Genomic DNA, 54,417 nt, shown 5'->3' with positions numbered 1-54,417 from the left:
ACCGAAGGCGCGCCCGCCTCCGGCGCTGCCGAGCTGGTGGTGGACATAACCACCACAGGCGCGACCCTGGCCGCCAACGGGCTGAAGACGCTCGCCGACGGGATCATCCTGAAGAGCCAGGCCCAGCTCGCGGCCAGCCTGCGCGCCGCCTGGAGCCGCGAGCAACTTGCCGTCGCCGAGCGTCTGCTCCGGGTCTTGGAGGCCAGGGCCAGCGCCCTGCGCAGCGCGACCCTGATCTGGCCGGCCGGGGCCAGCCTGGCCGAGGCGGCGGTGGTCGACCGCCTGGTGGCGGCCGGTGCGTCGCGGCGGCCCAACGGCCTGCTGGTGGAAGCCTCGGCCATCTCCGATGCGGCCACCGCGCTCACGGAAGCGGGGCTCGGCCCCGTCACCGCGGCGCGGCCTGACTTCGTGTTCGAAGTCGAATGCCCGGCGTACCAGGCCTTGGAAAAGCTCGCTCTTTGACAAGACTGTCAAAAAACGGCGTAAATTTTGGATGGATCGCGAAATTCTGATCCGGCTTTGCCGGGAACCGGCGCAGGACCCGTTGACTCAGGCAGGAAATTGCCGTTCTGTCATGTGGCGAGAGACATGAAGGCGCTCAGTCCTGAGGTCTCCGGCGTTTCGGGGAGGAAACGCCCGCTCATTCGAGCGACTGCTCAAAGATGGCCCGCCAGGATTATCCCCCCTGGCGGGCCAAACTTTTTTGGGTGCGCGCTCTGTTTTGACGCTGGCGCCAAAATTGGCGGGGCGACGTCTCCGCCGCCCCGCTTGGCCTCACCAGATCCTGACCCGCATCTCCGGCGCGACATACATCGGGTCGCCCGGCTTCACGCCGAAGGCCTCGTAGAAGGCGTCGATGTTGCGCATCGGCAGGTCCACGCGGCTCTGTGGCGGGGCGTGCGGGTCTGAGACCAGGAGCTGGCGCATGCGGTCGTCCCGGTACTTGGCCCGCCAGACCTGGGCCCATCCGAGGAAGACCCGCTGGTCGCCGGTCACTCCGTCGATCACCGGCGCCGGCCGGCCCTTCAGGGACAGGTGGTAGGCGTCGAGCGCCAGCAGCAGCCCGCCCAGGTCGGCGATGTTTTCGCCCATGGTCAGATCGCCGTTGATGAAGGCGCCGGGCAGGATCTCGACCGCGGCGTACTGCTTGCCGAGCTTCGTGGCCTCCACCTGGAACTTGGCGGCGTCGGCCTCGGTCCACCAGTCGGTCAGCCGTCCGTCGCCGTCTGACTTGCGGCCCTGGTCATCGAACCCGTGAGTGATCTCGTGGCCGATGACGCCGCCGATGCCGCCGTAGTTGATCGCCGGGTCGCCTTCGGGATCGAAGAACGGCGGCTGCAGGATCGCGGCCGGGAAGACGATCTCGTTCTTGGTGGAGGAGTAGTAGGCGTTGATCGTCGGCGGGGTCATGCCCCACTCCGCCCGGTCCACCGGCTTGTCGATCCGCGCGGCGCGGTAGTCCCAGTCGAAGGCGACGGCCCGCTTCACGTTGCCGTAGAGGTCGTCGTCGCGGAGCTGCAGGGCGGCGTAGTCGCGCCACTGGTCCGGATAGCCGATCTTCACGGTGAACTTGGAGAGCTTCTCGAGCGCCTTGGCCTTGGTCTCGGGGCCCATCCAGGCGAGCTTCTCGATCCGCCCGCGCATGGCGGTTTTGATGTCGCCCACCAGGGCGTCCATCTTCGCCTTGCTCTCCGGCGGGAAGTAGGCGTCCACGTAGAGCTTGCCCAGCGCCTCGCCCACCTGGGTGTCCACCAGATTCACGCCGCGCTTCCAGCGGGGCTGCTGCTGGGGCTGCCCGGACAGAGTCTTCGAGCGGAAGTCGAAATTGGCCTCGTCGAACGCCTTGGACAGGTAGGGCGCGGCGTTGTCGGCCAGGTGGAAGGCCATCCACGCCTTCAGGGTGTCCATCGGCGCGCCGGCGTAGATCGCTGCGATCTTCGGGAAGGCGGTGTTCTCGGCGACGACCACCTTCTGCCGGCCCGGCAGGTCCATGCCGGCCATGAACGCCGGCCAGTCGAAGCCCGGCGCGTCGGCGCCGAGCTTGGCGATCTCGTAGGCGTTGTAGGTCTTGTCGTCGTCCCGGCGCTCGGCGCGGGTCCACGACACCTTGGCGATCTCGGTCTCTAGCGCGACGACGGCCTTGGCGTTGGCCGCCGCGTCCGGCCAGCCGGCGAGCGTCAGCATCTTCGCCACGTAGGCCTCGTAGGCCTGCTTCTGCGGCGCGAACCGGTCCACCAGGTAGTAGTCGCGGTCCGGCAGGCCGAGGCCGGCCTGGCCAAGGTAGACCGTGTACTTCATCGGGTCCTTGGCGTCGTCGTAGATCGCCGCCGAGAAGAACGAGCCGCCGAAGTCCTTCATGGACTCGCCCATCAGGCGGGCGAGGTCGGACCGCGACCTGGCCTGGCGGATCTCGGCGAGGTCGCCGGCCAGGGGCTTGGCGCCCAGGGCGTCCACCCGCGCCTCGTCCATGAAGCTGCGGTAGAGGGCGCCCACCTTGGCCGAGGGACCGGCCGCGGCGCGGTCGGCCGCGGCGGTCTCGGTCACGGCGCGCATGCGGTCGCGGGAGAGTTCGTCCAGCGCGTTGAAGGCGCCGTAGGTCGAGCGGTCGGCGGGGATCTCCAGCCGATCGAGGTAGGTTCCGTTCGCCCAGCGGAAGAAGCTGTGGCCGGGTGTCGTGGCCAGGTCACGGCCGGCGAGATCGAAGCCCCAGGTCCCCATCCGCGGCGCCTTGGAAAGGTCGCGGGCGGCGGCGTTGGCCTGGGCGGTCTGGGTGGGAGCCTGGGCCAGGACGGGGCCGGCTGCGAGCAGGGCGGTGGCCGCGGTGGCGGCCAGCCAGAAGGTCTTCATCGTGGGCGAGCTCTTCGGAAGCTGAACGTGGGCGGACCATGACTCCGTCACGGGCCGCCGCACCCGTTACATTTTGGACAGGAAGGGGCGTCAGTGGTGGCTGTGGTCCATGGCCGCGGCCGGGGCCGTCGTGGCGACCGTCATGTCCACCTTCACCCGCGCGCCGCTGGCGAAGACGAGGGTCGCCGGGATGCGGTCGCCTGGGTTCAGTGGGCGGGAAAGGCCGATCAGCATCAGGTGGTAGCCGCCCGGGGCGAAGATCACGCGGCCGCCGGCGGCGACCGGCACGCGGTCCTGCCGGCTCATCCGCATCACCCCGCCGGTCATGCTGGAGCGATGGACCTCGACCTTGCGGGCGACGGGGCTCTCCGCGCCCACCAGGGCGTCGGCAGCCTTGGCGCTGTTGGCGAGGGTGAAGAAGCCGGCGCCCGTGGTCCCGGCCGCGGCGGGGCGGCTCCAGGCCTGGGTGACGGTGAGCCCCGCGCCCTGGGCGAGGGCAGGGGCGGAAAAGGCGGCGGCGGCCGCGAGGCCGAGCAGGGCGGATCGCATGGCGGTATCCTATGGAGATCGGTGGCCCGCCTAGGGCGGGAGAATGGCGGAACGGCAGCGCAGCCGCCCCGATGTTCGCAGGCGGGCGCTCCGCAAGGAGGGTTTCAGCCGAGCGGCGCTGGCGGCGCCCGCGAAGGCGGGCGCGGCGGGGGCCGGGCCCAGCGCAGACCGTTTTCGTCGGCAGCGGGCCGATGCTCCACCCGCCCGGACGCATAGGCGACCGGCGCGACGGCCAGGTCCGGCGGCGGCAGGGCGGCGGTCGAGCCCGCCAGGCAGTCGGGGCAGGGCAGGCCGGCGAAGCCGGGCCGCCGCCCGTCGTCCGTGTCGTCCGCGGCGACCGTCTGCGGACCCCCGGCGGTGCAGATGACGAGCGTCTCGCGGGCGGCGGGCGGCTGGCCCGCCAGGGCGGCGGCGGGCAGAAGGGCCTGGATCAGCAGGGCGAACAGACCGATGACCGCGGGCGTGACGCGGCCCGCGGCGGACCTGTGCGATGTCCGGGCCGTCGCCATCGCCCGACCTCTTAGGCCGCCGGGCGGATTTCTCAAGCCTGCGGCGTACGCCATAGTCGCCGGCGCACAAGGGAGAGGGAATGGAGAGCCACGTCGAGCCCGCCGCCTACAAGGACGTCGTCCTGTTCCTGGCGACCGCGGGCATCGTGGTGCCGCTGTTCCGCCGCTGGCGCATCAGCCCGATCCTCGGCTTCCTGGGCGCGGGCGTGCTGCTCGGGCCGTACGGCCTTGGCCGCCTCTCGGACGAGGTCGCCTGGCTCTCGAATCTGACCATCGACAACCCCGACGAGGTGGCCCAGCTCGCCGAGTTCGGGGTCGTCTTCCTGCTGTTCATGATCGGCCTCGAGCTGTCGTGGGAGCGCCTGCGGCTGATGCGCCGCTACGTCTTCGGCCTGGGCGCCCTGCAGGTGGCCCTCTGCATGTCGGCGATCGCCGGCGTGACCGTGCTGACCGGCGCCACACCCGACGCGGCCCTGGCCGTCGGCGCGGCCCTGGCGCTCTCCTCCACCGCCATCGTCATGCCGATCCTCACCGAGCAGAAGCGGCAGCATGCGCTGGCCGGCCGGACCACCTTCTCGGTCCTGCTGTTCCAGGACTTGGCCGTGGCCCCGATCCTGGTCACGCTCGCCCTGTTCAGCCGCCGACCGGAGGCGGCCGGGGCCGGGGGGCTGCTGCTGTCGTTCGCCACCGCGGCCCTCGGCATCCTGATCCTGCTGGTGGTCGGGCGGCTGCTCCTGCGGCCCATGCTGCGCTCGGTCGCCAAGGCCAAGAGCGAGGAGCTGTTCGTCGCCGCCTGCCTGCTGGTGGTGATCGGCGCGGGGCTGGTGAGCGCGGTGACCGGCCTCTCCATGGCGCTCGGCGCGTTCATCGCCGGCCTGCTGCTCGCCGAGACCGAGTACCGCCACGAGGTCGAGGTGGTGATCGAGCCCTTCAAGGGCCTGCTCCTTGGGCTGTTCTTCCTGTCGGTGGGGATCGGGCTGAACCTACCGCTGCTCGCCGCCCGCCCGCTTCCGATCCTGGGCGCCGCCGTCGGCCTGATCCTGATCAACGGCCTCGTGGTGTTCGGTCTTGCCCGCCTGTTCGGCCTCGGGACCCGGCGGGCGGCCGAGACGGCCCTGCTGCTGGCGGCCGGCGGCGAGTTCGCCTTCGTCATCCTGGGTCAGGCGATGGGCCAGGGCATCGTCCCGCGCACCCTGGGCGAGAGCGTGCTGGTGGCGGTCACGCTGTCGATGTTCGCCGTGCCGCTGCTGGCCGGCCTCGGACTGCGGGTTGGCGGGCGGCAGATCGCACCCTCCGAGTCGCCCGCCGAGGCCGAGGGCGAACGCAGCGCCGAGCCGCGGGTGCTGATCGCCGGCTACGGCCGGGTCGGCCGGCTGGTGGGCGAGATGCTGCGCAGCCACGGCATTCCCTGGGTCGCGGCCGAGGCCGACGCCCGCATCGTCGAGCAGGCGCGCCGGGCGGGAGAGACCATCTTCTTCGGCGACGCCGCGCGCCCCGAGTTTCTCCAGCGCTGCGGCCTGGGCGAGGCGCCCGCCCTGGTCGTCACCATGGATAATCCGGAAGGCGCCGAGGCCATCGTCGCCACCGCGCGCGCCCTGCGCCCTGACCTGACGATCGTCGCCCGCGCCCGCGACGCCCGTCACGCCAAGCGGCTCTACGAGCTGGGCGCCACCGACGCCGTGCCGGAGACGGTGGAGGCCAGCCTGCAGCTCTCCGAAGCCCTGCTGGTGGAGATCGGCGTGCCGATGGGCCTCGTCATCGCCTCGATTCATGAGCGGCGCGATGCGTTCCGGGCCGAGCTGAACCGCCCCGACGCGCTCGGCGGACGCACCCGCGCGAGGCGAAAGGCCGACACCGCCTGATCGGCGCCGGAAAAACGGCGGAAAGGAATCGAAGCTCCGCTGTGCCGGCTGGGGAACCAAGCACGACAGTGGGCGTTGAGGGGTCGGCGCCGCAGGGGTGCGCGCCGCCGAAGTGGGTCGGGGATGTCGACGAACTGTTCCGTGAGCCGAGGATGCGCCGAGCGCGCCGCCGCTCGCGTGCGCGGTGGGTCGGCCTGCGACGTTTCGGAATATTTACAAGACTTTGTCAGGACTTCGCGCCGTCTTGATGCAGCGCAAGGCGACGTCCGCCAAGCAGGTGTGAGGTCCAGATCGCAGATTTCGGCGTACGGGAGCTCGCCAGGCCTTCCGTCGCGCCGTCCTTCGGAGGCATATCGCCTCCGCCCGCCGTTGATCGCGGAGGGTATCGTCGTATAGCGTCCTGGCTTAGGTTCGCGCGGCTGGGGAAATTGCGGTCTGAGTGTGGCTCCGGCGACACTTACGCAACCAACCGGCCTTGATATAACGATGCTGGGTCAATTGGCCGCAGCACATAGGGCAACGAGAGGGCTCTGATTATGAAGTTGAAACTCCTGGCAGGGGCCGCTCTGGCTGCGGTGTTCACCGCGACCGGGGCCGCTGCGCAAGTCGGCTGGTACGGCGCCGTCGACCTCGGCTACCACTGGCCGGAAAGCCTTGAGGCGAGCTCGTCGGCCAACGCGGCCAACGGCATCCCCTATAACTGGGACTTCAACCAGGAAGATGACTGGGCCGGCTTCGCCCGGCTCGGTTATCAACTGAACGACAACTGGCGGGTCGAGCTCGAGCTCGGCTACCGCGGCGGCGACATCGAGTCGGTCCGCGGCGGCACCAACCAGGCTGTCGTCGGCCTCTGCACGCCGGGCGTGACGCGCACCGCCGCCGCCCCGACCTGCAACTCGCCGGACGGTGACGTGACCTCGTGGACGGTCATGGGCAATGTCATCTACGACTTCGCCCCGGGCTCCACGATCAATCCGTTCATCGGCGCCGGCCTCGGCGTGAACCACGTCAAGATGGACGTCACGGGTCAGTTCTCGAACATCCCGGGCGTGATCTCGGCGGCCAACCCGGCCATCCAGAACCTGTCGATCGACGACGACGACACCGCCTTCGCCTGGCAAGGCATCGCGGGTCTCGCCTGGCGGGCCACGGACCGGCTGAACGTCGACCTGACCTACCGCTACCTGGGCGGCTCGGACCTGGACTTCGCGTCCACCGGTTCGGCCAACCTGCAACCCGGCGTGTTCAGCGGCGAATACCGCGACCAGTCGGTGACCCTGGGCCTGCGTTACTCGTTCGCCCCGCCGCCGCCGCCGCCGCCGCCCCCGCCGCCGCCGCCGCCCCCGCCGCCGCCTCCCCCGCCGCCGCCGCCGCCGGCTCCGGCGTTCGAGGCCCGCCAGTTCATCGTCTACTTCCCGTTCGATCAGTACATCCTGACGCCGGAAGCCCAGACGGTGGTCACGGAAGCGGCCAACTACGCGCGTAGCGGCAACGCCACCCGCGTCGTGGTGGTCGGCCACGCCGACACCTCCGGCTCGCAGGCCTACAACGTCCGCCTGTCGGAGCGCCGTGCGAAGGCCGTGGCCGACGCGCTGGTCTCCGCCGGCATCAACCAGACCTCGCTCTCCGTCGACTGGAAGGGTGAGACGATGCCTGCGGTCGCCACCGGCGACGGCGTGAAGGAACCGCTGAACCGTCGTTCCACGATCGACATCAATCCCTGATCTCGATCCCCGACGGCAAAGTCGGAACGTTAGCGGGAGCCCGGCCGAAAGGCCGGGCTCCTTGCGTTTGGGCGCCTTCCTTCCGCTGCGCGCGGGGAAGGAAGATCGTCAGACCGGCAACTGCGTCGTGGACTTCACCTCTTCCAGCACGGCGTAGGTGCGGGTCTCGCGCACGCCAGGGATGCGCACCAGCACCTCCTCCAGGAAGGCGCGCCAGGCGGCGAGGTCCTTCACCCGGGACTTGATCAGGTAGTCGAAGCCGCCGGCGACCATGTGGCACTCCAGCACGTCCGGCGAACGGCGCGCCGCGGCGGCGAAGGTGTCGAACACCTCGGGCGTCGTGCGATCCAGCACCACCTCCACGAAGATCAGCACCCCGCGGTCCACCTTCTCGGGATCCAGCAGGGCGGCGAAGCCGGTGATGTAGCCCGCCTCCCGCAGCCGCCGGACGCGCTCGGAGCAGGCGGACGGCGAGAGGTTGCAGCGATCGGCCAGTTCGGCGTTGCTGATGCGACCGTCGGACTGCAGCGCCCGCAGCAGGCGGCGGTCGGTGTCGTCCAGCCGCACGTTGTTCGCCATCTCACCCCCTTCACCGCAGATCTTCAGGCTAGTCCTCCGAGAGACGTAGCACATGCGGCGAGATTGGCGTTACGCCGTAGGAAGTTGCGCAGGAGCCTGCCCGTGCCGTTCGACTCTCTCGACGACCTGAAGTTCATGGACGAGCGTGCGGCGACCGCCGCCGCCCTCGAGTCGCCGCCGCTGTCCTTCGAAGAGCGCGGCCAGGTGCGCGGCGAGGCCGAGGCCCTGGTCCGCGCGGCCCGGCGCTCCGCCGACCGGCAGGGCGTGGTGGAGAGCTTCCTGCAGGAGTTCAGCCTGTCCACCCGCGAGGGCCTGGCGCTGATGTGCCTGGCCGAGGCCCTGCTCCGCACCCCCGACGAGGAGACCCGCGACCGTCTGATCGCCGAGAAGATCTCGTCGGCCGACTGGGCCAGCCACGCCGGCCGGTCCGACTCCTTCCTGGTCAACGCCTCCACCTGGAGCCTGATGCTCACCGGCAAGCTCATCGAGCCGGACGACCAGGCCCGCCGCGACCTGCCGGGGTTCATCAAGCGCCTGGCCGGACGCCTGGGCGAGCCGGTGATCCGCCGGGCGGTGGGCGCCGCGGTGCGCATCATGGGCGAGCAGTTCGTGCTGGGGGCGACCATCGACAAGGCGATCCGCCGCGCCGCGCAGGAAGGCTTCGTCTGCTCCTTCGACATGCTGGGCGAAGGCGCCCGCACCGACGCCGACGCCGACCGCTACGAGGCGGCCTACGCCCAGGCCATCGCCACGGTCGGCAAGCAGGCCGGGGGCCAGGGCCCCGAGGCTGGCCACGGCATCTCGGTGAAGCTCTCGGCCCTGTCGCCCCGCTACGACGCCCGCCAGGCTGAGCGGGTCTGGACCGACCTCTATCCGCGCGTCCTGCGGCTCGCCGCCCTGGCGGCCGAGGCCGACATCAACTTCACCCTCGACGCGGAAGAGGCGGACCGGCTGGTGATCTCGCTGGAGATCCTCGAGCGGCTGGCCAACGCGCCGGAGCTCGGCGCCTGGAAGGGCCTCGGCCTCGCCGTCCAGGCCTACGCGAAGCGCACGCCCAAGGTCATCGACGCCGTGGCCGGTATCGCCCGGACAAGCGGCCGCCGGCTCATGGTCCGCCTCGTGAAGGGCGCCTACTGGGACTCCGAGATCAAGCGGGCCCAGGTGGCCGGCCTGCCGAGCTATCCCGTCTACACCACCAAGGCGGCGACCGACGTCTCCTACCTGGTTTGCGCCCGCGCCCTGCTGGCGGCCGCCCCGCACCTCTACGGCCAGTTCGCCACGCACAACGCCCACACCCTCGCCGCCGTGCGCCTGATGGCGCGCCAGGCCGGCCTCGCCTGCGAGTTCCAGCGCCTGCACGGCATGGGCGAGGCGCTCTACGCCGCCGCCCAGGACCGCTACGGCGCGTTCCCGCTGCGCGTCTACGCCCCGGTGGGCAGCCACGAGGACCTGCTGCCCTACCTGGTCCGCCGCCTGCTGGAGAACGGCGCCAACACATCCTTCGTCCACGCCCTGCTCGACGAGCGCACGCCGGTGGAGAAGGTGGTCTCCGATCCGATCTCGGCCGTGGAATCGACGGGCGGCGCGCCGCACCCGCGCATCCCGCTGCCGGTCGACCTCTACGGCCCGTCGCGCCGCAACTCCTTGGGCCTCGACCTCACCGTCGCCGCCGACCGCGCGCGGCTGGCCGCGGCGCTCGCGGCGCTGCCGCCGCTGGAAGGCGGCCCGATCGTCGGCGGCAAGCTGGCGCCCGGCGACGGCGCCCAGCCCCGTGTCTCGCCCGCCGACGTGAGCGTGTCCGTTGGCCGCGCCGCCTCCGCCACCCTGGCCGACGTGGACGCCGCCTACGCCGCGGCCCGCAAGGCCCAGCCGGCCTGGGACGCGCGCGGCGGCGAGGCCCGCGCCAAGGTGCTCCGCGCCATGGCGGACGCGCTGGAGGCGCACCGCGACCGGCTGATCGCCATCTGCGCCCGCGAGGCCGGCAAGACCCTGCAGGACGGCATCGCCGAGGTCCGCGAGGCGGCCGACTTCTGCCGCTACTACGCCAGCCTGGCCGAGAAGCAGTTCGCCCACGGCGAGACCCTGAAGGGCCCGGTGGGCGAGACCAACCGCCTGTTCCTGCGCGGCCGCGGCGTCTTCGCCTGCATCAGCCCGTGGAACTTCCCGCTGGCCATCTTCACCGGCCAGATCGCCGCGGCGCTGGCCGCCGGCAACGCAGTGCTGGCCAAGCCCGCAGAACAGACCCCGCTGATCGCCTGCGAGGCGGTGCGGCTGTTCCATGGCGCGGGCCTCGACCCCGACCTCCTGCACCTGCTGCCCGGCGACGGCGCGGTGATCGGCCAGGCCCTGGTCAGCCACGAGGGCTGCGACGGTGTGGCCTTCACCGGCGGCACCGACACCGCGTGGGCGATCAACCGGACGCTCGCCGCGCGCCAGGGTCCGATCGTGCCCTTCATCGCCGAGACGGGCGGGCTGAACGCCATGTTCGTGGACACGACCGCGCTGCGCGAGCAGGTGCTGGATGACGTCCTGCTCTCCGGCTACGGCTCGGCCGGCCAGCGCTGCTCGGCGCTGCGCCTGCTGTTCCTCCCGCACGAGACGGCTGACCAACTCATCGAGGGGCTGATCGGGGCCATGGACACCCTGGTGGTCGCCGACCCCGCCGATCCCCGCACCGACGTCGGCCCGGTCATCGACGCCGAGGCCCGCGACATGCTCGAGGCGCACGTCCAGCGCCTGCAGAAGGACGCCAAGGTCCTGCACCGGATCGCCGCTCCGGCCGGCGGGCACTTCTTCGCCCCCACCTTGGCGGAGATCCCCGACGCGAGCTTCCTTGGCAAGGAGGTGTTCGGGCCGATCCTGCACGTCGTCCGTTATGACCCCACGGACCTGCCGAAGGCGGCGGGCCCGGTGGCGGCCGCCCGCTACGGCCTGACGCTGGGCGTGCACAGCCGGCTGGAGTCCTTCGCCGAGGCGGTGCAGCAGGCCGTGCCGGCCGGCAACATCTACGTGAACCGCTCGATGATCGGCGCGGTGGTGGGCGTCCAGCCGTTCGGTGGCGAGGGCCTGTCCGGCACCGGGCCCAAGGCGGGCGGGCCGCACGCCCTGCTGCGCTACGCGGTGGAGCGGGCGGTGAGCGTCAACATCGCCGCCCAGGGGGGCGACCCGGCGCTGCTGAACCTGGACGTGTGAGGCCTAGGAGCGGGCCTGCGACGCCGCGGCCCCGCCGTCGGGCGCCCGGGAGCTGGACGCCGTCCGCGGGCCGGGCCGGCCTAGGCGGTTCAGCTTGCGCAGCAGCGGCCGCTCCAGCCACCGGTGGATGGCCAGGCCCACGGCGATCGACAGGCCGATCCCGAGGGCCATCAGCACCAGGAACTGCGGCCAGCCGTCCAGCGGCAGGGGCTTGCCCCGCCAGTAGACCACCGCCAGCACCAGGGTGTGGAACAGGTAGATGGCGTAGCTCGCGTCGGCGAGCGCCAGCGCCGGCCGCACGGGCCGGTCGCGCAGGCGGGTCTCCAGCGCCATCACCCCGGCCACCAGGGCGCCGCTCGCCACGATCACGGCGAGCTTCGGCAACAGCACCCAGGGCGTGAAATGCGCCGCCAGGACCACAGCGCCCAGGGGCGCCAGCGGCCAGGCGCGGTCGAATCCGGCCACCCGGTCCCGCGCCCAGGCGATGATCAGCCCGGCCAGGAAGGCCAGCAGGATTGGGCTGGTGTAGGTCTTGAGCACCGCCTGGTCGGGGGAGAGGACGAAGCCCGCCGTCACCGCCAGCACCAGGGCGCCCATGGAGAACGCCGCCACCCGCCGGACCGCCAGGCCGAGCGCGAAGACGCCGTAGAAGAACATCTCGTAGTTCAGGGTCCAGCCGGGGACGAGCACCGGCCAGATGTGGCCCGTGTAGCTCTCGCTCTCGTGCGGGATCATCAGCAGGGAGAGCGCGAGGTCACGGCCGCTCGGCAGGTCGAGGTCGCGGTAGGCCAGCCACGCCACGAAGCTCAGCGTCGCCAGCCAGTAGAGCGGCACGACGCGGATAACCCGGCGGCGGGCGAACTCCAGCGGGCTGTCGTCGCGGGCGGCGGCGAACATGATCACCCCGCTGATGACGAAGAAGATCTCCACGCCTGCGGTGAAGTCCCAGCCGGTCAGCGGATTGAACAGCCACGGCCGTGGGTTGCGCGCATGCGCCACCAGCACCAGCAGCGCGGCCAGCGCGCGCAGGTACTGGATCCCCACCAGGGTCGTGCGTTGCGGTGCGTCCCCCATGGCCTCTCACTATCACGGGATGGTGATCGTGGAAGCCGTGGCGAACGGGCGCGCCCCGAGGCCCCTCGGAACGCTCAATCCCTAAGCGCGCCCCCGCAACGGGCCTTCGCGCGTTCTAGGCCCGGGACGCCGCGCTCGCGCCGGCGTGAGGGACACGAATGACGCTTCAGCAAGGTCTGGCCTTTGGCCTGATCGGGATCACCATCGTCTGCTTCATCTGGGGGCGGTGGCGCTATGACGTGATCGCGCTGACCGCGCTCGTGCTGGGGGTGGCGATCGGCGTTGTCCCCGCCGAGGACGCGTTCTCCGGCTTCTCCAACGACGTCACCGTCATCATTGCCTGCGCGCTGGTCGTCAGCGCCGCCTTCGCGCGCTCCGGCATCGTGGAGACGGTGCTGCGGCCGGTGCTGCCCTACCTCACCAGCGCCCGGACCCAGGTGCCGCTGTTCACCGCCGCGGTCACCCTGCTGTCGATGGTGACCAAGAACGTCGGCGCGCTGGCGATCATGATGCCCATCGCCCTGCAGGTGGCGAAGCGGACCAACACCGCGCCCTCCTGCCTGCTGATGCCCATGGCGTTCGGCTCGCTGATCGGCGGCACAGTCACCCTGGTGGGCACCTCGCCCAATATCCTGGTCTCGGAGGTGCGCCAGCAGATCCTGGGCGAGCCGTTCGGCATGTACGACTACGCCCCCGTCGGGCTGGGGATCACGGCCATCGGCCTCGTGTTCCTTTCTTTCGCCTACCGGCTGCTGCCCCGCTCGCGGGTGACGGCCGAGACGCTCGACGCGGCGCTCGACGCCGCTCCCTATTTCACCGAGGTGGAGGTCCCCGAGGACTGGGCGGTCGACAAGCGCACCGTGCGCCACCTGCAGACCCTGGCGCAGGGCGACGTCACCGTCATGGCCCTGCTGCGTGGCGGAAAGCGCCGCTCGGCGCCGCATCCCAACACCCGGGTTCAGCCCGGCGACGTGCTGCTACTGGAAGGCGAGCAGCAGGCGCTGGACGACCTGATTCAGCGCGCCAAGCTGAAGCTCACCCGTTCCGACCGCCCCGTCGCCATGGAGGAGCCTACCGAAGAGGTGCGGGTCGTGGAGTGCGTCATCGGCGCCGATTCCCTGCTGGTCGGCCGCACGGCGCAGCAGGAGGACCTCTACGGTCAGCACGGGGTGAACCTGCTGGCGGTCAGCCGGGCCGGCTACCGCACCACCCGCGAGCTGCGCACCGTGCGCCTGCGTCAGGGCGACATCATCGTGTTGCAGGGCGGCGAGCGGACCCTGCCGGGCGCGCTCAAGACCCTGGGCCTGCTGCCGCTGGCCGAGCGCGAGGTCCGGCTGGGCGGGATCCGCCACCGCGTCGCCCCGGCTCTGATCCTGCTGGCCGCCATGGTGCTGGTCGCCTTCCGGGTGGCCCCGGTGGCCATCGCCTTCTTCGCCGCCGCCGTGGCCATGGTGCTGATCGGCGCCATCCGCATGCGCGAGGCCTATTCGGCGCTCGACGGGCCGGTCCTGGTGCTGATCGCCGCCCTGATTCCCGTCTCCGACGCGATCCGCGCCACGGGAGGGGCGGAGCTGATCGCCAGCGGCCTGGCGGAGGCCTTCCGCGGCCAGCCACCGATCCTGGCGCTCGGCACGATGATGCTGGTGGCCATGGCGGCCACGCCGTTCCTGAACAACGCCGCCACCGTGCTGATCGCCGCCCCCATCGGTGCGGCCCTCGCCCAGCTCCTCGGCCTGAGGCCCGACCCGTTCCTGATGGCGGTGGCGCTCGGCGCGGCGTGCGACTTCCTGACGCCCATCGGCCACCAGTGCAACACGCTCGTCATGGCGCCCGGCGGCTACAAGTTCGCCGATTACCCCAGGTTGGGCGCCCCCCTGAGCCTGCTCGTCCTGGTTGCCGGAACCCTGCTCATCTCGATGGTCTGGCCGCTGCAGGGCTGAGCAAGCGGATCACAGTCGTGTGAACGGCTCGGCGCCCGCCGCCTCAAACGCTTGATCCGACAAGGGGCGGTTAGCCTGTTAACCTCTGGTTTACGAAAAAAGCCTGGGGGCGGACGGTCCGCCTCATTGACGACTCCTTAGCCACTGTGTCCCCATATGTGGGCTGTTGGAGTGCTGAGGCACACAACATGTAGGGGCAGCACCGGAACCGCGGCGGGGAGCGCCGGGTTCGTTGAGGGGACGGGTCGAGGACGATGAGTGAAGCGGCGAAAGTTGGGATCGTCGAACAGGCCGGCCGCGCGGAAGGCCGCGCCGAGCGTCCGCAGCTCCAGCTCGTCCGCAAGGTCGAGGTGGATCGCGCGCGCGACGCGCTGTTGACCGACTTCGGCAAGACCACCCTGGAAGACCGCTATCTCCTGCCGGGCGAGTCGTACCAGGACATGTTCGCCCGGGTGGCGACCGCGTTCGCCGACGACGCCGACCACGCCCAGCGGATCTACGACTACATCTCCAACCTGTGGTTCATGCCGGCCACGCCGGTGCTGTCGAACGGCGGCGCCAACCGCGGCCTGCCGATCTCCTGCTTCCTGAACGCCGTGCCGGACAACCTCGACGGCATCGTCAGCGTCTGGAACGAGAATGTGGCCCTGGCCTCCAACGGCGGCGGCATCGGCACCTACTGGGGCGGCGTCCGCTCCATCGGCGAGAAGGTGAAGGGCGCCGGCCAGACCAGCGGCATCATCCCGTTCATCCGGGTGATGGACTCCCTCACGCTCGCCATCTCGCAGGGCTCGCTGCGCCGCGGCTCCGCGGCGGTCTACCTCGACATCCATCACCCGGAGATCGAGGAGTTCCTGGAGATCCGAAAGCCGTCGGGCGACTTCAACCGCAAGAGCCTGAACCTCCACCACGGCCTGTCGATCACCGACGAGTTCATGGAAGCCGTCCGTGACGGCGCCATGTTCGGCCTCCGCTCGCCCAAGACCGGCGAGGTCATTCGCGAGGTGGACGCTCGCTCGCTGTGGCAGAAGATCCTCGAGATCCGGCTGCAGACCGGCGAGCCGTACCTGATCTTCTCCGACACCGTGAACCGCGCCATGCCGCAGCACCAGCGCGAGCTCGGTCTGTCGGTGCGCCAGTCCAACCTGTGCTCGGAGATCATGCTCCACACCGGCAAGGACCACCTGGGCGAGGAGCGGACCGCCGTCTGCTGTCTGTCGTCGGTCAACGCCGAGAAGTTCCTGGAGTGGCGCGACCACCCGACCTTCATCGAGGACGTGATGCGCTTCCTCGACAACGTGCTCGAGGACTTCATCACCCGCGCGCCGCCGGCCATGGCCAACGCCGTCTACGCCGCCCGCCGCGAGCGGTCGGTGGGCCTGGGCCTGATGGGCTTCCACTCCTTCCTGCAGGCGCAGAACGTCCCGTTCGAGAGCGCGCTCGCCAAGAGCTGGAACATGCGCCTGTTCAAGACGCTGCGCCGCGGCTGCGACGCCGCCTCGCGCAAGCTCGCCGCCGAGCGTGGGCCCTGCCCGGACGCTGCCGACCGCGGCGTCATGGAGCGCTTCAGCCACAAGATCGCGATCGCGCCTACGGCGTCGATCTCGATCATCTGCGGCGGCACGAGCGCCGGCATCGAGCCGATCCCGGCCAACATCTACACCCACAAGACCCTGTCGGGCTCGTTCGCGGTGAAGAACCCCTACCTGGAGCGCCTGCTCGACGAAAAGGGCCAGAACACTGCCGCGGTTTGGGACTCGATCCTCGAGAACGAGGGTTCGGTCCAGCACCTCGACTTCCTCACGCAGGACGAGAAGGACGTCTACAAGACCGCCTTCGAGATCGACCAGCGCTGGGTCGTTGAGTTGGCGGCGGATCGGACTCCTGACATTTGTCAGTCGCAGTCAGTAAATCTCTTCCTGCCCGGAGATATCGACAAGTGGGATCTGCACATGTTGCATTGGTCTGCTTGGGAGCGGGGGTGCAAGTCGCTGTATTACCTGCGGTCGAAATCGGTGCAGCGGGCGGCGCACGCGGGCGGCGAGGGCCTGGCCGTGGTCGAGATGACCACCGAGGGCAAGACCGACTACGAGGAATGCCTCGCCTGCCAATAGTTGAGGCGTTAAGGTTAGCTTGAGCAATACGAGGAGGCCGCGGGCGACCGCGGCCTCTTTTTTGTGCGTTATTCCCTTGCCAGCCGCGGATTTCAGGGCGAGCGTCTGGTGTCCGGAACAAGTTCGCCGTTTGCGGCTTAGCTTGTTCGTGGAACACTAGGGCTGAACCACGCGTCACGACGTGGGCTGGGAGATAACAGGATGCGGCGACTGGCTTTCGCAGCCATCGTGCTTTCCATGGGCGGCGCAGGGTCTGCGGCCGCGCAGGCGCACCCGTCGGCTCCCCACTCCTCGGCCAGGGCGCTGAACCAGGCCGCCTTCGCCGAGCGCGAGGCGGTGGTCGCCGGCCACCCCACCCGGTTCAGCAGCGGCGAGGTGCAGATCTCCAGCCGCAGCAAGGGGCCGGTGGATTCGCTGCGGGTCAGCGTCGCCGGCGTCGTCGACGGACCGGGCGGCCTGCCGACGGACCCGGCCCGCGCGCGGTTCGAGGCCCGCGACTACGACGTCAGCCTGATCCGCACCTGGCCCGCCGCCGTCAGCTTCGAGGCCGGCAAGTTCGACCTCGACGTCTCGCCGCACGCCGGCGTCGGCGTGGGCAACCGCGGCGGCTCGGCCGAGGCCGGCGCCGAGGTCCGCCTGTCGGCGCCCAAGTCGCGCGAGGAACGCGCCGTCGAACAGCTCAAGGACATGGGGGTCGGCGACGGCTCGCGCTTTGGCGACCAGGGGCGCTGGTACCTGTTCGCCGCCGCCAGCGGCCGCGCCGTCGGCCTCAACATGCTGCGCAACGAGGGCGACTGGGACCGCGCCGGCTGGACCACCGACCCGACCTCCCAGCTCGTCGGCGACGCCCAGGTGGGCGTCGGCTGGCGCAAGGGCGCGGTGCAGACCTCGTTCGGGGTCGTCCACCGCGAGGTGCGCGGCGAGAACATGATCTTCGGCCAGAAGACCCAGGACGACACCGTCGCGGCCTTCACCTTCGCCATCCGTCCGGGGCAGTAGCTACCCCTCCCACCCGTCCTCGAACGGGAACCGCTCGGCCCAGAGGCCGGCGAGCCGCGGGTCGGCGTCCACGCGCCTCACCACCTCGGCCATCTTCGGCGCGACCGCGTAGAACCGGCGGCGCCGCGGCGTCCAGCGGGACACCACCGTCACATAGAGGTCGAGGACGCCCAGCCGATCGCCCAGCAGATAGGTCTGCGGGCTCACCTGGCCGTCCATCATCCGCCAGCAGTCGGCGATCCGCCCGGCGGTGCGGGCCTTGATCACCTCTTCCGCCGCCGGCCCCTCGGCCAGCCGGGAGGGAATGTCGCGCACCCAGTACATGGAATAGATCTGGGCCGGGATGTAGGCCATCCAGCGCAGGAACTGGGCCCGCGCCGGGTCGCCGGGCGCCGGCGCCAGCCCCGCCTCCGGGTGCTGCTCGGTGAGCCACAGGAGGATCGCCGCGCTCTCGGTCATCAGCTCGCCGGACGGCAGGACCAGGGCGGGCACCTGCGCCAGCGGGTTCAGCTTTACCAGCCGCGGATCCTCGTGGGCGAAGACCCCTTCCTTCAGGTCGACCCGCTGGTAGGCCTGGCCCATCAGCGTCAGCGCCGCCTCGACGACGGTCGAACCCCAGCCGGGGGCGCCGTAGAGCACATATCCGTCAGCCATGTTCGTCCCCAGGTTCTTCACAACATCTTGGGCGGCTGCGCCAACTTGGCGCTAGATGTTGTCCCAAATCGGCGCCACCCTGTCGCCCTATCAAGCTCACGATCTGTGCGTAGGGGAAGCCGCCAGTGACCCAGTCGACCGCCACGTCCGCGACCCGCCCGCTGCCGGGCCTGCTCACGCCGTCCTACGCCTACAAGCCGTTCCGCTATCCCTGGGCCTACGACTTCTGGAAGAAGCAGCAGCAGGTCCACTGGATGCCGGAAGAGGTGCCGCTCGGCGAGGACCTGAAGGACTGGGCCTCCAAGCTCAACGACCGCGAGCGCAACCTGCTCACCCAGATCTTCCGATTCTTCACCCAGTCGGACGTCGAGGTGAACGACAACTACATGGAGCGATACAGCCGCGTCTTCAAACCCACCGAGGTGAAGATGATGCTGAGTGCGTTCTCCAACATGGAGACCATCCACATCGCCGCCTACGCCCTGCTGCTCGAGACGATCGGCATGCCGGACAGCGAGTTCACCGCCTTCCTCGACTACCAGGCGATGCGCGACAAGCACGACTACATGCAGCAGTTCGGGGTCGACACCGACGCCGACATCTGCCGGACCCTGGCCATGTTCGGGGGCTTCACCGAGGGGCTGCAGCTCTTCGCATCGTTCGCCATGCTGATGAACTTCCCGCGCCACAACAAGATGAAGGGCATGGGTCAGATCGTGAGCTGGTCCGTGCGCGACGAGAGCCTGCACTGCGAAGGCATCATCAAGCTCTACCACGCCTTCAACAAGGAGACCGGCGCGGTCACCAAGAGCGTCGCCGACGACATCGTCGACTGCTGCAAGACGGTGGTGGGCCTGGAAGACAAGTTCATCGACCTGGCCTTCGAGGCCGGCGAGGTCCAGGGCATGACCCCGGACGACATCAAGAAGTACATCCGCTTCATCGCCGACTGGCGCCTGCGCCAGCTCGGTCTGCCCGAGGTCTACCAGGTCGGCAACGAGAACCCGCTGCCCTGGCTGCAGTCCCTGCTCTCGGGCGTCGAGCACGCCAACTTCTTCGAGGCCCGCTCCACCGAATACTCCAAGGCCGCCACCCGCGGCCAATGGCACGGCAACGAAGGCGTCTGGGCGAGCTTCGACGCCATGATGGCGAAGCGCAAGGACGGGGAGCTGGTCGCGGGGGAGTAGGGGGCCCCTCGCGTCGAACCCGACCGGCGAATGCTGGCCTTTCTGGGCCGGCGCCGCCTCAGTTCTCGTTCAGCCCGAACTCCCGGGTGTGAAGGCGATCCTTCCAGCGTGTTTCGAGCAGAATCACCTCCTCGGCTGCCATGTCGGGCGAGGTGCGCTGAAGGATGCTGAAGCGGAGGTCGGCGGGATCCGATTGGCGAAGGCGGACGTTGCCGCCGTGTCCGGTGGCGGCGTAGTTCGACCAGCGGCCCAGCAGGTTCTCCGCGCCGTAGGCCGACCCGACGTAGCCGAGCTGCCGACGCACGTCGAAGATGAAGTAGACGCCGCGCCACTGGGCGAGCGCCGCGCGCCAGCTTGCCGGCAGGAGCCGCAGGTCCGCCCAGCTCAGCACCAGTTCGTCCCACGCGGGCATCGCGCGGACGAGCTGGCTCTCCTCGCTGATCGCGGCCACCGGGATCGTGTTGCGGGCCGCCCAGCGGAACCAGGAGCGCTCCAGTCCCGGCCAGGTGAGGACGAGGCGGCCGCTCCAGTGGGCGAGCCGATCGGTAAGCCGCAGATCGAAGAGCAGCGGCTCGGGGGCGCCGGGCGCGAGGCCCTGCATGCCATAGGTCCGAAGCTCCTGGTTCTCGGGGATCGCCCAGAACTCGGCGTGGGTGATCCGCCGAAAGCTCTCGATAGCGTAGACGCCAGTGAACAGCGCCTGCTTGGGGGCGTGCCCAATGCAGGAGACCACCGTGCGCGCCCGGGTCATCGCCGATTCCATGCGCACCCAGTGGGTCTGCTGGTAGGCGCGCAGCAGGTCCGGCCGCTCCGCGGCGATCCAGGTGAAGACCCGCCTCAGAGCGGGCTCCTGAGGCCGATGGCGCGCCACCAGCGTCGATCCCGGATCGATCCCGTTCGCGACCAGGACCGTGTTCAGGTCGATCATGCAACGACCGCGGTGGGCTCGAACAGCCAGCCCAGCTCCTTGGCCGCCAACACGGTCCGATCCTTCGGCTTGCGGGCCATGGCGGCGAGGACGGTGGCCTTCACGTCGTCCACGGCCGGCAGCGGGGCGGCCCATTCGAGAGCCTCGTATTCGTCAGGCCGCCCGGGCGGCTCGTGTCCGGCCGGAACCCACTGGTAGAGCTGGTAGCTGCGATAGCGGAGCAGGCGGCGAACCTCTTCGCTCGTGTCTGTGAGCTTGGCGATGAACGCGGGCGTCATGCAGAGGTTCGGCAGCGCCGTGTAAGCGTCGACGTCGAGGCTGGCCGCATAGACGTGGTTGAACTGGGTGTCGGGGCCCCGCCGCGAAAGCCCGTTGGCCCACAGGAAGGCCGAGGTAGGGCTGCGGTTGTCGTCGAGCAGGACGCGCCGGCTCTCGTGCACGTCGATCTGGCCGACGCGACGCGGGTTGCGGATCGACGGGAACAGCGCTCGGCCGTCCGTCTGGCGCACGGTAAGCGGATGCGAGAAGAGCGTCAGAGAGGCCACCGCCTGGGCGATGGTCCTGTACTGGGAGGCCGCGATGATCGCCTCCAGGGCCGCGCGGCCGTCGAGCTGGAAGTCCACCAGGGTGCGGGGGCCGGTGCGCGGCTCCAGCAGCCCGGGACGGCGGGGCGCCGGGCGCGGGGGCAGAGGTCGGGACGCCTGCGGCTCCTCGTCAGCCGCGGCAGGTGTCGGATCGACCGCCGCGTCGCCGTCACCATCGCGGTACCGGCGATACCAGAGAACCGAGCTCTTATAGGACGCCAGGTTGTTCCGGATGTTCCCGACGAAGGGGATCTTCGTGGGGTTCGGGCGCCCCCGGCGTTCGTCTTCCGTGGAGTAGGTCAGCGCCTCGATGAGGCTGCGGCAACGGTCGCGCTCGTAGTGGCCGTCGAGGTCGCCATAGTGCTCCTCGACCCGGCCGCTGCGATGGAGCTGCGAGATGATCGTGTTCTCGCCGTAGCCCTGCCGACGCAGCCATTGCTCGTAGTTGCGCCGCATCGATCCTCCGCAGGCTGATCTCCGGCGGCGATGCGAGCCCGCCGACCGTGCCAAGTCAAGGACGGGTACGGAGCGGCGGGAGAGACTTGCACCTCTCCCGCCGCTGCGCGGGGGAGGTGTAGGCTGCAGCGACGCAGGAGACGCCGCCATGACGGCCTATCTGGTGCTCGACTTCACGGTGCACGACCGGGCGGGGTTCCTGCCGTACGTCAGGGCGATCCCGGCGTTCATCGAGAAGCATGGCGGGCGCTACGTCGTGCGCGGCGCCGAGCCGACGGTGATGGAGGGCGACTGGGCGCCGGAGCGGCTCGTGGTGCTCGAATTCCCGTCCCGTCAGGGGGCCCAGGCCTTCCTGGCGGACCCCGAGGCGCAGCCGCTGTTCGCCATCCGGCATGCGACGACGACCAGCCGGCTGGTGCTGGTGGACGGCTGCGAGTGAAGACTGAGCGGTCGCTCTCCACCTCTGTCATCCCGGTTTTCGCGGCGCGCGAAAGACCGGGACCCCTTCGCGCCTGAGCCGCCGGAAGGCGCGGCGGCTCGGCGGGTCACAGGGGCGCGCGCGGAGATCATGGGTCCCGGTCTTCGGCTGGCGCCGAAACCGGGATGACAGGAGGGGTGGGAGGTGACGGGGGCGCGGCGAGCGCGGCGGCGATGTCAGGGTGCAGGGGGCCTTCGTCGAGGAGAGCGTGGCCGAGGTCGTGCCAGTGCGGGTTGTCCGCCTCGATGAGGCGGACCTTCCACTCGCGGCGCCAGCGCTTCAGCCGCTTCTCGAAGCGGATAGCTTCGGCGACCTCCTGGAAGGCGCGGGACCAGACCAGCCGGTCCACGGCATAGCGCCGGGTGAAGCCGGGCACGGCCTTCTCGCGGTGCTCGGCGACACGGCGGCCGAGGCTGTTGGTGACGCCGACATACAGCGCGCCGTGCCGGCGGCTGGCGAGCATGTAGACCCAGTAGGTCATTCGGGCAGGCGATACCCGGCCGCCGTGGCCGTCAAGCTTCTCTTCCCGTCGCTCTCCACCTCTGTCATCCCGGTTTTCGCGGCACGCGAAACACCGGGACCCATTCGCGCCTGAGCCGCCGGAAGGCGGCCGCGCCTCCACGCGTCATGGGCGGCCGCTGCCAGGTAGCGGCTGGCAGCCCCGGCGGCGCCATTCGCCGGCGAGGCGGTCGCGTTCGGGCGACGCCGGCGGGAGGTCGGCGGTGAGGCGTTGGGCGTGGGCGCACCAGCCGCCGTCGACGATCCATTGGCGGCGGGCGGCGGCGCAGGCCTGGGCGAAGGGCGCAGCGACGGCGGCGGGCAGGGGGCGGAGGTCGATGCTGGCGCCGTCCAGGAGGATGCGCGACGGGACGGGGCGGGCGAGGGCGGCCAGGATCTCGCCGTCGAGACTGCGGGCGGCGTAGGCGAGGGGACCCTCCTCGACCCGGCGATCCATGGGGATGCGGGCCTCGGCCAGGACCAGAACGACGGGCTCGGCCCGGTGCGGCGAGATGGGGCCGGTGAGGACCAGGTCGGCCCCGCTGGCGCAACTCAGGCTCCAGCGGCCATCGCCGTTGAAGATCTCGATCGAGGCCGGATCCCCACGGACGAAGCGCCAGTCAAGGCGGGCGGGATCAGGGCCGCTGCGCTGCGGTTGGCGACCGTCCCGAGCGAGCCCCAGTCCGATCGCCAGGGTGGCGGCGAAGGGCGCGAGCCCGACCGCCAGCGCCAGGAGCCAGACGCCGCGCTCGCGATGCTGCCACGCGAGAGCCACGAGGCTGACGAGCGCCAGCAAGGGCCAGAAATGGAAGAACGGAGCCCAGGGCAGGCGCTGGTCGGTGAGCGGATTGGTCAGGAGCGCCAGGAAGCCGACGAGCAGCAGGGCGGCGAGGTGGAGCAAGATCACCGCGGCGAAGCCGAGGGGCTTCAGCCAGGGCGGGCGGCGCCGGGCGGCGGGTCTGGCGGCGGTGTCCACGACGGCGATGCGAGCGCGGCGCAGGCCGAGGTGTCAAGCGCTCGCCGCCTCGGGACGAGCGGAGGGGCGGCGCCGTTGCGACCGCCTCTGACGCATGGCCGTGGCAGGGTCGCGGCCATGACCTACCGGTTTCCCTTCAAGGCGCATGTGAAGCTCGCGATCGTCGAGCGGCTGAAGGGCGGGGAGACGCTGGCGGCGATCTGTGCGGAGGCGGAGATGCCGTCCACCGTGCTGGTGCACGGCTGGGCGCGGGCTGACCCGGTGTTCGCCGAAGAGGTGCGGGCCGCGCGGGCGCTGGCGGAGGCGCGCCGGCTGGTGGTCGTGGACGCCGCTAAGGTCCGGGAGATCCTGCGGCGGGTTGCTGCGGGCGAGAAGCTGCACCTGATCCTGCAGAAGACGCCGGGGATGCCGAGCCGCGAGACGATCAAGCACTGGCGCGGCCAGGACCTGTTCTTCGATTCCGAGCTGCGTTCGATCTGGAGCCGGCGGCGCGAGGGCGTGGCCCGCAAGCCCGTGCGCGCTTTCGGCCAGGCGGCGGCGGACAAGATCCTGATCCGCTCGGGGCGCGGCGGGAAGCTGCGCGACATCCTGCGGTCCGACAAGGCGTTCCCCTGCCTCGCGGTCCTGGAGCGCTGGCGGCGTGAGCAGCCGGAGTTCGACGCGGAGCTGAAGGTCTGCATGCGTTTCGGCAAGGCCGCGCGGAAGAAGGCGCAGGTGGACGCCCTGAAGCCCGACATCGTGGACGCCCTGCTCGAGGGCGGGTCGCTGCGCAGCCTGGCGCGGGGCTGGGCCGCGGCGGGCCGGCGCGACCGTCCGTCGTTGCGGACGCTCTACAACTGGGTGGCCACGCGGCCGGACTTCGCCGGCAGCCTCGCGCTCGCCTGCCGGATGCGGGACGAGATGCTGATCGACCGCCTCTGCGAGGCCGCCATGGCCGTGACGTCGCAGAACGTCGCGGAGATGCAGCCGGAGGTGAAGCGGGCGATGGCCCGCCAGGGTCGGCTGGCGCGCGGCCTCGGCCGCAAGTGGGCGGACGAGGCGAGGGTCTGCGACTAGGTGGGGGCCTCCCGGCCTCTCCCCGCCGCGCAGGCGCGGGGGGAGAGGGGGAGGAGGCGGCCTGCGGATCAGGCCTTAGCGGCGGTAGCCGTAGCGGTCGTAGCCGTAGCCGTAGCGGCTGTCGGTGCGGCCGTAGTAGCGGCCGTCGGTCCGGTAGCGCGGGGCGTAGTAGGGCTGGGCCCGGCGATAGCTGTAGCCATTGCGGTAGCGCTTGTTGTCGTCGTTGCTCTTGTCGACGGCGTAGCCCAGGGCCGCGCCGGCCGCGGCGCCGATGGCCACGGTCTCGCCCTTGCCGTTGCCGACCGCCGCCCCGGCGACGCCGCCGATCAGGGCGCCCAGCAGGGCGCTTTCGGTCTTGGACGTGCCCGCGGCGGCCTGGGTGGCCGGGAGGGCGAGCGCGCCCGCCGCCGTCAGCGCGATCGCGGCCTTGGTGATGGTCTTGTTCATGGCTCGTCTCCTTTGCCTTTGCGCCGGTCCCGGGTTTCCCGGGAGCGGCGACCTTGGAGGAGACCCTAACGGCGCGGGCCTGAACCCAATCGGAGCCCGTCGTTCATCTGGGCGACAGGTGCGGAGGCCGGCCTCAGGGCGCCTGCGGGACCCAGAGGAAGGCGTCGCCGCGGGCCTCCACGTGGCCCACGCCCGGGTAGGGGAAGTGGGGGCTGTAGAGCCTCAGGCCCTCGGCGGCGGCGCGCTGCAGCAGGGCGCGGCGGCTGGCCTCGGCGCGCGGGGCGTCGGTGTCGTAGTCGATGGTCCAGTCCGGCCGCTGCACCGAGATCACCTCGTGATGGGCGCTGTCGCCGATGTAGAGCAGGCGGTCCTTGCCCGTGCCGATCTCGTAGGCGCTGTGGCCGGGGGTATGACCGTTCACCGGCACGGCCGTGACGAGGCCCGGCAGGATCACGGCGCCCGGGGCGAAGGCGGCGAGCTTCGGCGCGATCGCCGCCACGAGCGCGGCCTGGCTGCGGTTGGCCTGCAGGGCGGCCCATTCGGGGGCGGCCATGTGGATGGCGGCGTTGGGGAAGGCGAGCCCGCCGCCCTTGGCCAGCAGGCCGCCCACGTGGTCGAAGTGCCCGTGGGACACGAAGATGTCCGTCACCTGCCCGGGCTCCACCCCCGCCGCCTTCAGCGACGCCGGGAGCCTGCCGGCCTTGATGAAGGTGGCGTCGCCGGCCCCCGTGTCGAACAGCAGGATGCGCGGGCCGGCGCGGACCAGCAGCGGCTGGATGCTGAGGTCCAGCCGCTCCGTGGACAGGCCGTTGGCCCGCAGCACCGCCGCCACCTCGGAGGGCGGCCGGCCGAGGCCGAAGGTCTTGCCGTCATTGGGCACGCTCATCGTCCCGTCGAGCAGGGCGGTGGCCTCGAGCCTTCCGATCCGGAAGCGGGTGGCGGCGCCCGGCTCCTCCGCGGCGGCGGCCGGGATGGCGGCGAGGGCGAGCAGCGCCGCGAGGCGCGCAGCGGTCCTGAGGAAGGTCATCGGCGGTCTCTCCGGTGAAGCCTGCCCGGAGATAGGCCGGCGACGCGGCCCTGGCCAGCGCCGCCGCCGCGGCGCTCAGCCGGTCCTCTAGCCAGCGCGACGCCAGAGGGCGAGCTCGTCCAGCACGTCCGAGACGATCTGGTCGCGCACCATGCCGGTGAGGTCGCGCCGCCGCCGGTCCGGGCCGATGCGCGCCAGGAGCCGCCATTCCCGGCTGCGGCGGCCCTCCGGGGCCTCGAGGTGGCTGAACGCCGGCAGGGCGCGGGCCTCCGGGCGCAGGACGTAGCGGAAGGGCTGGCCTTGGCCGGTGTCCACCGAGAGGCTGGCCTCGCTCTCGTCGGTGGTGAGCCGCGGCGCATAGAGGCCCTCGGCGCTGAGCGCCTCTGCGACATCCTGCAGGGCCGGTGCGCCCTCCTCGGTCAATTGGCGAAGGATGTCGGCCCGGCGGGGCGGGGCGAAGATCTGCTTGATCCGCTCGCGCAGGGGCGCCGCGTGCTGGCTCACTGGCACGCCGGCCACGTCCGCCGCCACCTGCCGCAGGAGCCCGGCGGCCAGCAGGATGATGATCACCGCGAAGGGCAGGGCGGCCACCAGGGTCGCTGCCTGGAGCGCGCCAAGCCCGCCGGCGAGCAGCAGCAGGGCCGCGGCAGCGCCCTCCAGCGCGCACCAGTAGACCCGCTGCCAGCGCGGGGTCTCGTCGGCCCCGCCGGATGCGATGGTGTCGATCACGAGCGAGCCGGAGTCGGCGGAGGTGACGAAGAACACCGCCACCAGCAGGACGGCCAGGGTGGAGGTGATCGCCGCCCCCGGCAGGTGCTCGAAGAACCGGAAGATGGCGGTGGACAGGTCGGCCGTGACCGCGCGCGAGATCTCGCCGGCCGCCGACCCCATGTCGAGGGCGATGGCCGTGTTGCCGAAAACGGTCATCCACAGGAAGGTCACCCCCGTCGGGACCAGGAGGACGCCGACCACGAACTCGCGGACCGTGCGTCCGCGGGAGATGCGCGCGATGAACATGCCCACGAACGGCGACCAGGCGATCCACCAGGCCCAGTAGAACAGCGTCCAGTTGGCCATCCAGCCGCGCGGCTCGTAGGCGTAGAGGTTGAAGGTGCGGATGAAGAAGTGATCGAGGTAGAGGCCGAAGTTCTGCACGGCCGCCTTGATCAGGAAGCCGGTTGGCCCGACCACGAAGACGAACGCCATCAGGGCGAGGGCCAGGACCAGGTTCAGCTCCGAGAGGCGCCGGACCCCGCGGTCCAGGCCGGTGAGCACCGAGACGGTGGCCGCGCCCATGACCGCCACGATCAGGCCGACCTGCACCGCCGCGTTGGTCGGCGCGCCGAGCAGGTAGGCCAGTCCGCTGTTGATCTGCGCCACGCCGAGACCCAGCGAGGTGGCGATCCCGAAGAGCGTCCCCCAGATGGCGAAGATGTCCACGGCGTCGCCGACCGGTCCGCGGATCCGTTCCCCGAGCAGAGGATAGAGGCCGGAGCGGAGCGTCAGCGGCAGTCCCTTGCGGTGGGCGAAGAACGCCAGGCTGAGGCCGACGATGGCGTACACCGCCCAGGCGTGGACGCCCCAATGCACGAAGGTGATGACCATGGCCTCGCGGGCGGCGGCGAAGGTGCGGGGCTCGGCTTCCGGCGGCGCGGCGTAGTGCTGGATGGGCTCGGCGACCGCGAAGTACATCAGGCCGATGCCCATGCCGGCCGCGAACAGCATGGCCAGCCACGAGGGGTAGGGGAAGTCCGGCTCGGCGTCCTCCGGGCCGAGCTTCAGCCGGCCGCCGGGCCCCAGCGCCAGGGCGAGCACTACGAACAGGAAGCCGGCCACCGCCACCACGTAGAACCAGCCGAAGGTGTCGATCACCCACGCCTGGGCGCGCTGGAACGCCGCGTCCGACGCGCCGGGGGCGAGGACCGCCACCGCCAGCAGCAGCGCCACGATCATGCTCGCGCCCCAGAAGACGCGCGGGTTCATGCTGGTCCTGGGCATTGCGCCTCCGGGATGCGCGCCGCGACGGCTCCGCGGCGCGTGCGGACCACCCGGCCGGACGGACCGCACGCGAACCGGCGCCGTTCAGCGCCGCCTGTGCTTTACGAACGGCGGGGCGGCCGGTTCCGGGCTCATCCGCCGGCCGCCAGCCGCTCGGCGATCTGCACGGCGTTCAGGGCCGCGCCCTTGCGCAGATTGTCGCCGCTGACGAACAGGGCGAGGCCGTGGGCGACGGTGGGGTCGGGGCGGATGCGGCCGACGAACACCGGGTCCTGGCCGGTGGCGGCGAGCGGGTTCGGGACGTCGGCCAGCACCACGCCGGGGGCTGCGCCGAGCAGGGCCTGGGCCTCGGCCGGGGTGATCGGCCGCTCGAACTCGGCGTTGATGGAGAGCGAGTGGCCCGTGAACACCGGCACGCGCACGCAGGTGCCGGAGACCGGCAGGCCCGGGATCTCGAGGATCTTGCGGGTCTCGTCGCGGAGCTTGAGCTCCTCGTCGGTGTAGCCGTCCTCCACGAGGCGATAGTTCAGCGGCACGACGTTGGCGGCCAGGGGAACGGCCCACTTCCGGGCCGGCAGGGCGATCGCCGCGCCGTCGCGGGCGAGGTCGGCGGCCGCGTCGCCGAGGGCGGCGAGGCCGGCGGCCAGCTCCTGGATGCCCGCCACCCCCGCGCCGGAGGCCGCCTGGTAGGTGCTGACGACCAGGCGCTTCAGCCCGGCGGCCTCGTGCAGCGGCTTCAGCACCGGCATGGCGGCCATGGTGGTGCAGTTGGGGTTGGCGACGATGCCCTTCGGGATGCGGGCGAGCGCGTGCGGATTGACCTCGGCCACCACCAGCGGGACGTCCGGGTCGCCGCGCCAGGCCGAGGAGTTGTCGATGACGACCGCGCCGGCCGCCGCCACGCGCGGGGCGAGTTCGCGGGAGGTCACCCCACCGGCCGAGAAGAAGACCATGTCCAGGCCGGCGTAGTCGGCGCCGGAGGCGTCCTCCACGGCGATGGTCCCGCCGCGCCAGGGCAGGGCCTGGCCGGCCGAGCGGGCCGAGGCGAACAGGCGGAGCGCGGCGACGGGGAAGTCGCGTTCGGCCAGCAGGTCGCGCATCAGGCCGCCGACGAGGCCGGTGGCGCCGACGACGCCGACGTTCAGGGGGCGGGAAGCAAGCGGATGGGGCGGCATGGTCTCACGTGTCCTTCTTTGGGGAAGGCGCGGGGGTGAGGCCGGTGTCTGGTTGGGATGGCCGCCCCGCGCGTTCCGCGGGGCTTGGGTCGGATGCTCGGCGTCAGACCGCGCGCGCACCCGTCCACGCCCCGCTGGTGCGGGTCGTTTTGCGGGTAATCGCTTTGGTGGCGGCCATCGGCATCGGGGCGCTTGTAGCGGCGCCTTGGCCGTCCGTAAACTGCGGCGCTGAACGGAGCGGAGAGGCGGCCATGTCCGAGGACCCCCAGCCGGCGCTGCTCGCCGGCGGCAATCCGCAGATCCCGAAGGGCCACGGCGAGGCGCCGGTGCAGGCCTACATCGCCGCCATGCCGGGCTGGAAGGCGGACGTCGGCCGCAGGATCGACGCCATCGTCAGCCGGACGGTCCCGGAGGTGAGGAAGGCGGTGAAGTGGAACTCGCCGCTCTACGGCCTGGACGGCAAGACCTGGTTCCTGAGCTTCCATTGCTTCGACCGCTACGTGAAGGTGGCCTTCTTCCGCGGCGCGGCGCTGGAGCCGGTCCCGCCCGAGCCGTCGAAGACGCCCAGCACCCGCTACCTGCACGTCCGCGAGGGCGAGGCGCTGGACGAGGCGCAGTTCGCCGACTGGGTGCGGCAGGCGAGCCGCCTGCCCGGTGAGAAGATGTGAGGAGCCTCCGATGACCGACACCGCCGAGATCCCCGCCGCCCGCCGGATCGACGCCCGCATCGCCGAGCTGGGCGACTGGCGCGGCGAGACGCTGGCCCGGGTCCGCGCCCTGATCCACGAGGCGGTCCCGGACGTGGTCGAGGAATGGAAGTGGCGGGGCGTGCCCGTCTGGTCGCACGCCGGCATCCTGTGCACCGGCGAGACCTACAAGGCGGTGGTGAAGCTGACCTTCGCCAAGGGCGCGTCCCTGCCGGACCCGGCCGGCCTGTTCAACGCCAGCCTGGAGGGCGGAACGCGCCGGGCCATCGACATCCGCGAGGGCGAGGCGCCCGAGGCCGAGGCCTTCAGGGCGCTGGTGCGCGCCGCGGCGGCCCTGAACGCCGAGAAGCCGGCCCGCCGGCGCTGACCCCCGCGACGGATCGTCCGTGTACCCGCCGGCTGGCGGCCGGTATGGTCCCCGGCCATCGCGGCCGGAGTCCGGACATGACCAGATCAGGCGCCTCGGCGCTCGCGCTCCTGCTGGCCATCGGCCTCGCCGGCGCCGCCCAGGCCCGGCCGGACCCGCTCGCCGTCGACTGGGCCGACAAGCCCGACCGGGCGCAGGAGCTCGCCGCGCTGGCCAGGGTCCGCGGCCGTCCGGCGCGGGCCGCCGCCCGCTGCACGCCGGAGGCGGACGGCCGGCTGCAGGCCTGCCGCACCGTGCTGGAGAGCCCCAAGCGCTCGGGCGCCGCCGAGGCGCTGCAGGCGCTCGTGCCGCTCTACCGCCTGCGTCCGGGCGCCCCGACGCCGGAGATGCTGGACGGCGACGTGATCGTCTCGGTCTCGACGCTGGAGGTGGACGTCCCGCCCGCCTGGCCGGACGAGGACGGGAGCTTCGCCATCCGCTGGCCGCCGGGGTCGCTGGCCAAGGCCGGCGGCGAGGTGCTGATCGACTGCATCGCCGGCCGCACGGGCTCGCTCTACGACTGTCAGGTGCTGGCCGAGACGCCGGCCGACCTCGGCTTCGGCTGGAAGGCGCTGCGCCTCACGCCGTTCATGCGCCTGACGCCGGCGCGGAAGGACGGCAAGCCGGCGCAGTCCAACGTGACCTTCCCGCTCCGCTTCCCCGCCGCGCCCTGACGCGCGAAAGGCGACCGCGCGCGCCGGCTGGAGTAGAAGCGGGCCTGGTGAGCGTGGAGCGGCGGCGATGGCGGTTGCGGCAGGGTGGATCGACGACCGGTGGATCTACAGCAGCGATCCGGCGCAGAGCGGGCGCTACTGGATCCACGACGGCTGGGTCTGGGGTCCGTTCGACGACGACGCGGCCCGGGCCTCGCCCCCGAGCACCGGCTACTGGATCGCGAACGGCTGGATCTTCGGCCCGGAGGGCGCGGCGGACGTGGACACCGGCTTCTTCATCCGCGACGGCTGGATCTACGGGCCCTCGCCCTTCCTGCCGTTCTACCCCCGGCCCGGGACGCAGACGCCGCGGGTGGCGGGCGGCTGATCGGCGGTGGCGGCCGGCGAACCCGACTGGCTGGGCCGTGCGGCGCGGGCGGCGCAGGCGTTCCGCGCCACCACGGCCGGGGCGCGCGGGGCGGGGCACTCGGTCTATGTGGTCCTGCTGCACGACCCCCGCCGACGTGAGCCCTGGGGGCTCTATGTGGGCCAGACGTCGCGCGATCCCGACCTGCGGTTCGACCAGCACAAGGCCGGCTACAAGGCCAGCGGCGCGGCCCGGCGGCACGGCGTGCGCCTGCTGCCCGAACTCACCGCCCACCTGAACCCCATGAGGCGGTGGGAGGCCCTCGATCTCGAGGCGGCGCTGGCCGAGGCCTTCCGCGCCGCGGGCGTGCCCTGGGTCGAGGGCGGCCACTGAAGGCGGCCGCCCGGCGGACCGGGCGGCCGGCGGGTCGTCAGTAGAAGTTGAGGTCGTTCGAGGTGAAGCCGGTGAAGCCGACGAGGACGATCCCGTCGCCCTGGCCGAAGTCGATGAGCGTGTCCCCGTCCTGGACCGCGACCGTGTAGTTGGTCGTGCCCGCGGACTTCACGGCGATCTGGTCGCCCTGCTCGCGATGGTAGTCGTAGATGATGTCCCAGCCGCCGTTGGCGCCCACCAGGAAGGTGTCGGCCCCCAGCCCGCCGGTCAGGTAGTCGGTGCCCGTGCCGCCGTCGAGGGTGTCGTTGCCGTCGCCCCCGTCGAGGATGTCGGTGCCGTGGACGCCGTCGGCGCGGTCGTCGCCGCCCTGGGCCCAGATGGTGTCGTCAGAGGAATAGCCGACCAGCCACTCCCCCTTGTCGGTCCCGTAGAGCGTGTGTTTCCAGTCCCCTTGCTTCGGTTCCCATTTGGCCATTTCACTGATCCTGTCGAAGTGCGTCCCTCCGGCTGCGGAGACATTTTGAACAGCCGGTTTGTTTCTGCACGGTCGAACTGGACCATTTCACAAGGCCGTGTCCGGCCCTGGCGGCGGCGAAACGGGGTTGGCGCTCCCGGCGGGGAGGAGGGGTGCCGGGAGCGCCTTCCGTGCCGTTCGGCTTAGCGGGTCAGGCCACCGAACAGGGTGCTGACCGAGCCCAGCTCGGCGCCGGCGGTGTCGCGGGCGCGGAGCGAGCCGCCGAAGGTGTAGCGGACGCCGATCTTGAAGGTGTCGGCGTCGGCGTCGAAGTCGTCGAACTCCAGGCGCTGGTAGCCGCCGAACACCGAGAACGGCGTGCCGGCGAACTGGTATTCGGCGTCGGCGCCGAAGGTCCAGGCGTCGAGGTCGCCCGCCAGGTCCTGATCGGCGGTGATGTAGCCGACGTTGCCGGCGAGCTTGAAGTTCTCGCTGACGTACTGGCGGATCTCGCCACGAACGGCCCAGGCGTCGAGGTCGAGGTCGTCGGCCTTGCCGTAGCCGAGCTGGCCGTAGAGCACCGTGTTCGGCGCCAGGTCGGCCTGGGCCTCGGCGCCCACGCCCCACAGGGTGTCGCCGTCGCTGGTCACGAAGCCGGCGAAGCCGCCGACACGCGCGCCGCCGAGGTTGGTGTTCAGGTGGCCGGTGGCGGTCCAGACGGAGTCCGCATCCTCGGCGTCGCCGAACGCGCCGTCGACGGCGACGCCCAGGCCGTTGCCCGTGGTGAAGGCGGCCGCGCCTTCGATTTCGAAGCCGTCGGACTCCACGTCGAAGCCGCCGACGTCGCCGTCGGTGCGGGCGTAGTTGGCGCCCACGTGGCCGACGGTCTGGGCCTGGGCGGCGGCGGCCGACAGCAGGGCCACGGCGGCCACGGAAGCGGTGAGAACGATACGCATAGACTTATCCCCTTTCGGTTTGGGAGCGGGGATCTAGGGAGCGTCGCCGTGGCCATCAACGGCAAAGGCCGTGCTTCGGGATGCTGGAGAAAGGGGTGTGCTTTCTCTGCCACCCCCTCTTGCGGGGCGGGAATTTGCGCCTAAGGCAGCGCTGCGCGGCAAGTTCGTGCCGGGCGGCGTCAGCGGGCCTGGAAGCGGATGGCGGCCGGCGTGGCGGGCTGCCCGTCCTCGCCGACGAAGTTGCGGTGGACCAGGTTGTTGAAGCCGACCTGGTAGCTCCGCCCGGCGACCACCTTGCAGTCGAGGGTGAAGGTCCGCCGGTCGGCGGACACGGTGGGCTTCGGCGCGCAGTCGGGGAACAGCGGCGGCCCGCCGATGAAGGAGTAGCCGTCCGTCCGCATGGGACGGTCGAAGGTGACGCTGAGCGTCAGCGGTCCGGCCGGGACGACGGCGCCCGCGGCCGGGTGTGTGGCGACCACCCTCGGCGGCGCCGGCTGGGCCGCGGCGGCGGACCCCAACAACAGGGCGAAACCGGCGACAGTGGCGGCGTGGCGGTGTCCGGGCTGGGAGGACGGGGTGCGCTGGGTCATGCGTGGTCCGAACGCCGTGGCTGAGCGTTGCCCATTGTAAAGCTGGAGGACCGCCCGTGAAGACCGTGATCGCGCTCGCCTGCCTCGCCCTGCCGCTCGCCGCCGCCGCCCAGCCGGCGATCGCGCCCAATGTGGTGCTGTCGTCGGACGGCGCCCTGCTGAACGTCACCGCCGAAGGGCGCTCCGAGCGGGCGCCGGACCTGGCCACCTTCAACGCCGGTGTGGTCACCCAGGCGCGCACGGCGGCGGAGGCGATGTCGGCCAACGCCACCCGGATGGACGCCACGGTCGCGGCGCTGCGACGCGCCGGGATCGCCGAGCGCGACCTCCAGACCTCCACGTTGCAGCTCACGCCGCAGTACTATTATCCGCAGCAGGAGCGTCCGGTGCGCAATCCGGACGGGACGGTGACCAACCAGCCGGCCGAGCCCCAGGCGCCGCGGATCATCGGCTACGAGGCCCGCAACCAGCTCACCGTGAAGGTGCGCCGGGTGACCGAGCTGGGGCGGATCGTCGACGCCCTCGTCGCGGCCGGCGCCAACCAGGTGGACGGCCCCTACTTCACCCTCGACAAGCCGGAGGCGGCCACCGACGCAGCCCGCGTCCAGGCCCTGCGCAACGCCCGCGCCCGGGCCGAGCTCTACGCCCGCGAGGCGGGGTTCAGCCGGGTGCGGATCGTCAGCATGACCGAGGGCGGCGGCTACTATCCGATCACCCGCGAGATCGCCATCGGCCCGCCCGCGGGCGCCGCCATGGCGCCGCCTCCGCCGCCACCGGCGCCGGTGCAGCCCGGCGAGGTGGCGGTGGGGATCAGCCTGTCGGTGCAGTTCGCCCTGGAGCGCTGAGCCTCAGTCGACGGTGACCGTCAGCTCCATCTCGGCCTTCAGCAGCTTGGAGATGGGGCAGTTGGCCTTGGCGTCCTGGGCGAGGGTCCGCAGCCGGTCCTCGTCCAGCCCCGGCACGGAGGCCTTCAGCTCCAGGTCCGAGCGGCTGACGCGGAAGCCCTCGCCCTCCTGCTCCAGCTTCACCCGCGCAGTGGTCTCCAGGCGGCCCTCGTCGATGCCTTCCCGCGCCAGGGCGAAGGACAGCGCCATGGTGAAGCAGCCGGCGTGGGCCGCGGCGATCAGCTCCTCCGGATTGGTCCCCGGCTCGCCCTCGAACCGCGAGCCGAAGCCGTAGCGCTGGTCCTGCATCACGCCGGAGCCGGTGGAGATCCAGCCCTTGCCGGTCTTGCCCATGCCTTCGTAGCGCGCGGTGGCGGTGCGGGTGATCATCGGGGAGCTCCTTCGGTTTTCGGGCTGTAGGCTGACGGCGCGGAACGTCCGCTAAGCCCCCAGAACATCGTGCGCCGGAAAAGGCGCCGCAAGATGACAGGGAGGGAGCGATGGTGGACCTGACGGGCGCCTCGGCGCTGGTGACCGGCGGCGCCGGGGGCTTCGGCGGGGCGACCGCCCGGCGGCTGGCCGAGCGCGGCGCCAAGGTGGTGATCGCCGACGTCAACGACGAGCGCGGGCAAGCGCTGGCGAAGGAGATCGGCGGCGGCGCCGCCTACGTCCGCACCGACATCATGGACGAGGACTCGATCGCCCGGGCCGTGCAGGCGGCGGTCGACCTCGGACCGCTGCGCGCCGCGGTGGTGGTCCACGGCGGGCCGCCCGCGCCCGGATCCAAGGGCCCGGCCCGGGTGGTGAACCGCGAGGGCCAGCGGCTGCCGCTGTCGCAGTTCGCCCACAGCGTCCATGTCTACCTGGTCAGCGCGTTCGCGGTGACCAGCCAGGCGGCCGAGGCCATGGCGAGGAACGAGCCCCTGGCCGACAACCAGCGCGGGGTGATCATCAACACCGCCTCCATCGCCGGCTACGAGGGCCAGCCGGGGCAGTCCGGCTATTCGGCGGCCAAGGGCGGGATCATCGGCATGACCCTGACCGTCGCGCGCGACCTCGCCCCGCTCGGCATCCGCGCCATGGCCATCGCGCCCGGCACCTTCCTGACCTTCGCCTATTCCTCGCGGATGACCGACGAGCAGGCCCAGGCCCACTGGGGGCCGATGGTCCCCAACCCCAAGCGCATGGGCGACCCCGACGAGTACGCCCGGCTCGCCGCGCACATCGTCGAGAACGACTTCCTGAACGGCACGACCATCCGCCTGGACGGCGCCCAGCGGTTCTAGATCGGCGCAGCGACCGAGGGGGTCAGCGCAGCCGATCGAGCGGACCCCCCTCCACCCCTTCGGGGTCCCCTCCCCGGGTGGGGGAGGAATGACCGCTTGCGCAGCCGGCGGCTTTCGCTAGGCGTTCGCGGCGCATGCCCAAGCGTCCCACCGTCGCCAGTCTGAAGAAGGTCACGCCCGAGAACCTCGAACGGCTCGGGGCCGGCCGGCTGGCGGAGATCCTCGCGGACGTGGCCCAGAACCGGCCCGAGCTGAAGCGCCGCCTGCGGATGGAGCTGGCGGCCGACCAGGGCGCCGAGCACCTGGCTGTCGAGGTCGACAAGCGGCTGGCCTCGCTGGAGACCAGCAAGGGACGGATCTCGTGGCGCCAGCGCGGCGCCTTCGTGCGCGACGTCGAGGCGCTCCGCGTGCTGATCGCCGAGCGGCTGGCGGCGCAGGACGCCGAGGGCGCCCGGATGCGCATGTGGCAGCTCATGGCATCCCACCGCCGGGTGACGGCGAGGCTGCGCGACCGCGACGGCGCGCTCGCCGCCGTCTTCCAGCGGGTCGCCGCCGACCTCGGGGACCTGCTGTCGGCCGGCGACAGCGCCAGCGGCGGGGCCGCGCTGGCCGAGGCCATCGCCGCCGACCCGCTCGGCTGGGCGCCGCGGCTCGACGCCCTGCTGCAGAAGGTGTCGCCAGAACTGGCCCATGTGGCCCTGGTGCGGCTGAGCGCCGACGCCCGGGCCACCGCCTCCTGGCTGCCGATGCTGCGCGCGCTCGCCGACGCCACCGGCGACGCCGACGCCTATCGCGCCACCTTCACGGCCGAGGCGCTGAGGGACCCGTCCGTGGCCGCCGAGGTGGCCGGCCGCCTGCTGGCCGCCGCGCGCCTTGCCGAGGCCGGCGAGGTGCTGGAGGCGGCGCGGCCGAAGGCGGGCGCCCTGAAGCGCGCGCCGGAGCCGGACTTCGCCTGGGAGAGCGCCTGGATCGAGCTGCTGGAGCGCTCGGGAAGGCCGGAGGAAGCGCAGGCCGCCCGCTGGGCCTCGTTCGAACGCACCCTGTCGGCCGAGCGCGCCCGCGACTACGTCCGCCGGCTGCCCGACTTCGACGACGTGGAGGCCGAGCAGAAGGCCTTCGAGATCGCTGCGGCCCATGCCGACATCGGCAGGGGGCTGCGGTTCCTCGCCGACTGGCCGGCCCCTGCGGAGGCCGCCCGGACCATCGCGGCCCGCGAGGAGGAGGTCGGGCGGATGGCGCCGGAGGACGCCGAGGCCATCGCCGCGAAGCTGCGCGTCCGCTTCCCGGACGCGGCGCACCTGCTGCTGCGCAAGGCGGCGGCCGCGGCCTTCCGGCGGCGGGACTTCGCCACCTGCGACCGGCTCACCGCCGAGGCGGACGCGCTCGCCGCGGAGTGAGCCTCAGGCGGTCTCGCCCCGGCTGGGCGACACCTCGGCCGCGCGCTCGGCCACCCGCCGCCGGCCGTCCAGCAGCTCGGCCCGACGGCCGTGGAGGGGCAGGGTCTGGAACTTGGCCACGGCGGCGGCGTCATCGGCGGCGTGGATGGTGGCGCCGAACAGGAAGGCGCCGGCCTCGTCATAGGCCCTCATGCTGTAGTTCTTGGGCACGGTTTCCCCGTCGTCTTCTGCCTGCGCCGAAGGCTAGCAATTCTCTGTTTCAGCCGGAACAGAAAACAGCCGTGGACGGTTCCCGCCGCAAACGGAGGCCGTCATGACCGAGAGGAATACGTTCAAGTCCGGTGACGCGGTGCGCTGGGACCACAGCCAGGGGACGACCAAGGGCAAGGTGGTGCGCAAGCAGACCACGCCCACCCAGATCAAGGGTCACAAGGTGGCCGCATCGAAGGCGAACCCCGAGTACATCGTGAAGTCGGACAGGACGGGCGCGATCGCCGCGCACAAGCCCGACGAGCTTCGGAAGGCCTAGCTGCCCCAGGGCCCGCGGCGCGTTTCGCCGCCGCCGGTCAGCGGCACGGCGGTGGCGGCGCGCGGCCGCGCGGAGCCACCGGAGACGATCGGCCGTGCCCCCGCCGTGCCGGCCAGGGCCATCAGCGCCTCGACGCGGTTGTGCGTCGCCGGGTGGGTGGAGAACAGGTTGTCGCCGCGCCGGCCGCCGGCCAGCGGGTTGATGATGAACATGTGCGCGGTGGCCGGATTGCGCTCGGCGTCCGGGTTGAAGTAGCCGCCGCGGGCGTAGGCCTCGATCTTCTGCAGGGCCGAGGCGAGCGCGCCCGGGTCGCCGGAGATCGCCGCCCCTTCGGCGTCGGCCGCATATTCGCGGTGCCGGCTGATGGCCATCTGCACGAGACTGGCGGCGATCGGCCCCAGGATCATCAGGGCCAGCGCCGGGATCATGCCGGTGGGCCGGCCGTCCTCGTCGCGGCCGCCGAACAGGAAGGCGAAGTTGGCCAGGGCGCCGATCGCGCCGGCGATCGTCGCCGTGATGGTCATGGTCAGGGTGTCGCGGTTCTTCACGTGCGCCAGCTCGTGGGCCATCACGCCGCGGATCTCGCGCCGGTCGAGCATGGCCAGCAGGCCGCGCGTCGCGGCGACAGCGGCGTGCGCCGGGTCGCGGCCGGTGGCGAAGGCGTTCGGCTGGTCCTGGTCGATGATGTAGATCTTCGGCCGCGGCAGGCCGGCGCGCTGGGCGAGCTCCACGGTGTCCGCCACATAGTTGCGGATCAGCGGCTCGGGGTGTCCCTCGTCCACCTCGGTGGCGCGGTACATGCGCAGCACGATCTTGTCGGCGTTCCAATAGCTGACGAGGTTCATGGCCGCGGCGAGCAGGAAGGCGATGGCCATGCCGGTCGGCCCGCCCACCAGATAGCCCGCGCCCACGAACAGGGCGGTCAGGGCGGCCAGCAGCATGAAGGTGCGAAGGTGGTTGCGCATGGGTCCTTGTACGTCGTGCGGGGCCGAATGCCCCTGTCGAGGATATGGGGATCTCGACCGTAAGCTTCCAGTTCCTCCCTTCGGGGGAGGCACGGGCCCTAACCCGCCCGCGCGCGGCGCCGGAGCGGGTGGGCTCGGGGCAGGGGCTGAGCGGTCTCGGCGCGGAGGCGCGCCTCGAGTTCGGGAGCCGGCATCGGCCGGGCGAACAGGTAGCCCTGCATGCGGTCGCACCCGGCGGCGCGCAGGAACAGGGCCTGGCCCTGCTCCTCCACCCCCTCGGCGACGATGGACACGCCGAGCGCGCGGGCCGCGTGCAGCATGGAGCCCACCAGGCGCGAGACCCGCGCGTCGTGGGCCACGTCGTCGATCAGGCTGCGGTCGAGCTTCACCGTCTGGATCGGCAGGTGCAGCAGGGCGCGGAGGTTCGAGTAGCCGGTGCCGAAATCGTCGAGCGCGATGTTCACCCCCTTGGCCGCCAGCCGCTCGATGTGCCGGCGGGACAGCGCCAGGTCCTGCAGCAGGAAGGTCTCGGTGATCTCCACCGACAGGGCCGTGGCCGGCAGGTCGGTGCGCGCGAGCCGCTGGATCAGCTTGCGGGAAAAGGCGGGGTCCAGCAGGTCCCGGGGCGAGACGTTGCAGGACACGTGCTCGATCAGGCCCTCGGCCACCCAGGGCGCGGCCAGCGCGCAGGCGGCCTCGAACACCGCCTCGTCGATCCGGCCGATCAGGCCGAGCTCCTCGGCGATCGGCACGAAGGCGGCCGGGGCCAGCAGCCCCTGCTCGGGATGGCGCCAGCGGGCCAGCACCTCGACGCCCACGATGTGGCCGCCGGCCGAGTCGATCACCGGCTGGAACCAGGGCTCGATCTCGCCGGCCGGAATCGCGCGGCGCAGCTCGGCCTCCAGGGTGCGGCGGCGCTCGTTCTCGGCCCGCAGCTCGGCGTCGAAGGCGCTCCAGCGCCGGCCGCCGCGGGTCTTCACCCGGTAGAGCGCCATGTCGGCGAAGCGCTGCAGGTCGGAGGCGTCGGCGGCGTCGCCCGGGAACACCGCCACCCCGACGCTGGCGCCCGGGGCCACGTGGCGGCCGTAGATGTCGTGCGGCTGGCCGAGCACCGAGACCAGCTCCTGCGCCCGCCGCGCCACGTCGGCGGCGGGAGAGATCACCGCGAACTCGTCGCCGCCCAGCCGCGCCACCAGCTCGCCCGGACCGGCGTTCCAGCGCAGCCGCTCGCCCACCTCGGCCAGCAGCAGGTCGCCGGCATGGTGGCCCAGGGTGTCGTTCAGATGCTTGAAGCGGTCGAGGTCGATGACGAAGAGCGCCAGCGTCGAGCCGTCCGCGGCGGCGGCGGCCAGCCGCCCGGACAGCGCCTCCGTGAAGGCGCCCCGGTTCACCAGGCCGGTGAGGGAGTCCGTCTGCGCGAGCCGCACGTGGAGGGCGCGCTCGGCCTCGAGCTCGGCCACACGCGCCTGGAGCTCGGCCAGATTGTCGGAGCGATCGGGCACGGGGGGCGGGACGCCTCTGGGGTTGGAGGCGCCCACTCTGGGGGCGACGAGGTGAATCCCCCGTCAAATTGTACCCTTAACGCCCGCCTACCGGGCCGCCGCGGTGGCCCTGGCCGCGGTCTCCCCGGCGATCACCGTCCGGGCCTGGGCGACCGCCTGGGCGGTGGCGGTCCTGCCCTCGGCGATCTCGTCGGCGAGGCCCATGAGCCTCGGGCCGGTCATGGAGCCGTTCTCCGCCTCCTCCCGCACCGCGACGCCCCGGCGGCTGCGCACCGCTTCGTCCCAGGCGAGCCGCACCTGGCTCCAGTAGTCCTTGGTGCGGGCCCAGTAGGTGTCGGCCGCCGCCACCGGGAAGCCGGCGTTCCGGGCATAGGTGTTGACCACCACCTCGTGGACATAGGTCACCGGCCGGCCGTCGCGCAGGCCCACCTTGGCGTTGTCCTGCTCGTGCACCCAGCCCGCGGGCGTCAGCGCATGGCGGTTCACGCCGACGTACCAGGTGTAGGGCGGGTGGCGGACGGCGTCGCGGCGGGCCAGCGGGCGCAGGGTCTCGCCGCCCTGCCAGCGGGCCACCCCGTGGTCGTAGGCCCAGCGGCCGACGCCGCCGTATCTCGGGCTGTCGTCGGTCTGCCAGACCGTCTGCGACCAGGCGCCCCTGCGCTCGGCGGCCGACACCGGCTTCAGCGTCCAGCGGCCGGAGCTCTCGTAGACCAGCACCTCCTTCGGCTCGTAAGTCCAGTCCTGCCGCCAGTGCTTCACGACCACGGGCTTGTCGTCCTCGCCCTCCACCACCAGCAGGTGCTGCAGGCTGATGAAGTCGCCGCGGTCCTCGATCACCCGCACCGCCTCGAAGCCGCCGCTGCGCTTGGGCTCGAGCGGCGTGTAGTCGGCCAGGAACGGCACGGTCTCGCGCATGTCGAAGCGGACCCGGTAGTCCCCGGCCATGGCCAGGATGGAGCGGCGGTCGGCCTCCGGCGGCCGCTCCGCGGCCTGGGCGGCGGCGGCGGGCAGCAGGGCGAGCGCGGCGGCGAGCGCGAAACAGGCGCGGCGGGTGGTCATGGCGTCCGATCCTCCGGTCTCAGAAGTCATAGCTCAGGGAGAGGCTGAAGTTGCGTCCCGGCTGGGTGTAGGCGTCGCGGGCGACGGCGGTGGACGACAGGCCCCGCACGTCGCTCCACCACCAGTAGGTCTCGTCGGTCAGGTTGAACGCCCCGGCCCGCAGGATGACCGCGTCCGTGACCCGCCAGAAGGCGGTGAGGTCGAGCACGGTGAAGTCGGGCGGGGTGAAGCAGGCGGGCGTGCAGGCCTGGGCCACGCGCGAGGCGGGCTTCTGCCGGGCGTGGGTGACGAACAGCTCGGCGCCGTAGCGGCCCGCCGGCTCGCGCCAGCTCACCCCGCCGGTGACCTTCACCGGGTCGATGGTGTCGAGCGGCGTCTTGGCCGGGCCGCTGACCACGTCGCCGCGGGCGTAGGAGACGGTGGCGAAGCCGCCGAAGCCGTTGGCGAACTCGGCCCGCGCCCGCGCCTCGAGTCCGCGGATCTCCACCTTGCCGAGGTTCACATACTGGTAGACGGCCGGGTCGGTCGGCGTGAACGAGCCGCCCACCATCACCTGCTCGATGAAGTCGTCGTACTCGCCGGCGAAGCCGGTGAGGTCCGCCGACCAGGCGCCGGAGGTCCAGCGGGCGCCGGCCTCGAAGGTGCGGCTGGTCTCGGGCTTCAGGTCCGGGTTCGGCAAGGAGCGGTAGTTCTGGATCGGGTTCGCGAAGGCGTTGTTCACCTGGCTGGGCGCCGGCGCCTTGAAGCCGTGGGCGTAGTTGGCGAACAGCCGGATGGTGTCCGAGGCCCGGAACACCAGGCCGAGCTTCGGCGACAGGTGGCCGTCGCTGGACCCCGCCGGGGTGAACGGCGGCAGCAGCGCGTCGGGCTCGGGGTCGAGGTCGTACCAGTCGTAGCGCAGCGCCGGGTAGAGGGTGAGCGCCCCGCCGAACAGGGCCAGCTCGTCCTGCGCGAACACGCCCACGAGGGCGTAGTCTGTGTTGGGGAAGGCGCGGATCGGGAACGGCTCGCCGGCCGGTGGGACCGTGCCGTCGCGGACGCCCTCCTGGCGGGTCACCGAGGCGTCGGCGCCGATGGTCAGCCGGTGCGCCAGCCCGCCGGCCGCGAGGCGGGCGTCGAGCTGCACGCTGCCGCCCAGCACCTCGTTGTCGAAGGTGTTGCGCCGGGTGCGGTCGGCGGCGGTGTTGCGGTCCTCGAAGGTGAACTGCACCGTCGTCGATGTCTGGCCGTAGAGGGCGGCCTCGAGGCGCTCGACGGGGCCTGTGGCCGGCTCCCAGCGGTAGTCGAGGCTCAGCCGGTCGCGCTCGGTGGCGTCGTCGGCCAGCAGGCGCAGCACGCTGGCGGCGGCGAGCGGCGGCTCGGCGATGCCCGACAGCACGTCCGCCGACAGGTCGCGCTCGAAGTGCTCGCCGGTCAGGCGCAGCCGGTGGCCCGGCGCGGGCTCGAAGACCAGCTTGCCGAGCAGGGCGTCCGAGCGCCAGTCCTGCGGGTTGGCGGCGGTGCGGTCGCTGCTGGCCGCCTCGTTCTCCCCCTGGGTCTCCTGCTCGCGCCCCTCGCGGCGGGTGTAGGCCAGCAGGCCCGAGAGTCGGCCCTGGCGGCCGGCGACCAGCGCCGTCCCGCTCCAACTGTCGTCGGCCGAGGCGTAGGTCCCGCGCAGGCGGCCGCCCACCGCCTCGCCTTCGCCCAGCACGTCGGCCGGATCCTTGGTGGTGAAGCTGACCGCGCCCGCCAGGCCGTCGCTGCCGTAGAGGGCCGAGGCCGGCCCGCGCAGGATCTCCACCCTCTTCAGCAGGTCGAGGTCGCCGTAGTCGCCGCGGCCCACCGACTGGGCGCCGAAGGTGAAGGCGTCGGGGGTCCGCACCCCGTCCACCTGGATCAGCACCCGGTTGCCCTCCAGGCCGCGGATGTTGAACCCGGCGTTGCCGTCCCGGCCCGTGGTGCCCAGCGCGGCCCCGAAGCGGGCGGGGCTGGAGCGGACGCTGACCCCCGGCTCGTAGCGGACCAGGTCCTTGATGTCGTTGGCGAGCTGGCGCTCCAGGTCCTCGGCGGTGATCACGCTGACGGTCGCTGGGACCTCGCTCGCCGGTTTCTCCGTGCGGGTGCCGATGACGGTCACGGGATCGAGGTCGGCGGCGTCGTCCGCCGCGGCGGGGGCCGCCGCGAGAAGGGCCGCCGCCCCGGCGGCGCTGAGCAGCGCAGAGCGCATGAACATCTCCATAGCCAAGCTGGGATGTCCATTATTGAGAATGATTCTGAGAATCAATCGCAATTAGGGGCCCGAGGAAACCGGCCGGGCGGGACCCGGCCGGTTCCTGGAGGGCGTGGCTCAGGCCGGCCGGGCGGCCGGATCGCCGGTCGGGACCTCGATCTGGTTCTCCCACTTGGCGACCACGGCCGAGGCGACCGAGTTGCCGACGACGTTGGTGGCCGAGCGGCCCATGTCGAGCAGGTGGTCCACGGCGAGGATCAGCAGCAGGCCCTCTTCGGGCAGGCCGAAATAGGTCAGGGTCGCGGCGATCACGACCAGCGAGGCGCGCGGCACGCCGGCCATGCCCTTCGAGGTCACCATCAGCAGCGCCAGCATGGTGATCTGCTGGGCGATGGAGAGGTCGATCCCGTAGATCTGGGCGATGAACAGCACCGCGAAGGTGCAGTACATCATCGAGCCGTCGAGATTGAACGAGTAGCCGAGCGGCAGGACGAAGCTCGCCACCTTGCGGCTCACGCCCCACTTCTGCAGCTCCTCGAGGGTGCGCGGATAGGCGGCCTCCGACGACGCCACCGAGAAGGCCAGCAGCGCCGGCTGGCGGATCGCCGCCATCAGCTTCAGCCCGCGCGTCCCGACGATCACCACCAGGGCGGCGATCAGCAGGCCCCAGAGCAGGCCCAGCGACAGGTAGAAGCCGCCCACGAATTTGGCATAGGTGGCGAGCACGCCCACGCCCTGCACCGCGATGGTCGCGGCGAGCGCGGCGAAGATCGCGAAGGGCGCCGTCTTCATGACGTAGCCGGTGACCTTCAGCATGATCGAGGCGACCTGCTCGACCAGCGCCAGCACCGCCGGCGCCTTGTCGTCGATGGCCGAGACCGCCGTGCCCACGAACACCGAGAACACCACGATCTGCAGGATCTCGTTGCGCGCCATGGCGTCGACGATCGAGGCCGGCACCAGGTGGGTGACGAACTCCTTCAGGCTGAACTTGGCCACGTCCACGCCCGGGCCGGCGTCGGCGGCCGGCAGGGCCAGCGCCAGGCCCGAGCCCGGCTGCAGCAGGTGGACCATGACCAGGCCCAGCGTCAGCGAGACGATGGAGGCCACGATGAACCAGCCGATGGTCTTCACCCCCACGCGGCCGATCTCGGAGGCGTCGCCCATGTGGGCGATCCCCGCCACCAGGGTGGAGAACACCAGCGGCGCGATGATCATCTTGATCAGCCGCAGGAACACGTCGGTGATGATCGACAGGTTGTCGGCCACCGTCTGCGCCTGGGCCGCGTCGAGCGTCTGGTTGAGGATCCAGCCCGTCAGGACGCCCAGCACCATGGCGCCGACGATGAAGTAGGTGAAAACGCGGTTCATGTAGGTTCCGGCCAGCTTGTGGTGGGCGCCTTTGTGGCCGGGAAGTCCGCCGCCGTCCATCCCGCGACGGCCCAGGTGTCTCGCAACCGTCGGGCTGCGCGTCTATAAGGCCGCGGATGACCAAGAACCTGGACGCAGCCGGCATCGTGGATCGGCTGGAAGACGAATACCGCAGGAGCGTGGATGCCCTGCGGAGCGACCTGAAGCGCTTCCTGGGCGGGGGCGCGCCGCCGGCGGCGGACGTGAGGGCCTCCGGGGCCTACGCCTATCCCGAGCTCCGCCTGACCTGGCCGCCTGGCCGGCCCTATCCGCGGATCAGCCGGGCCTTCGCGCGCATCGGCAATCCCGGCCACTACGCCATGACGGTGACGAGGCCGCGGCTCTACCGCGACTACCTCGTGGAGCAGCTCACCCTGCTGATGCAGGACTTCGACGTGGAGATCACCGTCGGCCGCAGCCGCCAGGAGATCCCGTTCCCCTACGTGCTCGACGGCGCGCAGGACCTGGAGCTCGCCGACATCGGCGCCGCCGAGATCGCGCGCCACTTCCCCACCACCGAGCTCGCCCACATCGGCGACGAGATCGCCGACGGCGCCTGGATGGCCCATCCCGAGGCGCCTCGGCCGCTGTCGCTGTTCGACGGCCTCAGGACCGACTTCTCCCTGGCGCGGCTCGCCCACTACCTCGGCACGCCCGCCGAGCACGTGCAGCAGTACATCCTCTTCACCAACTACCACCGCTACGTGGACGAGTTCGTCCGCTGGGCCTGCGGCCAGTTGCAGGCGCCGGACAGCCCCTACACCGCGCTGTCCGCCGCGGGGCAGGTCCGGGTGACCCGCGACACGCCGGACCCGGAGGCGGCCATCGCCGCCGCGGCCTGGCGCAAGCACCAGATGCCGGGCTACCACCTGATGGCCGAGGGCCGGGCGGGGATCAGCCTGATCAACATCGGCGTCGGCCCCTCCAACGCCAAGACGGTGTGCGATCACCTGGCGGTGCTCCGGCCCCAGGCCTGGCTGATGATCGGCCATTGCGGCGGGCTGCGCGGCTCCCAGACCATCGGCGACTACGTCCTGGCCCACGCCTACCTGCGCGACGACCACGTGCTGGACGGCGTGCTGCCGCCGGAGATCCCCATCCCGCCCATCGCCGAAGTGCAGGTGGCCCTGAACCGCGCGGCCGAGAGCATCACCGGCGAGAGCGGCGAGGTGCTGAAGCGCCGGCTGCGCACCGGCACGGTGGTCACCACCGACGACCGCAACTGGGAGCTCCGCTACTCGTCGAGCGCGCTGCGGTTCAACCAGAGCCGGGCCGTGGCCATCGACATGGAGAGCGCCACGATCGCGGCCCAGGGCTACCGCTTCCGGGTGCCCTACGGGACCCTGCTCTGCGTGTCCGACAAGCCGCTGCACGGGGAGATCAAGCTGCCGGGCCAGGCGAACGCCTTCTACGAACGCGCCATCGGCCAGCACCTGCAGATCGGCATCGCCACGGTGGACCTGCTCCGCAACGAAGGCGCCGGCCTCCACTCGCGCAAGCTCCGCAGCTTCGACGAGCCGCCGTTCCGCTGAGCCCGGCGGCGGCGGTGGGAGAGGAGCGTTACGCCACGTTCTCTCTTCATTCCGTCGCCCGCGGGCGCTAAACCCGCGGCATGAACAGCCGCCGCATCGCCTTCGAGGGCATCGACAACTTCCGGGACTTCGGGGACTACGCGGCCGGGACTCGGCGGCTGCGGCGGGGGCGGCTCTACCGCTCGGCGCACCAGGCCCGCGCCACCGACGCCGACCTCGAGCGGCTGGCGGCCATGGGCATCGCCGTGATCGTCGACTTGCGCCGCCGCAACGAGCGCGACCGCGACCCCTCTCGCCGCTGGCAGGGCTTCGCCGCCCAGGTGGTGGAGAACGACATCGGCCACGACGGCTCCGACCCGTGGCACGACTTCCTGAAGCGGTCGGACCTCTCCGAGGGCGCCTTCCACGCCTACATGATGGACTACTACCGCGCCGCCCCGCACGAGGCGCGCCACGTTGACCTCTACCGCCGCTACTTCCAGGCCGTGGCCGAGACGGAAGGTCCGATCCTGGTGCACTGCGCCGCCGGCAAGGACCGCACCGGCATCATCTGCGCGCTGACCCACCACCTGGCCGGCGTGCACGACGACGACATCGTCGACGACTACCTGCTCACCAACGATCCCCAGCGCATCGCCCTGCGCACCCCGGTGTTCCAGCAGATGATCCAGGACGAGACCGGCCGCCGGCCCACCGAGGGCGCGGTGCGGGTGGCCATGAGCGTCGCGCCGGAGTACCTGGAGACGGCGTTCGCGGTGATGCGCGAGCGGCACGGGTCGCTGGACGGCTACCTGGACGAGGTGCTGGGGCTGGACGCGGGCCTGCGCGAAAGGATCCACGACCGGATCCTGGGCTAGGGCCGGATACGCCCGCCGCGGCCTCCGCAAACCGCGACGGGCGCCCTCAGGGACAGACCTCTCGGGAGAAGCCCGCCGACAGGTTTGCGCGACCGGTGCGGCAGCGCCTAATCACCAGCGCGTGTTTCACGGAGTGATGATGCAGAGCTTCCAGCCGCCCCGCCGGATCCTCATGGGTCCCGGCCCCTCCGACGTCCCGCCGCGCGTGCTGCAGGCGCTGGCGCGGCCCACCGTCGGCCACCTCGACCCGGCCTTCCAGGACCTGATGGAAGAGATCAAGACGGCGCTGCAGCGGCTGTTCAACGCTCCCGACCATGCCTGCGTGCCCCTCCCGGCCCCGGGCACGGCGGGGATGGAAGCCGCGATCATGAACCTGCTGGAGCCCGGCGACCGGGCGGTGATCGCCGTCAACGGCGCCTTCGGCGGCCGCATGGCCGACATGGCCGGCCGGGCGGGCGCCGAGGTGGTCACCGTCGACCATGCCTGGGGCGAGCCGGTCGATCCCGCCCGGATCGAGGCGGCGCTCGCCGAAGCGCCGACCAAGGTGCTGGCCTTCGTCCACGCCGAGACCTCCACTGGCGCGCGCAGCGATGCGGCCACGCTCTGCGGCCTCGCCAGGCGCCACGGCGCGCTGTCGGCGGTCGACACCGTGACCTCGCTGGGCGGCATTCCGGTGGACGTCGCCGCCTGGGACGCCGACGTGGTCTATTCCGGCACGCAGAAGTGCCTTTCGGCCCCGCCCGGCCTCTCGCCGATCGCCCTGTCGAAGCGGGCCCAGGCGGCCATCTCCGGGCGCAAGGAGAAGGTCCGCAACTGGCTCTGCGACTTCAATCTGCTGATGAGCTACTGGGGCGGCGAGGGCGGCCGGACCTATCACCACACCGCCCCCGTCAATGCGCTCTACGGCCTGCACGAGGCGCTGGTCATCCTGTTCGAGGAGGGCCAGCAGGCGGCCATCGTCCGCCACGCCCGGATGCACGAGGCGCTGGCCGCCGGGCTCGCCGCCGCCGGGCTCGAGTTCCTGGTGGACGAGGCCCACCGCCTGCCGCAGCTCAACGCCGTGGTCGTGCCGGAGGGGATCGACGAAGCCGCCGTCCGCGCCCACGTGCTGGCGAAGTGGGACCTGGAACTCGGCGCGGGGCTCGGCCCGCTCAAGGGCAAGGTCTGGCGCATCGGACTGATGGGGGCCTCGGCCACGCCCTGGCACGTGCGCCTGTGCCTGACCGCGCTCTGCGAGGCGCTCGCCGCCCAGGGCCGGCCGGTGGACGCCACGGCCGTGCTCGCCGCCGCCGACGCCAGGCTGGCGGGCTGACGCCTTTTACGTCTAACGTCCCGCCCAAAGCCGCGCTCGAACGCGGGAAGGGGGATGCTTGCAGGGACCCAAACCCTTGGACGCGGACGGCCCGGCCGCCGTCGTGGAGCCGTCGATCGTCGGCGAGGTGGGCGGTGACGGGCGGCTGAGCCGCGGCGGCGTCGCCTGGGCCCTGCACCAGGGCGGGCGCGACCCGTTCATCATCCTCGTCACCATCTACATCTTCATGCCCTACGTGGCCGCGGTGCTGGTGGGCGATCCCGTGCGCGGCCAGGAGATGATCTCCCGCTGGGACCAGATCATCGGCTGGGTCGTGGTGGCCACCGCGCCGTTCCTGGGCGCCTCCATCGACAAGCTCGGGCCGCGCAAGGGCTGGCTCGGCCTGATGGTCGCGCTCATGGCCCCGATGATCGCGGCCCTGTGGTTCGCCGCGCCCGGCGGCGGCATCAGCCTCGCCACGGTCGGCCTGCTGGTGATCGGCGCCCGCGTGCTCTTCGTCTACGCAGAGGTGCTGCACAACTCGCTGCTGATCCGCGCGGCCGGCCTGTCGGCGGCGCACAAGGCCTCGGGGCTCGCGCTCTCGCTCGGCAACCTGTTCTCGGTGATCGCGCTGGCCTTCACCGCCTGGGCCTTCGCCCTGCCGGGCAAGGTGGACTGGGGCTTCGTGCCCGCCCAGCCGCTGTTCGGCCTCGACCCGGCCACCCACGAGCCCGAGCGGGTGGTGGCCCTGATGGCCGCCGCCCTGCTGGTGCTGGGTTCCATCCCGATGTTCCTGTTCACCCCCGACGCGCCGAAGACCGGGATTCCCATGTGGAAGGCCTGGGCGGACGGTGCGGCCGAGCTCGGCCGGATGCTGAAGACGGTCCGCCGCTACAGGGACGCCGTCCTCTACCTCGCCTCGCGGATGTTCTTCGTCGACGGCATGAACGGCGTGCTGATCTACGCCGGGGTCTATGCGGTGGGCGTGATGCGCTGGGGCGCGCTGGAGATGCTGGCCTTCGGCATCCTGCTGTCGGTGTTCGCCGTCCTCGGCGGCTTCGTGGCCCGCTGGCTGGACGCCGGCGTCGGGCCGAAGAACGCGCTGCGCATCGAGATCCTGGTCACCATCGCGGCCCTGCTGGCCCTGCTCGGCATGGCCCCGGACCGCATCCTGTTCTTCTGGAGCTACGACGCGGCCACCGCCGCCCCGCTGTGGAACGGGCCGGTGTTCCGCCACCTGCCCGACGTGGTCTTCGTCGGCGTCAGCTTCCTGAACGCCGTCTTCATCACCGCCCAGTACGCCTCCAGCCGCACCATGCTGACGCGGATCACCCCGCCGGAGCAGACGGGCGCCTTCTTCGGCGTCTACGCGCTCTCCGGCGTGGCGACGGCCTGGCTCGCGCCCACCCTGGTCAACCTGGGCACCCGGATCACCGGCACCCAGCAGGGCGGCTTCGCCACCATCAACGTGCTGCTGGCGGTGGGGCTGGTGATGCTGTTCTTCGTCAAGGGCGGCGGCCGGCGGCTCGCCTAGTAGGCGCCGATCCAGGACACTTCCGAGGACTTCCGCGGCTTGAGGAAGAAGGTCTGGCTGAAGGTCAGCGGGACCGGCAGCATCTTCTGCAGCGGCGATGTCCAGGTGTAGGTCATCTCGGTCATGACTACGCTCTCCTGGGCCAGCAGCAGGCCGGCGGGCACGGCGGTCGCGACCGTGTCCTTGGTCAGCGCGGGCAGGCCGTCGCCCCGGCTCCAGGCCACCTTGGGGACGGCGTTGGCGTCGGCCTTCACGCTGGTGACCCGCATCTTCAGCGTGTTCGAGGGGTAGGGCTTCAGCACCGCGTCGGCCACGTGAAAGATGTCGGTCATGCCGTTGCCGTCGATCTGGCTCGACTGCGCCACGAGGTCGGCGACCACCGAGGTGGCGTGGCTCGCCCGCCGCTCGGCCATCATCGCCAGCGTCAGCTCGGACAGGCCCAGGTAGACCATCACCATCAGCGGCGCGACCAGGGCGAACTCCAGGGCCGCCAGTCCGCGCTCGTCCTTGCGGAAGCGTCTCAGCATCGGGCCCTCACCGGCGGGTCGTCGCTGTAGGGCTCGTTGCGGAAGGCCGTGGTCATCGACATCAGGCGCATGCCGCTGCCGCGCCCCATGGTCTCGAAGGCCTGGCCCAGCAGCGGGGTCATCAGCCGCCATTTGTAATAGACCCGCACCAGGACGATGTCGGTCGGGGCGCCGGGCGTCCAGCAGGTGGTCTCGGGGTCGAAGGTGTCGGCCGGCTGCGGCGCCGAGCCGGCCAGGGCCGCGAAGTCGTTGTAGGTGCGCACGTCCACGAACAGGTTCTCCGCGCAGCTCGACTTCAGCCAGCCCATGGCGTTGCAGACCTCGGTCTTGAACGCCGCCTTGGTGTTGGCGGTGGTGGTCTGGAAGTCGCCCGTGCGGATGCGGCGCGAAACGTGCTCGGTGGCGTTCTCCACGGTCACGACGGCGAGCAGCACCAGGCCGAGCTCCAGGATGCCGAACAGCATCATCATCGCCAGCATGCCGATCAGGCCGAATTCCACGGCCGCCGCGCCGCGCTGGGCGCGGGCGAACCGCAGGAACGCGGTCGTCAGGCGGGCGGAGGGGCGGGCGGTCACGGGTCTCAAGGTCTCGCAGTGCGTGTCGCAGGCGAACCTAGAAGAACTCGGATAATCACGGCTTAAGCGCCGTATTTTACAAGAAGAAACTCCGTTTGGTTAACAGTCGCTAATGGTGAATTTGCGTTCAGCATGGGCGAATACTGGGGGTTAAGCGGGCCCGGCTCATCTTGTGGACGGTATCGGCAGGGGCAGCAGTCGCTGGACAGCCCGCTGCCCGCTGAAAAGGAGATTGAGTATGTCGAAGTTCATCGCGCGTTTCGCCAAGAACGAGTCGGGCGCCACGGCCATCGAGTACGGCCTGATCGCCGCGCTGATCGCCGTCGTGATCGTCACCACCCTGACCGCCATCGGCCCGAAGCTGAACAAGGCCTTCACCGACGTCAGCAACGCCCTGCCGGCCGCGGCCGCGCCCGCCACCTAAGGCGCGACGTCACGTCGGCACCGGAGGCCCCGGCGCGAAAGCGCCGGGGCCTTCTGTCTTTTGCGCAACCCCGTGTTCACCCGCCGGCGCCAAGCTCGGCCGTCGGAGGGCCTGCAGAATGACCGCCTACCTCGCCGCAGCCCTGGTGCTGGTCTTTCCCGCCCTGGTGATCGTCGCCGCCCTGCGCGACGCGGCGAGCTACACCATCCCAAACTCGATCTCCCTGGCCCTCCTGGCCGCCTTCCCGCCGGCCGCCCTGGCGCTTGGCCTGCCGCTGCCCGCCATCGGCCTGCACGCCGCCATCGGCTTGGTGGCCCTGCTGGCCGGCATGGCCATGTTCGCCATGAACTGGATCGGCGGCGGCGACGCCAAGCTGTTCGCGGCCGCGGCCCTGTGGCTGGGGTTCCCGGCGGTGGCCAGCTTCCTGCTCGGCACCTGCGTCGCCGGTGGGCTGCTCGCCCTCCTGCTGCTCACCCTGCGCTCGGCCCGGGTGCGGCCCCTGGTCACGGCCGGACCCGGCTGGCTGGTCCGACTGGCCGAGCCGGGGGAGAGCGTCCCCTACGGCCTGGCCATCTGCGCGGGCGCGCTGGCCGCCTTCCCGGCCTCGCCGCTGATCGGCGCCTTCCGCGCGTTCGCCTGACCGGTTGCGGGCGGGCCGCTCTTGCGCCTAGGTGAGCCGATGTCCGACGTGATCCTCGACGCGGCCGAGGCCGCCAGGCCCATCGAAGCCCTGCTGGAGGCCGAGCTCGCCGCCGCCCTCGAGGCGGCCCCGCCGTTCGTGAAGGGCTTCGCCGCGCTCTCGGAGTTCAAGGCGCGCGCCGGCCAGATGCTGCTGGTCCCGGGCGACGACGGCGCGCTGCACACCGTGCTGTTCGGCCTCGGCGCCGCCGCCGACCCCATGGCCTTCCGCGCGCTCGCCGCCAGGCTGCCGGCCGGGAGCTACCGCCTCGCCCGCGCGCCGGAGGGCCTCGACCGCGCCCAGGCCACCCTGGCGTTCGCGCTCGGGTCCTACCGCTTCGACCGCTACAAGAGCCGCGACGGGGCCCGCGCCCGCCTCGTGGCCGACGGCGTGGACGCCGCGGAGGTGCGCCAGGTGGCGCACGCCTGCGCGCTCGCCCGCGACATGATCAACACCCCGGCCAACGACATGGGGCCGCGGCAGATCGAGACGATCGCCCGCGAGATCGCCGAGCAGCACGGCGCCGCCTGCACCGTCATCGAGGGCGAGGGCCTGCTCGAGGCCAACTATCCGGCGATCCATGCGGTGGGCCGCGCCGCGGCGCCCGAGCGCGCGCCGCGGATGATCGAGATCCAGTGGGGCGAGGCCGGCCGGCCGCTGGTGGCCGTGGTCGGCAAGGGCGTGGTGTTCGACACCGGCGGCCTCGACATCAAGCCCTCGGCCGGCATGCGGCTGATGAAGAAGGACATGGGCGGGGCGGCGCATGCGCTGGCGCTCGGCCGGATGATCATGGCCGCCAACCTGCCGGTGCGCCTCGCCGTCCTGGTCCCGGTGGTGGAGAACGCCATCTCCGGCGACGCGATGCGGCCGGGCGACGTGCTGGCCTCGCGCAAGGGCCTGACGATCGAGGTGGGCAACACCGACGCCGAGGGCCGCCTGATCCTGGCCGACGCGCTGACCCGCGCCGCCGAGCTGGAGCCGGCGCTGACCATCGACCTCGCCACCCTCACCGGCGCCGCCCGCGTGGCGCTGGGCCCGCACCTGCCGCCCTACTACACCGAGGACGAGGCGCTGGCCGCGGCCATCGAGAAGCACGCCAAACTGGCCTCCGACCCGCTCTGGCGCATGCCGCTCTGGAAGCCCTACGCCGAGGCGCTCGACAGCGACATCGCCGACCTGAAGAACGACCCCGACGCCTGGGCCCAGGCGGGCTCGGTGACCGCGGCCCTGTTCCTGCAGCGCTTCGCGCCGCCCGGGCCCTGGGTCCACCTGGACATCTTCGCCTGGAACGGCCGCAACCAGCCGGGCCGGCCGGCCGGCGGCGAGGCCCAGGCGATCCGCGGGCTCTACGGCATGATCCGCGAGCGTTTCGCGTGACCTTCGACCCGCGCCTCACCCCCCTGCGCGACGGGATCGCGTCCCGGGCGCTGGAGGGGCTCGTCGCCGCCGAGGTCTACCTGGACCCCCAGCCGATGGCGTGCGCGGTCCCGGCCGCGGGCATCCACCGGGCCGCCGACGCCGCGTCCGAGCAGATGGACCAGCTCCTGTTCGGCGAGGTCTTCGAGGTGATCGAGGAGGAGGGCGCCTTCGTCTACGGCCAGGCGCGCCGGGACGGCTACTGCGGCTTCGTGGAGGCGGCGCGGCTCACGCCGCGCGGGCCCTCGCCCACCCACCGGGTGGCGGCGATCCGCACCTACGCCTTCGCCGAGCCGACCATCAAGTCGAAGGCGGCCGGGCCCTATTCGATCAACAGCCTCGTCCACGTGGAAGCCGTCGAGGGCCGGCTGGCCAAGGTCACCGGCGCGGGCTGGATGACCTTCGACCACCTCGCCCCGGTGGGCGTGTTCGAACAGGACTGGGCGGCGGTGGCCGAGCGGTTCGCCGGCGCGCCCTACCTCTGGGGCGGGCGCGAGAGCCTGGGGCTGGACTGCTCGGGCCTGGTGCAGGCCGCGCTGTTCGCCTGCGGCCGGGCCTGCCCGCGCGACGCCGACCTGCAGGAGGGGCTGGGCCGCCCCATCGACCGCGCCGAGTTCGGCCGCGGCGACCTGGTGTTCTGGAAGGGCCACGTAGCCGTCGGCCTCGACGCCGAGCGGATCGTCCACGCCAACGGGCACCACATGGCCGTGGCCGTCGAACGCCTGGACGAGGCGCTGGCCCGCATCAAGGCCAACAGCTACGGGGAGGCGACCAGCTACCGCCGGCTCTGAACGGGGGCTGGGCCGGGCAACAAAAAAGCGGCGCACCGGGGTGCGCCGCTCTTCCGTGTCTTGTGACTCCGGCGGTTACTGCCGGCTGTTGCCCGAGGCGGTCGGCGAGGCCGCCGAGGCGCCGCGCTGCTCGGTCGGGGCGCCCGGGGACGGCGCGCCCGCGCCCTGGCC

53 protein-coding genes (1 of these 53 only partly in view) are annotated in these 54,417 nt (G+C 71.7%); 27 read left to right on the top strand and 26 right to left on the bottom strand.

Translation table 11 applies throughout. The features are described from left to right. On the top strand, positions 1–462 hold the 3' end of the coding sequence (gene hisG / locus ACE3Q8_RS05065) for an ATP phosphoribosyltransferase (RefSeq protein WP_374469158.1). Its footprint begins 489 nt before the window's first position; the window shows 462 of its 951 coding nt (coding positions 490–951); its start codon lies off the left edge, out of view; its stop codon occupies positions 460–462. Positions 463–774: 312 nt separating this feature from the next. Here hisG and ACE3Q8_RS05060 read toward each other — a convergent pair whose 3' ends face one another. From ACE3Q8_RS05060 to ACE3Q8_RS05050, 3 genes are all read right to left on the bottom strand, one after another. Continuing rightward, positions 775–2,847, bottom strand: a complete 2,073-nt coding sequence (locus tag ACE3Q8_RS05060; protein ID WP_374469157.1) for a M13 family metallopeptidase — start codon at positions 2,845–2,847, stop codon at positions 775–777. 90 nt (positions 2,848–2,937) lie between these two features. Further along, positions 2,938–3,396, bottom strand: coding sequence for a copper chaperone PCu(A)C (locus ACE3Q8_RS05055; RefSeq protein ID WP_374469156.1), 459 nt, complete (start codon positions 3,394–3,396; stop codon positions 2,938–2,940). A 104-nt stretch (positions 3,397–3,500) separates the two neighbouring features. Beyond that, on the bottom strand, positions 3,501–3,905 hold the full coding sequence (locus ACE3Q8_RS05050; RefSeq protein ID WP_374469155.1) for a DUF2946 family protein: 405 nt from the start codon (positions 3,903–3,905) through the stop codon (positions 3,501–3,503). 80 nt (positions 3,906–3,985) lie between these two features. Between ACE3Q8_RS05050 and ACE3Q8_RS05045 the strand changes: the two genes are divergently transcribed. Both ACE3Q8_RS05045 and ACE3Q8_RS05040 read left to right on the top strand, forming a co-directional pair. Continuing rightward, positions 3,986–5,767, top strand: a complete 1,782-nt coding sequence (locus tag ACE3Q8_RS05045; RefSeq protein WP_374469154.1) for a cation:proton antiporter — start codon at positions 3,986–3,988, stop codon at positions 5,765–5,767. A 536-nt stretch (positions 5,768–6,303) separates the two neighbouring features. Next, entirely contained in the window at positions 6,304–7,491 is a 1,188-nt protein-coding gene (locus ACE3Q8_RS05040; RefSeq protein ID WP_374469153.1) for an OmpA family protein, read from the top strand. Between the two features lie 108 nt (positions 7,492–7,599). Here the strand turns inward: ACE3Q8_RS05040 and ACE3Q8_RS05035 are convergent, their stop codons facing one another. Continuing rightward, positions 7,600–8,070: a winged helix-turn-helix transcriptional regulator gene (locus tag ACE3Q8_RS05035; RefSeq protein ID WP_374469152.1), complete on the bottom strand. Its 471-nt coding sequence runs from the start codon at positions 8,068–8,070 to the stop codon at positions 7,600–7,602. 135 nt (positions 8,071–8,205) lie between these two features. On the opposite strand from ACE3Q8_RS05035, the gene putA reads away from it, so the two are divergent. Next, on the top strand, positions 8,206–11,262 hold the full coding sequence (gene putA / locus ACE3Q8_RS05030; protein ID WP_374469326.1) for a bifunctional proline dehydrogenase/L-glutamate gamma-semialdehyde dehydrogenase PutA: 3,057 nt from the start codon (positions 8,206–8,208) through the stop codon (positions 11,260–11,262). A 3-nt stretch (positions 11,263–11,265) separates the two neighbouring features. Here the strand turns inward: putA and ACE3Q8_RS05025 are convergent, their stop codons facing one another. Then, complete coding sequence (locus ACE3Q8_RS05025) at positions 11,266–12,336, bottom strand: acyltransferase family protein (RefSeq protein ID WP_374469151.1); 1,071 nt, start codon at positions 12,334–12,336, stop codon at positions 11,266–11,268. 158 nt (positions 12,337–12,494) lie between these two features. On the opposite strand from ACE3Q8_RS05025, the gene ACE3Q8_RS05020 reads away from it, so the two are divergent. The 3 genes from ACE3Q8_RS05020 (at position 12,495) to ACE3Q8_RS05010 (ending at position 17,389) form a co-directional block, all read left to right on the top strand. Further along, positions 12,495–14,276: an SLC13 family permease gene (locus tag ACE3Q8_RS05020; RefSeq protein WP_374469150.1), complete on the top strand. Its 1,782-nt coding sequence runs from the start codon at positions 12,495–12,497 to the stop codon at positions 14,274–14,276. 254 nt (positions 14,277–14,530) lie between these two features. Beyond that, complete coding sequence (locus ACE3Q8_RS05015) at positions 14,531–16,390, top strand: ribonucleoside-diphosphate reductase subunit alpha (protein WP_374469149.1); 1,860 nt, start codon at positions 14,531–14,533, stop codon at positions 16,388–16,390. A 201-nt stretch (positions 16,391–16,591) separates the two neighbouring features. After that, on the top strand, positions 16,592–17,389 hold the full coding sequence (locus ACE3Q8_RS05010) for a lipid A-modifier LpxR family protein (RefSeq protein ID WP_374469148.1): 798 nt from the start codon (positions 16,592–16,594) through the stop codon (positions 17,387–17,389). Here the strand turns inward: ACE3Q8_RS05010 and ACE3Q8_RS05005 are convergent, their stop codons facing one another. Beyond that, positions 17,390–18,043 (bottom strand): glutathione S-transferase family protein, encoded by a 654-nt coding sequence (locus ACE3Q8_RS05005; protein WP_374469147.1) that lies wholly within the window; start codon positions 18,041–18,043, stop codon positions 17,390–17,392. A 161-nt stretch (positions 18,044–18,204) separates the two neighbouring features. Here ACE3Q8_RS05005 and ACE3Q8_RS05000 point away from each other — a divergent pair, with 161 nt between their 5' ends. After that, on the top strand, positions 18,205–19,230 hold the full coding sequence (locus tag ACE3Q8_RS05000; protein ID WP_374469325.1) for a ribonucleotide-diphosphate reductase subunit beta: 1,026 nt from the start codon (positions 18,205–18,207) through the stop codon (positions 19,228–19,230). A 58-nt stretch (positions 19,231–19,288) separates the two neighbouring features. Here the strand turns inward: ACE3Q8_RS05000 and ACE3Q8_RS04995 are convergent, their stop codons facing one another. Continuing rightward, a complete protein-coding gene (locus ACE3Q8_RS04995; protein ID WP_374469146.1) occupies positions 19,289–20,158 on the bottom strand; it encodes a GIY-YIG nuclease family protein in 870 nt (289 codons plus the stop codon). Beyond that, positions 20,155–21,198 carry a hypothetical protein gene (locus tag ACE3Q8_RS04990; protein ID WP_374469145.1) on the bottom strand — a complete coding sequence of 348 codons (1,044 nt, stop codon included), beginning with the start codon at positions 21,196–21,198 and terminating at the stop codon, positions 20,155–20,157. The genes ACE3Q8_RS04995 and ACE3Q8_RS04990 overlap by 4 nt, the downstream gene beginning before the upstream one ends. Before the next feature lie 148 nt (positions 21,199–21,346). Between ACE3Q8_RS04990 and ACE3Q8_RS04985 the strand changes: the two genes are divergently transcribed. Next, a complete protein-coding gene (locus ACE3Q8_RS04985; protein WP_374469144.1) occupies positions 21,347–21,637 on the top strand; it encodes a DUF1330 domain-containing protein in 291 nt (96 codons plus the stop codon). Between the two features lie 127 nt (positions 21,638–21,764). Here ACE3Q8_RS04985 and ACE3Q8_RS04980 read toward each other — a convergent pair whose 3' ends face one another. Next, positions 21,765–22,157, bottom strand: coding sequence for a GIY-YIG nuclease family protein (locus ACE3Q8_RS04980; protein WP_374469143.1), 393 nt, complete (start codon positions 22,155–22,157; stop codon positions 21,765–21,767). Between the two features lie 144 nt (positions 22,158–22,301). Next, positions 22,302–23,150, bottom strand: coding sequence for a hypothetical protein (locus tag ACE3Q8_RS04975; protein WP_374469142.1), 849 nt, complete (start codon positions 23,148–23,150; stop codon positions 22,302–22,304). A gap of 117 nt (positions 23,151–23,267) precedes the next feature. Here ACE3Q8_RS04975 and ACE3Q8_RS04970 point away from each other — a divergent pair, with 117 nt between their 5' ends. Next, positions 23,268–24,206, top strand: coding sequence for a hypothetical protein (locus ACE3Q8_RS04970; RefSeq protein WP_374469141.1), 939 nt, complete (start codon positions 23,268–23,270; stop codon positions 24,204–24,206). 75 nt (positions 24,207–24,281) lie between these two features. Here the strand turns inward: ACE3Q8_RS04970 and ACE3Q8_RS04965 are convergent, their stop codons facing one another. The 4 genes from ACE3Q8_RS04965 to ACE3Q8_RS04950 all read right to left on the bottom strand — a co-directional run bounded on the left by ACE3Q8_RS04965 (position 24,282) and on the right by ACE3Q8_RS04950 (position 28,853). Beyond that, positions 24,282–24,653: a glycine zipper 2TM domain-containing protein gene (locus ACE3Q8_RS04965; protein ID WP_374469140.1), complete on the bottom strand. Its 372-nt coding sequence runs from the start codon at positions 24,651–24,653 to the stop codon at positions 24,282–24,284. A 133-nt stretch (positions 24,654–24,786) separates the two neighbouring features. Next, the gene (locus tag ACE3Q8_RS04960) at positions 24,787–25,680 is read right to left on the bottom strand and encodes an MBL fold metallo-hydrolase (protein ID WP_374469139.1); all 894 of its coding nucleotides are present in this window, start codon (positions 25,678–25,680) and stop codon (positions 24,787–24,789) included. A gap of 87 nt (positions 25,681–25,767) precedes the next feature. Beyond that, the gene (locus ACE3Q8_RS04955) at positions 25,768–27,678 is read right to left on the bottom strand and encodes a BCCT family transporter (protein WP_374469138.1); all 1,911 of its coding nucleotides are present in this window, start codon (positions 27,676–27,678) and stop codon (positions 25,768–25,770) included. A 131-nt stretch (positions 27,679–27,809) separates the two neighbouring features. Beyond that, positions 27,810–28,853, bottom strand: a complete 1,044-nt coding sequence (locus ACE3Q8_RS04950; RefSeq protein ID WP_374469137.1) for an aspartate-semialdehyde dehydrogenase — start codon at positions 28,851–28,853, stop codon at positions 27,810–27,812. A gap of 251 nt (positions 28,854–29,104) precedes the next feature. Here ACE3Q8_RS04950 and ACE3Q8_RS04945 point away from each other — a divergent pair, with 251 nt between their 5' ends. The 5 genes from ACE3Q8_RS04945 to ACE3Q8_RS04925 all read left to right on the top strand — a co-directional run bounded on the left by ACE3Q8_RS04945 (position 29,105) and on the right by ACE3Q8_RS04925 (position 31,379). Continuing rightward, a complete protein-coding gene (locus ACE3Q8_RS04945) occupies positions 29,105–29,521 on the top strand; it encodes a DUF1801 domain-containing protein (protein ID WP_374469136.1) in 417 nt (138 codons plus the stop codon). A 10-nt stretch (positions 29,522–29,531) separates the two neighbouring features. Further along, positions 29,532–29,927, top strand: a complete 396-nt coding sequence (locus ACE3Q8_RS04940) for a DUF1801 domain-containing protein (RefSeq protein WP_374469135.1) — start codon at positions 29,532–29,534, stop codon at positions 29,925–29,927. A 77-nt stretch (positions 29,928–30,004) separates the two neighbouring features. Beyond that, positions 30,005–30,640 carry a hypothetical protein gene (locus ACE3Q8_RS04935; protein ID WP_374469134.1) on the top strand — a complete coding sequence of 212 codons (636 nt, stop codon included), beginning with the start codon at positions 30,005–30,007 and terminating at the stop codon, positions 30,638–30,640. Positions 30,641–30,707: 67 nt separating this feature from the next. Beyond that, positions 30,708–31,007 carry a hypothetical protein gene (locus ACE3Q8_RS04930; RefSeq protein WP_374469133.1) on the top strand — a complete coding sequence of 100 codons (300 nt, stop codon included), beginning with the start codon at positions 30,708–30,710 and terminating at the stop codon, positions 31,005–31,007. A gap of 6 nt (positions 31,008–31,013) precedes the next feature. Next, positions 31,014–31,379 carry a hypothetical protein gene (locus tag ACE3Q8_RS04925; RefSeq protein WP_374469132.1) on the top strand — a complete coding sequence of 122 codons (366 nt, stop codon included), beginning with the start codon at positions 31,014–31,016 and terminating at the stop codon, positions 31,377–31,379. A gap of 37 nt (positions 31,380–31,416) precedes the next feature. Here the strand turns inward: ACE3Q8_RS04925 and ACE3Q8_RS04920 are convergent, their stop codons facing one another. From ACE3Q8_RS04920 to ACE3Q8_RS04910, 3 genes are all read right to left on the bottom strand, one after another. Next, positions 31,417–31,854 (bottom strand): calcium-binding protein, encoded by a 438-nt coding sequence (locus ACE3Q8_RS04920; RefSeq protein ID WP_374469131.1) that lies wholly within the window; start codon positions 31,852–31,854, stop codon positions 31,417–31,419. 182 nt (positions 31,855–32,036) lie between these two features. After that, a complete protein-coding gene (locus tag ACE3Q8_RS04915; protein WP_374469130.1) occupies positions 32,037–32,789 on the bottom strand; it encodes an outer membrane beta-barrel protein in 753 nt (250 codons plus the stop codon). A 179-nt stretch (positions 32,790–32,968) separates the two neighbouring features. Then, entirely contained in the window at positions 32,969–33,379 is a 411-nt protein-coding gene (locus ACE3Q8_RS04910; RefSeq protein ID WP_374469129.1) for a hypothetical protein, read from the bottom strand. Between the two features lie 56 nt (positions 33,380–33,435). Here ACE3Q8_RS04910 and ACE3Q8_RS04905 point away from each other — a divergent pair, with 56 nt between their 5' ends. Then, positions 33,436–34,224, top strand: coding sequence for an SIMPL domain-containing protein (locus ACE3Q8_RS04905; protein WP_374469128.1), 789 nt, complete (start codon positions 33,436–33,438; stop codon positions 34,222–34,224). Positions 34,225–34,227: 3 nt separating this feature from the next. Here ACE3Q8_RS04905 and ACE3Q8_RS04900 read toward each other — a convergent pair whose 3' ends face one another. Further along, entirely contained in the window at positions 34,228–34,653 is a 426-nt protein-coding gene (locus ACE3Q8_RS04900; protein ID WP_374469127.1) for an OsmC family protein, read from the bottom strand. 110 nt (positions 34,654–34,763) lie between these two features. Between ACE3Q8_RS04900 and ACE3Q8_RS04895 the strand changes: the two genes are divergently transcribed. Both ACE3Q8_RS04895 and ACE3Q8_RS04890 read left to right on the top strand, forming a co-directional pair. Then, on the top strand, positions 34,764–35,549 hold the full coding sequence (locus ACE3Q8_RS04895; RefSeq protein WP_374469126.1) for an SDR family NAD(P)-dependent oxidoreductase: 786 nt from the start codon (positions 34,764–34,766) through the stop codon (positions 35,547–35,549). Positions 35,550–35,683: 134 nt separating this feature from the next. After that, the gene (locus ACE3Q8_RS04890; RefSeq protein ID WP_374469125.1) at positions 35,684–36,946 is read left to right on the top strand and encodes a DUF6880 family protein; all 1,263 of its coding nucleotides are present in this window, start codon (positions 35,684–35,686) and stop codon (positions 36,944–36,946) included. 3 nt (positions 36,947–36,949) lie between these two features. Here ACE3Q8_RS04890 and ACE3Q8_RS04885 read toward each other — a convergent pair whose 3' ends face one another. After that, positions 36,950–37,156: a hypothetical protein gene (locus ACE3Q8_RS04885; RefSeq protein ID WP_374469124.1), complete on the bottom strand. Its 207-nt coding sequence runs from the start codon at positions 37,154–37,156 to the stop codon at positions 36,950–36,952. A 103-nt stretch (positions 37,157–37,259) separates the two neighbouring features. Here ACE3Q8_RS04885 and ACE3Q8_RS04880 point away from each other — a divergent pair, with 103 nt between their 5' ends. Next, on the top strand, positions 37,260–37,475 hold the full coding sequence (locus tag ACE3Q8_RS04880; RefSeq protein WP_374469123.1) for a DUF2945 domain-containing protein: 216 nt from the start codon (positions 37,260–37,262) through the stop codon (positions 37,473–37,475). On the opposite strand, the gene htpX is transcribed toward ACE3Q8_RS04880, so the two are convergent. The 5 genes from htpX to ACE3Q8_RS04855 all read right to left on the bottom strand — a co-directional run bounded on the left by htpX (position 37,472) and on the right by ACE3Q8_RS04855 (position 44,581). Then, complete coding sequence (gene htpX / locus ACE3Q8_RS04875; RefSeq protein ID WP_374469122.1) at positions 37,472–38,440, bottom strand: zinc metalloprotease HtpX; 969 nt, start codon at positions 38,438–38,440, stop codon at positions 37,472–37,474. The two genes, ACE3Q8_RS04880 and htpX, sit on opposite strands and share 4 nt — an antisense overlap. 98 nt (positions 38,441–38,538) lie before the next feature. Then, positions 38,539–39,942, bottom strand: coding sequence for a putative bifunctional diguanylate cyclase/phosphodiesterase (locus tag ACE3Q8_RS04870; RefSeq protein WP_374469121.1), 1,404 nt, complete (start codon positions 39,940–39,942; stop codon positions 38,539–38,541). Between the two features lie 87 nt (positions 39,943–40,029). Further along, positions 40,030–41,001, bottom strand: coding sequence for a DUF6607 family protein (locus tag ACE3Q8_RS04865; RefSeq protein ID WP_374469120.1), 972 nt, complete (start codon positions 40,999–41,001; stop codon positions 40,030–40,032). Positions 41,002–41,020: 19 nt separating this feature from the next. After that, positions 41,021–43,207, bottom strand: coding sequence for a TonB-dependent hemoglobin/transferrin/lactoferrin family receptor (locus ACE3Q8_RS04860; RefSeq protein WP_374469119.1), 2,187 nt, complete (start codon positions 43,205–43,207; stop codon positions 41,021–41,023). 120 nt (positions 43,208–43,327) lie between these two features. Continuing rightward, entirely contained in the window at positions 43,328–44,581 is a 1,254-nt protein-coding gene (locus ACE3Q8_RS04855) for a dicarboxylate/amino acid:cation symporter (protein ID WP_374469118.1), read from the bottom strand. Between the two features lie 116 nt (positions 44,582–44,697). Here ACE3Q8_RS04855 and ACE3Q8_RS04850 point away from each other — a divergent pair, with 116 nt between their 5' ends. The 4 genes from ACE3Q8_RS04850 to ACE3Q8_RS04835 all read left to right on the top strand — a co-directional run bounded on the left by ACE3Q8_RS04850 (position 44,698) and on the right by ACE3Q8_RS04835 (position 49,834). Continuing rightward, on the top strand, positions 44,698–46,152 hold the full coding sequence (locus ACE3Q8_RS04850; protein ID WP_374469117.1) for an AMP nucleosidase: 1,455 nt from the start codon (positions 44,698–44,700) through the stop codon (positions 46,150–46,152). A gap of 80 nt (positions 46,153–46,232) precedes the next feature. Next, a complete protein-coding gene (locus tag ACE3Q8_RS04845) occupies positions 46,233–47,009 on the top strand; it encodes a tyrosine-protein phosphatase (RefSeq protein WP_374469116.1) in 777 nt (258 codons plus the stop codon). A gap of 139 nt (positions 47,010–47,148) precedes the next feature. After that, positions 47,149–48,321 (top strand): alanine--glyoxylate aminotransferase family protein, encoded by a 1,173-nt coding sequence (locus ACE3Q8_RS04840; protein WP_374469115.1) that lies wholly within the window; start codon positions 47,149–47,151, stop codon positions 48,319–48,321. Between the two features lie 76 nt (positions 48,322–48,397). Next, a complete protein-coding gene (locus ACE3Q8_RS04835) occupies positions 48,398–49,834 on the top strand; it encodes an MFS transporter (protein WP_374469114.1) in 1,437 nt (478 codons plus the stop codon). On the opposite strand, the gene ACE3Q8_RS04830 is transcribed toward ACE3Q8_RS04835, so the two are convergent. Further along, positions 49,831–50,361 (bottom strand): TadE/TadG family type IV pilus assembly protein, encoded by a 531-nt coding sequence (locus ACE3Q8_RS04830; RefSeq protein ID WP_374469113.1) that lies wholly within the window; start codon positions 50,359–50,361, stop codon positions 49,831–49,833. The genes ACE3Q8_RS04835 and ACE3Q8_RS04830 overlap by 4 nt on opposite strands. Further along, a complete protein-coding gene (locus tag ACE3Q8_RS04825; RefSeq protein ID WP_374469112.1) occupies positions 50,355–50,936 on the bottom strand; it encodes a TadE/TadG family type IV pilus assembly protein in 582 nt (193 codons plus the stop codon). Before ACE3Q8_RS04825 ends, ACE3Q8_RS04830 begins: the two co-directional genes overlap by 7 nt. A gap of 238 nt (positions 50,937–51,174) precedes the next feature. Here ACE3Q8_RS04825 and ACE3Q8_RS04820 point away from each other — a divergent pair, with 238 nt between their 5' ends. The 4 genes from ACE3Q8_RS04820 (at position 51,175) to ACE3Q8_RS04805 (ending at position 54,246) form a co-directional block, all read left to right on the top strand. Further along, positions 51,175–51,360, top strand: a complete 186-nt coding sequence (locus tag ACE3Q8_RS04820; protein ID WP_374469111.1) for a Flp family type IVb pilin — start codon at positions 51,175–51,177, stop codon at positions 51,358–51,360. A gap of 118 nt (positions 51,361–51,478) precedes the next feature. Next, on the top strand, positions 51,479–52,000 hold the full coding sequence (locus tag ACE3Q8_RS04815) for a prepilin peptidase (RefSeq protein WP_374469110.1): 522 nt from the start codon (positions 51,479–51,481) through the stop codon (positions 51,998–52,000). Between the two features lie 39 nt (positions 52,001–52,039). Next, entirely contained in the window at positions 52,040–53,416 is a 1,377-nt protein-coding gene (locus tag ACE3Q8_RS04810; RefSeq protein ID WP_374469109.1) for a M17 family metallopeptidase, read from the top strand. Then, the gene (locus ACE3Q8_RS04805) at positions 53,413–54,246 is read left to right on the top strand and encodes an NlpC/P60 family protein (RefSeq protein ID WP_374469108.1); all 834 of its coding nucleotides are present in this window, start codon (positions 53,413–53,415) and stop codon (positions 54,244–54,246) included. Before ACE3Q8_RS04810 ends, ACE3Q8_RS04805 begins: the two co-directional genes overlap by 4 nt. Positions 54,247–54,417 lie beyond the last annotated feature (171 nt).

It is taken from the genome of Phenylobacterium sp. (genome assembly GCF_041913825.1).
Taxonomy (GTDB): Bacteria; Pseudomonadota; Alphaproteobacteria; order Caulobacterales; family Caulobacteraceae; genus Phenylobacterium.
This window is presented reverse-complemented; position numbering and strand designations above follow the sequence as displayed.

Bases quoted from the DNA above. Each gene is read 5' to 3' on its own strand.
- ACE3Q8_RS04880 (WP_374469123.1), top strand. From the start codon at position 37,260: ATGACCGAGAGGAATACGTTCAAGTCCGGTGACGCGGTGCGCTGGGAC.
- ACE3Q8_RS05040 (WP_374469153.1), top strand. From the start codon at position 6,304: ATGAAGTTGAAACTCCTGGCAGGGGCCGCTCTGGCTGCGGTGTTCACC.
- ACE3Q8_RS04910 (WP_374469129.1), bottom strand. From the start codon at position 33,379: ATGACCCAGCGCACCCCGTCCTCCCAGCCCGGACACCGCCACGCCGCC.
- ACE3Q8_RS04865 (WP_374469120.1), bottom strand. From the start codon at position 41,001: ATGACCACCCGCCGCGCCTGTTTCGCGCTCGCCGCCGCGCTCGCCCTG.
- ACE3Q8_RS04990 (WP_374469145.1), bottom strand. From the start codon at position 21,198: ATGCGGCGCAACTACGAGCAATGGCTGCGTCGGCAGGGCTACGGCGAG.
- ACE3Q8_RS04830 (WP_374469113.1), bottom strand. From the start codon at position 50,361: ATGCTGAGACGCTTCCGCAAGGACGAGCGCGGACTGGCGGCCCTGGAG.
- ACE3Q8_RS05060 (WP_374469157.1), bottom strand. From the start codon at position 2,847: ATGAAGACCTTCTGGCTGGCCGCCACCGCGGCCACCGCCCTGCTCGCA.
- ACE3Q8_RS04840 (WP_374469115.1), top strand. From the start codon at position 47,149: ATGCAGAGCTTCCAGCCGCCCCGCCGGATCCTCATGGGTCCCGGCCCC.
- ACE3Q8_RS04995 (WP_374469146.1), bottom strand. From the start codon at position 20,158: ATGATCGACCTGAACACGGTCCTGGTCGCGAACGGGATCGATCCGGGA.
- ACE3Q8_RS04965 (WP_374469140.1), bottom strand. From the start codon at position 24,653: ATGAACAAGACCATCACCAAGGCCGCGATCGCGCTGACGGCGGCGGGC.
- htpX (WP_374469122.1), bottom strand. From the start codon at position 38,440: ATGCGCAACCACCTTCGCACCTTCATGCTGCTGGCCGCCCTGACCGCC.
- ACE3Q8_RS04950 (WP_374469137.1), bottom strand. From the start codon at position 28,853: ATGCCGCCCCATCCGCTTGCTTCCCGCCCCCTGAACGTCGGCGTCGTC.
- ACE3Q8_RS04810 (WP_374469109.1), top strand. From the start codon at position 52,040: ATGTCCGACGTGATCCTCGACGCGGCCGAGGCCGCCAGGCCCATCGAA.
- ACE3Q8_RS04935 (WP_374469134.1), top strand. From the start codon at position 30,005: ATGACCAGATCAGGCGCCTCGGCGCTCGCGCTCCTGCTGGCCATCGGC.
- ACE3Q8_RS04845 (WP_374469116.1), top strand. From the start codon at position 46,233: ATGAACAGCCGCCGCATCGCCTTCGAGGGCATCGACAACTTCCGGGAC.
- ACE3Q8_RS05005 (WP_374469147.1), bottom strand. From the start codon at position 18,043: ATGGCTGACGGATATGTGCTCTACGGCGCCCCCGGCTGGGGTTCGACC.
- putA (WP_374469326.1), top strand. From the start codon at position 8,206: ATGGACGAGCGTGCGGCGACCGCCGCCGCCCTCGAGTCGCCGCCGCTG.
- ACE3Q8_RS04815 (WP_374469110.1), top strand. From the start codon at position 51,479: ATGACCGCCTACCTCGCCGCAGCCCTGGTGCTGGTCTTTCCCGCCCTG.
- ACE3Q8_RS05010 (WP_374469148.1), top strand. From the start codon at position 16,592: ATGCGGCGACTGGCTTTCGCAGCCATCGTGCTTTCCATGGGCGGCGCA.
- ACE3Q8_RS04890 (WP_374469125.1), top strand. From the start codon at position 35,684: ATGCCCAAGCGTCCCACCGTCGCCAGTCTGAAGAAGGTCACGCCCGAG.
- ACE3Q8_RS04960 (WP_374469139.1), bottom strand. From the start codon at position 25,680: ATGACCTTCCTCAGGACCGCTGCGCGCCTCGCGGCGCTGCTCGCCCTC.
- ACE3Q8_RS04920 (WP_374469131.1), bottom strand. From the start codon at position 31,854: ATGGCCAAATGGGAACCGAAGCAAGGGGACTGGAAACACACGCTCTAC.
- ACE3Q8_RS04985 (WP_374469144.1), top strand. From the start codon at position 21,347: ATGACGGCCTATCTGGTGCTCGACTTCACGGTGCACGACCGGGCGGGG.
- ACE3Q8_RS04860 (WP_374469119.1), bottom strand. From the start codon at position 43,207: ATGCGCTCTGCGCTGCTCAGCGCCGCCGGGGCGGCGGCCCTTCTCGCG.
- ACE3Q8_RS04850 (WP_374469117.1), top strand. From the start codon at position 44,698: ATGACCAAGAACCTGGACGCAGCCGGCATCGTGGATCGGCTGGAAGAC.
- ACE3Q8_RS05055 (WP_374469156.1), bottom strand. From the start codon at position 3,396: ATGCGATCCGCCCTGCTCGGCCTCGCGGCCGCCGCCGCCTTTTCCGCC.
- ACE3Q8_RS05035 (WP_374469152.1), bottom strand. From the start codon at position 8,070: ATGGCGAACAACGTGCGGCTGGACGACACCGACCGCCGCCTGCTGCGG.
- ACE3Q8_RS04955 (WP_374469138.1), bottom strand. From the start codon at position 27,678: ATGCCCAGGACCAGCATGAACCCGCGCGTCTTCTGGGGCGCGAGCATG.
- ACE3Q8_RS05025 (WP_374469151.1), bottom strand. From the start codon at position 12,336: ATGGGGGACGCACCGCAACGCACGACCCTGGTGGGGATCCAGTACCTG.
- ACE3Q8_RS04820 (WP_374469111.1), top strand. From the start codon at position 51,175: ATGTCGAAGTTCATCGCGCGTTTCGCCAAGAACGAGTCGGGCGCCACG.
- ACE3Q8_RS04940 (WP_374469135.1), top strand. From the start codon at position 29,532: ATGACCGACACCGCCGAGATCCCCGCCGCCCGCCGGATCGACGCCCGC.
- ACE3Q8_RS05050 (WP_374469155.1), bottom strand. From the start codon at position 3,905: ATGGCGACGGCCCGGACATCGCACAGGTCCGCCGCGGGCCGCGTCACG.
- ACE3Q8_RS04930 (WP_374469133.1), top strand. From the start codon at position 30,708: ATGGCGGTTGCGGCAGGGTGGATCGACGACCGGTGGATCTACAGCAGC.
- ACE3Q8_RS04980 (WP_374469143.1), bottom strand. From the start codon at position 22,157: ATGACCTACTGGGTCTACATGCTCGCCAGCCGCCGGCACGGCGCGCTG.
- ACE3Q8_RS04895 (WP_374469126.1), top strand. From the start codon at position 34,764: ATGGTGGACCTGACGGGCGCCTCGGCGCTGGTGACCGGCGGCGCCGGG.
- ACE3Q8_RS05045 (WP_374469154.1), top strand. From the start codon at position 3,986: ATGGAGAGCCACGTCGAGCCCGCCGCCTACAAGGACGTCGTCCTGTTC.
- ACE3Q8_RS04915 (WP_374469130.1), bottom strand. From the start codon at position 32,789: ATGCGTATCGTTCTCACCGCTTCCGTGGCCGCCGTGGCCCTGCTGTCG.
- ACE3Q8_RS04900 (WP_374469127.1), bottom strand. From the start codon at position 34,653: ATGATCACCCGCACCGCCACCGCGCGCTACGAAGGCATGGGCAAGACC.
- ACE3Q8_RS04970 (WP_374469141.1), top strand. From the start codon at position 23,268: ATGACCTACCGGTTTCCCTTCAAGGCGCATGTGAAGCTCGCGATCGTC.
- ACE3Q8_RS04855 (WP_374469118.1), bottom strand. From the start codon at position 44,581: ATGAACCGCGTTTTCACCTACTTCATCGTCGGCGCCATGGTGCTGGGC.
- ACE3Q8_RS05015 (WP_374469149.1), top strand. From the start codon at position 14,531: ATGAGTGAAGCGGCGAAAGTTGGGATCGTCGAACAGGCCGGCCGCGCG.
- ACE3Q8_RS05020 (WP_374469150.1), top strand. From the start codon at position 12,495: ATGACGCTTCAGCAAGGTCTGGCCTTTGGCCTGATCGGGATCACCATC.
- ACE3Q8_RS04945 (WP_374469136.1), top strand. From the start codon at position 29,105: ATGTCCGAGGACCCCCAGCCGGCGCTGCTCGCCGGCGGCAATCCGCAG.